At 60.5% G+C, this 57,671-nt stretch carries 39 protein-coding genes (2 of these 39 running past the window's edge); 14 read left to right on the forward strand and 25 right to left on the reverse strand.

Annotated features, from left to right (window positions below):
- A protein-coding gene (locus HSW_RS14430; protein WP_044002510.1) for a hypothetical protein crosses the window boundary here: on the forward strand, positions 1–315 show its 3' portion. The gene continues 60 nt to the left of window position 1, outside the view; the window shows 315 of its 375 coding nt (coding positions 61–375); its start codon lies beyond the left edge, outside the window; its stop codon occupies positions 313–315.
- 81 nt (positions 316–396) lie between these two features.
- Here HSW_RS14430 and HSW_RS14435 read toward each other — a convergent pair whose 3' ends face one another.
- The 6 genes from HSW_RS14435 to HSW_RS14460 all read right to left on the reverse strand — a co-directional run bounded on the left by HSW_RS14435 (position 397) and on the right by HSW_RS14460 (position 11,212).
- Entirely contained in the window at positions 397–2,100 is a 1,704-nt protein-coding gene (locus tag HSW_RS14435; protein WP_044002511.1) for a sodium:solute symporter family transporter, read from the reverse strand.
- A 165-nt stretch (positions 2,101–2,265) separates the two neighbouring features.
- On the reverse strand, positions 2,266–3,492 hold the full coding sequence (locus tag HSW_RS14440; protein WP_231501295.1) for an aldose epimerase family protein: 1,227 nt from the start codon (positions 3,490–3,492) through the stop codon (positions 2,266–2,268).
- Between the two features lie 116 nt (positions 3,493–3,608).
- Complete coding sequence (locus tag HSW_RS14445) at positions 3,609–5,237, reverse strand: family 43 glycosylhydrolase (RefSeq protein WP_231501296.1); 1,629 nt, start codon at positions 5,235–5,237, stop codon at positions 3,609–3,611.
- A 36-nt stretch (positions 5,238–5,273) separates the two neighbouring features.
- A complete protein-coding gene (locus HSW_RS14450) occupies positions 5,274–6,344 on the reverse strand; it encodes a glycoside hydrolase family 43 protein (protein ID WP_052346463.1) in 1,071 nt (356 codons plus the stop codon).
- A 173-nt stretch (positions 6,345–6,517) separates the two neighbouring features.
- Positions 6,518–8,068 carry a RagB/SusD family nutrient uptake outer membrane protein gene (locus tag HSW_RS14455; protein ID WP_044002512.1) on the reverse strand — a complete coding sequence of 517 codons (1,551 nt, stop codon included), beginning with the start codon at positions 8,066–8,068 and terminating at the stop codon, positions 6,518–6,520.
- Between the two features lie 45 nt (positions 8,069–8,113).
- Entirely contained in the window at positions 8,114–11,212 is a 3,099-nt protein-coding gene (locus tag HSW_RS14460; RefSeq protein WP_081768418.1) for a SusC/RagA family TonB-linked outer membrane protein, read from the reverse strand.
- Positions 11,213–11,636: 424 nt separating this feature from the next.
- Here HSW_RS14460 and galK point away from each other — a divergent pair, with 424 nt between their 5' ends.
- Positions 11,637–12,806: a galactokinase gene (gene galK / locus HSW_RS14465; RefSeq protein WP_044002513.1), complete on the forward strand. Its 1,170-nt coding sequence runs from the start codon at positions 11,637–11,639 to the stop codon at positions 12,804–12,806.
- Between the two features lie 280 nt (positions 12,807–13,086).
- Complete coding sequence (locus tag HSW_RS14470) at positions 13,087–14,151, forward strand: UDP-glucose--hexose-1-phosphate uridylyltransferase (protein ID WP_044002514.1); 1,065 nt, start codon at positions 13,087–13,089, stop codon at positions 14,149–14,151.
- A 151-nt stretch (positions 14,152–14,302) separates the two neighbouring features.
- Here the strand turns inward: HSW_RS14470 and HSW_RS14475 are convergent, their stop codons facing one another.
- The 4 genes from HSW_RS14475 to HSW_RS22940 all read right to left on the reverse strand — a co-directional run bounded on the left by HSW_RS14475 (position 14,303) and on the right by HSW_RS22940 (position 19,967).
- Positions 14,303–15,367, reverse strand: a complete 1,065-nt coding sequence (locus tag HSW_RS14475; RefSeq protein WP_044002515.1) for a glycoside hydrolase family 43 protein — start codon at positions 15,365–15,367, stop codon at positions 14,303–14,305.
- Between the two features lie 74 nt (positions 15,368–15,441).
- A complete protein-coding gene (locus HSW_RS14480) occupies positions 15,442–16,545 on the reverse strand; it encodes a cellulase family glycosylhydrolase (RefSeq protein WP_197031882.1) in 1,104 nt (367 codons plus the stop codon).
- Between the two features lie 139 nt (positions 16,546–16,684).
- On the reverse strand, positions 16,685–17,719 hold the full coding sequence (locus tag HSW_RS14485) for a glycoside hydrolase family 43 protein (protein ID WP_052346465.1): 1,035 nt from the start codon (positions 17,717–17,719) through the stop codon (positions 16,685–16,687).
- 115 nt (positions 17,720–17,834) lie between these two features.
- On the reverse strand, positions 17,835–19,967 hold the full coding sequence (locus tag HSW_RS22940; RefSeq protein WP_052346466.1) for an RICIN domain-containing protein: 2,133 nt from the start codon (positions 19,965–19,967) through the stop codon (positions 17,835–17,837).
- 597 nt (positions 19,968–20,564) lie between these two features.
- On the opposite strand from HSW_RS22940, the gene HSW_RS14495 reads away from it, so the two are divergent.
- The 3 genes from HSW_RS14495 (at position 20,565) to HSW_RS14505 (ending at position 23,548) form a co-directional block, all read left to right on the forward strand.
- Complete coding sequence (locus HSW_RS14495; protein ID WP_081768419.1) at positions 20,565–21,638, forward strand: glycoside hydrolase family 43 protein; 1,074 nt, start codon at positions 20,565–20,567, stop codon at positions 21,636–21,638.
- A gap of 137 nt (positions 21,639–21,775) precedes the next feature.
- Entirely contained in the window at positions 21,776–22,810 is a 1,035-nt protein-coding gene (locus HSW_RS14500; RefSeq protein ID WP_044002516.1) for a LacI family DNA-binding transcriptional regulator, read from the forward strand.
- 138 nt (positions 22,811–22,948) lie between these two features.
- Positions 22,949–23,548 carry a glutathione peroxidase gene (locus HSW_RS14505; protein ID WP_044002518.1) on the forward strand — a complete coding sequence of 200 codons (600 nt, stop codon included), beginning with the start codon at positions 22,949–22,951 and terminating at the stop codon, positions 23,546–23,548.
- A gap of 86 nt (positions 23,549–23,634) precedes the next feature.
- Here the strand turns inward: HSW_RS14505 and galB are convergent, their stop codons facing one another.
- Together galB and HSW_RS14515 are read right to left on the reverse strand one after the other, a co-directional pair.
- Positions 23,635–26,109 carry a beta-galactosidase GalB gene (gene galB, locus HSW_RS14510; RefSeq protein WP_044002519.1) on the reverse strand — a complete coding sequence of 825 codons (2,475 nt, stop codon included), beginning with the start codon at positions 26,107–26,109 and terminating at the stop codon, positions 23,635–23,637.
- A 147-nt stretch (positions 26,110–26,256) separates the two neighbouring features.
- Positions 26,257–27,861, reverse strand: a complete 1,605-nt coding sequence (locus HSW_RS14515) for an alpha-N-arabinofuranosidase (RefSeq protein ID WP_052346467.1) — start codon at positions 27,859–27,861, stop codon at positions 26,257–26,259.
- Positions 27,862–28,607: 746 nt separating this feature from the next.
- Here HSW_RS14515 and HSW_RS14520 point away from each other — a divergent pair.
- Positions 28,608–29,084 carry a nucleoside deaminase gene (locus HSW_RS14520; protein WP_044002520.1) on the forward strand — a complete coding sequence of 159 codons (477 nt, stop codon included), beginning with the start codon at positions 28,608–28,610 and terminating at the stop codon, positions 29,082–29,084.
- A 203-nt stretch (positions 29,085–29,287) separates the two neighbouring features.
- Positions 29,288–32,248, forward strand: a complete 2,961-nt coding sequence (locus tag HSW_RS22945; RefSeq protein WP_155832990.1) for a heparinase II/III domain-containing protein — start codon at positions 29,288–29,290, stop codon at positions 32,246–32,248.
- A gap of 119 nt (positions 32,249–32,367) precedes the next feature.
- Here the strand turns inward: HSW_RS22945 and HSW_RS14530 are convergent, their stop codons facing one another.
- Positions 32,368–32,679 carry a DUF6686 family protein gene (locus tag HSW_RS14530; RefSeq protein ID WP_155832991.1) on the reverse strand — a complete coding sequence of 104 codons (312 nt, stop codon included), beginning with the start codon at positions 32,677–32,679 and terminating at the stop codon, positions 32,368–32,370.
- A gap of 221 nt (positions 32,680–32,900) precedes the next feature.
- Here HSW_RS14530 and HSW_RS14535 point away from each other — a divergent pair, with 221 nt between their 5' ends.
- Positions 32,901–36,131 carry an AsmA family protein gene (locus HSW_RS14535; protein WP_155832992.1) on the forward strand — a complete coding sequence of 1,077 codons (3,231 nt, stop codon included), beginning with the start codon at positions 32,901–32,903 and terminating at the stop codon, positions 36,129–36,131.
- An 83-nt stretch (positions 36,132–36,214) separates the two neighbouring features.
- Here the strand turns inward: HSW_RS14535 and dgt are convergent, their stop codons facing one another.
- From dgt to HSW_RS14560, 5 genes are all read right to left on the reverse strand, one after another.
- Positions 36,215–37,636, reverse strand: coding sequence for a dGTP triphosphohydrolase (gene dgt, locus HSW_RS14540; RefSeq protein ID WP_052346469.1), 1,422 nt, complete (start codon positions 37,634–37,636; stop codon positions 36,215–36,217).
- 54 nt (positions 37,637–37,690) lie between these two features.
- Positions 37,691–38,380 (reverse strand): DUF1361 domain-containing protein, encoded by a 690-nt coding sequence (locus HSW_RS14545; RefSeq protein WP_071883116.1) that lies wholly within the window; start codon positions 38,378–38,380, stop codon positions 37,691–37,693.
- A gap of 184 nt (positions 38,381–38,564) precedes the next feature.
- Positions 38,565–40,067 carry a TolC family protein gene (locus HSW_RS14550; RefSeq protein WP_071883117.1) on the reverse strand — a complete coding sequence of 501 codons (1,503 nt, stop codon included), beginning with the start codon at positions 40,065–40,067 and terminating at the stop codon, positions 38,565–38,567.
- Between the two features lie 17 nt (positions 40,068–40,084).
- Entirely contained in the window at positions 40,085–41,479 is a 1,395-nt protein-coding gene (locus HSW_RS14555; RefSeq protein WP_052346472.1) for an HlyD family secretion protein, read from the reverse strand.
- A 72-nt stretch (positions 41,480–41,551) separates the two neighbouring features.
- Complete coding sequence (locus HSW_RS14560; RefSeq protein WP_044002523.1) at positions 41,552–43,267, reverse strand: peptidase domain-containing ABC transporter; 1,716 nt, start codon at positions 43,265–43,267, stop codon at positions 41,552–41,554.
- Between the two features lie 348 nt (positions 43,268–43,615).
- Between HSW_RS14560 and HSW_RS14565 the strand changes: the two genes are divergently transcribed.
- The 5 genes from HSW_RS14565 (at position 43,616) to HSW_RS22950 (ending at position 49,368) form a co-directional block, all read left to right on the forward strand.
- Positions 43,616–45,571 carry an ABC transporter substrate-binding protein gene (locus tag HSW_RS14565; protein ID WP_081768422.1) on the forward strand — a complete coding sequence of 652 codons (1,956 nt, stop codon included), beginning with the start codon at positions 43,616–43,618 and terminating at the stop codon, positions 45,569–45,571.
- A 102-nt stretch (positions 45,572–45,673) separates the two neighbouring features.
- The gene (hemL, locus tag HSW_RS14570; RefSeq protein WP_044002524.1) at positions 45,674–46,999 is read left to right on the forward strand and encodes a glutamate-1-semialdehyde 2,1-aminomutase; all 1,326 of its coding nucleotides are present in this window, start codon (positions 45,674–45,676) and stop codon (positions 46,997–46,999) included.
- Positions 47,000–47,116: 117 nt separating this feature from the next.
- Positions 47,117–47,968: a hypothetical protein gene (locus HSW_RS14575; RefSeq protein WP_044002525.1), complete on the forward strand. Its 852-nt coding sequence runs from the start codon at positions 47,117–47,119 to the stop codon at positions 47,966–47,968.
- Between the two features lie 130 nt (positions 47,969–48,098).
- On the forward strand, positions 48,099–48,635 hold the full coding sequence (gene dcd, locus HSW_RS14580) for a dCTP deaminase (RefSeq protein WP_044002526.1): 537 nt from the start codon (positions 48,099–48,101) through the stop codon (positions 48,633–48,635).
- Positions 48,636–48,846: 211 nt separating this feature from the next.
- Positions 48,847–49,368, forward strand: a complete 522-nt coding sequence (locus HSW_RS22950) for a hypothetical protein (protein WP_052346474.1) — start codon at positions 48,847–48,849, stop codon at positions 49,366–49,368.
- 87 nt (positions 49,369–49,455) lie between these two features.
- Here the strand turns inward: HSW_RS22950 and gldC are convergent, their stop codons facing one another.
- From gldC to gldG, 7 genes are all read right to left on the reverse strand, one after another.
- On the reverse strand, positions 49,456–49,794 hold the full coding sequence (gene gldC, locus HSW_RS14590; protein ID WP_044002527.1) for a gliding motility protein GldC: 339 nt from the start codon (positions 49,792–49,794) through the stop codon (positions 49,456–49,458).
- 95 nt (positions 49,795–49,889) lie between these two features.
- Entirely contained in the window at positions 49,890–51,014 is a 1,125-nt protein-coding gene (gene dnaN, locus HSW_RS14595; protein ID WP_044002528.1) for a DNA polymerase III subunit beta, read from the reverse strand.
- A gap of 136 nt (positions 51,015–51,150) precedes the next feature.
- Positions 51,151–52,866: a sensor histidine kinase gene (locus tag HSW_RS22955; protein ID WP_052346475.1), complete on the reverse strand. Its 1,716-nt coding sequence runs from the start codon at positions 52,864–52,866 to the stop codon at positions 51,151–51,153.
- The gene (locus HSW_RS14605; protein ID WP_231501297.1) at positions 52,863–53,147 is read right to left on the reverse strand and encodes a circadian clock KaiB family protein; all 285 of its coding nucleotides are present in this window, start codon (positions 53,145–53,147) and stop codon (positions 52,863–52,865) included. The genes HSW_RS22955 and HSW_RS14605 overlap by 4 nt, the downstream gene beginning before the upstream one ends.
- 52 nt (positions 53,148–53,199) lie before the next feature.
- Complete coding sequence (locus HSW_RS14610) at positions 53,200–53,523, reverse strand: circadian clock KaiB family protein (RefSeq protein ID WP_052346476.1); 324 nt, start codon at positions 53,521–53,523, stop codon at positions 53,200–53,202.
- Positions 53,524–53,530: 7 nt separating this feature from the next.
- Entirely contained in the window at positions 53,531–55,264 is a 1,734-nt protein-coding gene (kaiC, locus tag HSW_RS14615; protein WP_052346477.1) for a circadian clock protein KaiC, read from the reverse strand.
- Between the two features lie 761 nt (positions 55,265–56,025).
- Positions 56,026–57,671, reverse strand: the 3' portion of a protein-coding gene (gene gldG / locus HSW_RS14620; RefSeq protein WP_052346478.1) for a gliding motility-associated ABC transporter substrate-binding protein GldG. 91 nt of this gene lie beyond the right edge of the window; only the last 1,646 of its 1,737 coding nucleotides appear in the window; the start codon falls outside the window, past its right edge; its stop codon occupies positions 56,026–56,028.

Below are 57,671 nucleotides of genomic sequence, written 5' to 3' on the forward strand. Positions count from 1 at the left end.
GCCTATCTGAAGGCCGAAAAAGAGCTGACTCAGGCCGAAATTACCGCCACCACCCTCACGCACCCGGCTGCCAACGAGCCGGAAGCCTTTGAGCAGCGGCCTGCCACCGGCAGCTACCCCCAGCAGACCGAGGAAACTGCCAATGAGCTGCAGAACATCCGGGATGACCTGCAGCGGCTGCGCCAGGAAATCATTAACCTGCTGCCCGTACGCGACGAATGGATTAAGGTGAACCTGGGTTACGGACCCAGCCGGGTAGGAGCCTTCCGCACGGCTGCTCAGGCAGAAGAATATGAGCTACGGGTAGTTATCTAGTCTCCTTTCCCCGATGTAAAAAGAAAGCGGCGGCCTCCGGTGGGGCCGCCGCTTTGGTTGGAGGTATAGCCAAGTGCGCCGCTACCAGAACTTCACGTAGAGGGCCGAAATCAGCAGTAAGATTACTACGATGAGTACCAGTTGGCGCGGGGCCACCCGAAACATGCGGGCATCCAAAGTGAGGCCTTTGGGGTTGATGGCGGAACCAGCCAGGCTCAGGGCCACCATCAGCAGCACGGTAAAGAAGAACGACCAGCCCATGCAGATCAGAAACGGAATTTCATAGCCGCCTTTGCCGTTGGGGAAGGCCGTGTACAGAAAGGTTTCATTGCCGAAAACGGCCGGCGCGTAGTTGTTGAAGAACACCGACAGGATAAAGCCCGACAGGATGCCGGCCACGGCAGCCGTACCCGTAGTGCGCTTCCAGAACATACCCAGCAGAAACACCGCCACGATACCGGGCGAAATAAAGCCCGTATACTTCTGAATGAACTGGAACCCACCTTCCCCACTGATGCCCAGCAAATCCTTCCAAGTCAGCAGCACGGCCATAAACATAGCCGCGAAAATGGTGACACGGCCCACCCACACCAGCTTTTGTTCAGTAGCCTCCTTGTTGAGGTAGCGGTGGTAGATGTCGAGGGTGAAGATGGTGGAAATGGAGTTGGCTTTACCGGCCAAGGAGGCTACAATGGCCGCCGTAAGCGCCGCCAACGACAAGCCTTTCAGACCGTTGGGTAGGAACGTCAGGATGGCGGAGTAGGCGTTATCGGGATTGAAGGCGCCCGTTGAGGCCATTTCAGCCTGTAACGAGCCGTTTTTGTGCAGCACGTAGGCCGCAATGCCGGGCAGCATCACAATCACCGGCATGATCAGCTTCAGGAAAGCGGCGAATAGGATGCCGGTGCGGGCCGTGGGTAAGTCGGCGCCGAGGGCGCGCTGGGTGATGTACTGGTTGCAGCCCCAGTAGTTCAGGTTGGCTACCCATTGGCCAGCCGCGTACATAGCCAGGCCGGGCAAAGCCAGGTATTTGTTGATGTAGGCTTGGTTGGAATCGGGCACGGGCTTCTCGAACATCATGTGAAAATGGTCGTTGGCGTCCGTCATCATGGCATTAAAGCCCGCCACTACGTCGTTACCAAGGCCAAACTTCTGGCTGACCAGCGTGAGAGCCAGGTAGCTGGTGGCCAGCCCCCCAATGAGCAGCACCGTTACCTGAATCACGTCGGTGTAGCCTACGACTTTCATACCGCCCAGCGTGATGATGAGGGCAAACACGGCCAGGGCTACCAGAATCAGGTGGAAACTCTCGCCGCCGCCAATCAGGTTGCTGATGGCCAGCGCGCCGAGGTAGAGAATGGCCGTGAGGTTGACCAGCACGTAGAGAAACAGCCAGAAAATACTCATTACCAGGCTCAGGGTGGAGTTGTAACGCTGCTCCAGAAACTGGGGCATCGTGTAAATCTTCTGGCGCAGGTAAATGGGCATGAAGAACACCGCCACCAGAATCAGTACAATAGCGGCCACCCACTCGTAGGCGGCCACGGCCACGCCCACCGTAAAGCCGCTCCCGCTCATGCCGATGAACTGCTCGGCCGAAATATTGGAGGCAATCATGCTGGCTCCAATGGCCCACCACGTCAGGGAGCCTTCAGCCAGAAAGTAATCTTTGGAATCAACCTGTGCTTTCTGTTTGCTGCGGTAGACATAAAAGCCATAGGTCGATACAACCACCAAGTAAAACAGGAAAACCGCTAGGTCCAGCGTATTGAATGCGTTGCGCATGCGAAAAGAATCGGAAAGGGAAAAAGGGTAAGAAGGCTGTCACGCAGGGCCCGAGCGGAGCATCCTGCAGGCTGATGTTAGATTACTACTGCAACGTCAGCACGCAAGATTCCTCGGCATGCTCGGAGTGACGTGCTGCCGATAATCTGACGCCGCTACCACAGCTTATTTGCGGGTGTTGAAGCGGTATTCGGTGGTGGAGTGGAAGGTTTCACCGGGCTTCAGCTCTGTGCTCGGGAAGCTGGGCCGGTTAGGCGAATCGGGGAAGTGCTGGGTTTCCAGGCAGAGGCCGGCGTACTGGTTGTAGGTCACGGCGCCTTTCCCTTTCAGGTTGCCTTTCAGAAAGTTGGAGGAATAGAACTGTACACCAGGCTGGTCGGTGTACACGTCCATCACGCGGCCGGTGGTGGGCTCGTACACGGTGGCCGCCTTTTCCGGACTGCGGCGCTGCGTGTCGGCCAGCACCCAGTTGTGGTCGTAGCCACCGGGGGCCGCGCCGGGCACTTGCTTAATTCGCTCCCCGATGCGGTGGGGCTGGCGAAAATCCATGGGCGTGCCTTGCACCGGCTGCAGCACCCCGGTCGGAATCAGCGTGTTATCCACGGGCGTAAACCGGTCGGCGTTCAGCGTCAGCTCGTGGTCCAGGATGCCTTTGCCGGAGGCCACGTTCAGGTTGAAGTAGCTGTGGTTGGTGAGGTTGAGCACCGTGGGCTTGTCGGTGGTGGCCGTGTAGTCGAGGCGCAGCGCGTCGCCCTCGGTCAGGGTGTACACTACTTTTACCGTCAGCGTGCCGGGGTAGCCTTCCTCCCCGTCCTTGCTCTGGTAGGTGAGCGTGAGCGTCTGCCCCTCGGCCGAGGTGCCGGGCGCGGCCGTCCACAGCTTTTTGTCGAAACCTTCTTTGCCCCCGTGCAGGGTGTTGGGCGCGTTGTTGGTGGGGATGGAATACTGTTTACCGTCGAGGGTGAACTTGCCCTTGGCAATGCGGTTGCCGTAGCGCCCAATCAAGGCCCCAAAGTAGGGGCCTTCCTGCTTGTACACCGGGGCCAAGTAGCCCGCCAGGTCATCGAAACCCAGCACTACATCCCCCATCTTGCCATCCTTATCGGGCACGAGCAGGCTGGTGAGCGTGCCCCCGTAGGTCGTGATGGTGGCCTTTAGGCCGTGGGCGTTGGTGAGGGTGTAGAGTTGCACCTCGGTACCATCGGCCAGTTTGCCAAAGACGCTGGAAGTAGGCATGGTTGCGGAAGAAGACTGGGTGGAATCGGAAGAAGCGGCGGCAGATGTAGCACCAGTTTCGGCGGTAGTGGCCTTATCAGACTGCTGGCAGGCGGCCGTGAGCAACAGGCTGGCCAGCCCACTGGCCACCAAGCCCGCGCGGGAAGATGAAGTCATATTGGTTGTTAGTTAGTAGTTGTTGGTTGTCGGCAGCAAGCGGCCGGGCAAAGCGAAGAAGTTGGGGTGGTTCTTGACGATTGATCCAGCTTCCTCGCTTCGCCCGGCATGAGAGCTTACTGCTGGGGCTCCAGCTTGAAATTCTCGAACACGGCTACTGCCGAGGCCGGACCGTGGGCCAGGGGCCCCACCCGAATGCCCCGGTCCCAGGGCGGCAGGTAGCTACCATTTACGGCCGCTCCGCCGGCGGGCAGGGGCTGCCAGGTAGCCCCGCCGTCCGTGCTCCACCCAAAGGTGAACTGGCTGCCTTGTTGGGCCTGGAGACGCAGTTGCAGGGTTTTGGCGGCGGGTAGGGTGGTTTCGGCCAGGGTTTTGGTTTGGCCTTTTTCGGTTTGAAGCAGTTGCACTTTGCCCCCGCCAGCTACCACGGCCAGGGTATTGTCCGGGTCGCCGTGAGCGGCTAGGCCGGCGCGGCTACCAGCAGGCAGGGCGGCGGGGTTGAGTAGGGTGGTCGTAGCCGTGTAGGCCGGAGCCGTAGTCGACTGGCCCAGGGCGGCACCGGTGTGGTCGGGACGGGCGGTGAGGTAAAGCTGGCCGCCGCGCAACGCGAAAGTGGGGCGCTCCTCTACGGGCCACTGCCAGGAAGGAGCCAGGGTTTTGCTGGTGTACTCATCCGTAAAGCTCACCGCCGACACGGGCGTGGGTGCTACGGCTGTAGTGCCCCCCCGAAACTCGGGCCAGCCGGTGGCCGCCCAGGTAAACTCGGTTAGCACGCCCTGGCGGCCCACAAACTGCTGGCTGTTGGCCGCGTAGGCATGGTGGAGCATAAACCAGCGGCCCTGATGCTGCACGGCCGTACCGTGGCCGGGGCACTTCCAGGCGTCGTTGTTGATGAGGATAGGGTTTTTGGCGTACTTCTCCCAGGGCCCCAGCAAGGTTTTGGCCCGGGCCACGCCGGTGGCGTAGGTGCAGCCGGAGCCGCAGCAGCCGTTGGCGGCGTAAAAAGCGTAGAAGTACCCCTCGCGGCGCACTATCGACACGCCTTCTACCAAGTTGCCCTCCCAGGTGGCGGGGTCGTTGCGGAACAGCTCCTGCTTCTCCCCTACCAGGGCCGTGCGGGCCTCATTGATGCGCTGGGCCCAGATGGGCGTGGGCTGCTGCACGCTGTTGCCGTCCTCCTTCCAGATGAGGTAGAGCTGGCCGTTTTCGTCGCGCATGGGAAACCCGTCGATGGAGCCGTGGGGCTGACCTACCAGGGGGCCGTGGTCGGTGTAGGGGCCGGCGGGGTTGGAGGCGCTGGCCACGCCCACGGCCAGGTTGCCCCCGCGCTTATGGGCCGTGTAGTACACGTAAATTTTGCCGCCTTCTTCACTAATTTCCGGGGCCCAGAAGTAGTAGTCGGCCCAGGCCGGCCGCTCCCCCGGAAACACGTGCCCCACCAGCTCCCACTTCACCAAGTCCGTGGACTTAAGCAGCGGAAATGTAGGGCCCCAGTTGGAACTGGTAGCCGTGGCCCAGTACGTGTCACCGACTTTCACCACGGAGGGGTCGGGGAAGTCGCCGGGCAGCACGGGGTTGGCAATAACGGCCGGCGCCATTGCAGCGGCTGGGCTGCTGGTGCTGCCCGCCTCAGCAGGACGGGTGGAGGTAGAAACCGGCCGCTGGCAGGCCGCCAGCAAGCCCAGGCTCAGCAGCACCGGGCCGCTGAGCCGCCGCACGGAAGTACGCAGAGAGTTTTGTTGCAAGGTAGTGAAGGCGTTAAACGAGAAATCAGGGCAGCCTTACTCGCCGGCCGGCTTGGTCAGCGCAGTACCCAGGGCCACAGGCGTGCCGAAATCGGGGGTACCATCAGCCTTCCAGGTAATTTTCTGGATGCGGGGGCTGCGGTTGTCGCCGCACCCCTGGCCCGTTAGCGGGTTGGCGTGGTAAATTATCCAGTCTTCGGTACCGTCCTTGGATTTGAAGAAGCCGTTATGGCCCGGCCCGAATGCTTGCCCGCTGGTGTTCTTGGTGAATACCGGCGTGCTTGACTTGGTCCAGGAAGAGAGCTGCATGGGGTCGGCGGTGGAGGAGGCCGTAAGCATGCCTAGGGCGTAGTCATCGGTGCTGCAATGGCTGCCCGAGTACACCAGAAATGTTTTGTTACCGTGTTTCAGAATTTCCGGACCCTCGTTCACGTCGGGTTCCCCAATGGTTTCCCAGTTGTACTCGGGGCGCGAGAGTTCTACCCGAGGGCCCACCAGCGTCCAGGGGTTGCTCATCTCCGAGATATACAGGCGCTGGGTGCCGGCGCCCTCCGTCTGGTGGCCCGACCAGATCAGGTACCGCTTGCCGTTCTGCTCCAGCACGGTGCCATCAATGGCCCACAAATCGGCGGTGGGGTTGGCAATACGGCCCTTATAGGTCCAGGTACCGGTGGTGGGGTCGGCCGAGGTATTTTCCAGCACGTGCACGCGGTGGCCGGCGCAGCAAAGCGGGTCGGCGGAGTAGTAGATGTACCACTTCCCATCCAGGAAAAACAGCTCTGGAGCCCACAGGTCGCGCTGGTTGATGCCGGCCTGCTGGGGCGTCCAGACCACCGTACTCACGGATGTACCCAGGTCAGTCATCTTCGCCGTTTTCCGGATGACGATGTTGCCGCCGGTAGTGCTCATGTAGTAGTACGTGCCATCCTTCTGGTACACCCAGGGGTCGGGGCCCACACTCAACAGTGGGTTGGTGAAGGTGGTAGAAGTAGGCGGCGCGGGCGGCGGGGGCGTAGGCGGCGCGGGGGTGGGCGAAGAGCCACTGTTGCAGGAAAGCGTCAGGGCCAGCAGCGCCAAAGGCAGTAATCGGGTGGGATACCAGGTCATGCGGAAGGTAAAAACTGGAAAGGAAAATGCTTAGCAGAGTAGATAAGGGCCGTAACGTAAGATACTCGCAAAAGGCCGGCAGCGGAAAGCAAGCCGCCGGCTCCCCGTCAGCAAAATAGAGCCGTTCCGGCACAAGGCCGGGACGGCTCTATTCTCAGGCATTTACTTGTCAATTACCAGCCGGGGTTTTGCTGGTAGCGGGCCAGGTCAATTTCCGTTTGCGGAATGGGCAGCAAGCGGGAACGGTCGAGGCGGAAGGTGTTAAAGTCAGTATCCCGGGCTTTCAGCTGGTCGATGCCGGCCTGGTTATCCAGCAGGCCCCAGCGTTTGAGGTCGAAGAAGCGCAGGCCCTCCCCCGTCAGCTCCGTTACCCGCTCGTGCATAAGCTGGGCCCGAAGCGTTTCACGCGTGAAGCTGCCGGCCGTAAGCGGGGCCAGGCCAGAGCGGCTACGCACCTGGTTAATCAACGGAATAGCATCACTAGTCACGCCCTGCTCGTTAAGCGCCTCGGCCTGCAGCAGCAGCACATCGGCGTAGCGCATCACGCGGTGGTTGATGGGCGAGTCGAAGTTCTCAAAGGTGCGGAAATAGTCGGTTTGGTACTTGCGCCAGTACACGCGGCTCAGGTCGCGGGCGTTGCCCCGGAAGCGGCGCAGAAAACCGTTGCCGTACACCAGCGTATCGCCATCCACGGGCAGCGAGGAGGTAAACTGGCGGCGGTTATAGAATACCGTAGAGGCCAGACGTGGGTCGCGGGCTCCGGTGGCGGTAGGCTCCCGCAGAAACTCATTTACCACCCAAGGCCGTACTTCCCCATCTACGAAGCCCGCGCCGGGTACCCCCCAAAATTGGGAGCGTTGCCCACCTTCCGAAGAAGTAGCATCGTCGCCGTCGTTGCCGCCCAGCTTAGCATCCGAGAACTGGACTTCAAAGATGGACTCGGAGTTGTTTTCCGTGGTATGGCGGAAATTATCGGTGAAGTTGGCCGTGAGCCGGTAGCGGTTGGAGCTAATAACTTCGGCAAACTGCGCCGAGGCCTGCGTCCAGAGCCGCTGCTGCATGTAGGCTTTGCCCAGCAGCGTAGTAGCGGCACCTCGGGTAGCGCGGCCAGTGTCGTTGCCGCCCCCGTAGGACACATCCAGGTCGGGCTTAGCTTCCAGCAGGTCTTTCACAATCTGCTCCCATACCTGCGCCTCCGTGGCCTGGGGTGGCAGGTTAGCGGGGTCAGAGGGCATGAGGGCCAGGGGCACGTTACCATACAGGGTTACCAGATTGTAGTAGTACAGGGCCCGCAAAAACTTGGCTTCGGCCAGCACCCGCTTCCTCAGCGTCTCATTCATTTGAATAGCGGGCACGTTGGCCAGCACCTGGTTGGTGCGCCAGATGGCCCGGTAATGGTCCCGCCACAGGTCCCGCGACACCTCAAAGTCGTAGTTGGCCTGGGTGAAGCGGGTGAAGTCGGCCAGCTCGCCCCAGGGGCTCTGGCTGAAGCTGTCGTCGGAGCGCAAATCATAGGCAAAGTGCAGCCAGCGCCGGTAGGTACCCAGCTGCTGCAAGCCACTGTAGCAGGCCGTAACCCCCTTGATGGCGTCGGCCTCGGTCTTCCAGAACGACTCGGTAGTAGGCTGGTTGGGGTTGACTTGATCGAGAAAATCCTTTTCACAGGCCGTAATCAGCAGCAGGCTGCCGGCCAGGGCGGCCAGGCGGAGTGTATGTAGTTTCATGGGAATAGCAGAGTTGGGAGGGTTGGGAGAAAGACGCGGCCGGCGTTACAGGCCCAGTTGGAGGCCTAGCGACACGGTGCGCAGATTGGGGTAGCTCCCCTCATCCACGCCGCGCGACAGGTTACCGCTCACCACTTCGGGGTCGTAACCGGTGTAGTCGGTCACCGTGAACAGGTTCTGGGCCGTGACATAAATGCGCAGGCTGCCTACGCCCTTCACCCGCTCCGTCAGAGATTTGGGAATGGTATAGCCCACCTGCAGGTTTTTCAGGCGCAGGTAGGAGCCATCCTCCAGCCAGCGCGAGGAGTTGAGGCGCGAGTTATTGATGGCCGCTTCGCCGGCTTGCCCGCCGCCGCCCGCAATAATGGCGCGGGGCGTGGTGGTAGAGGGATTAGTCGGCGTCCAAGGGCTGAAATCCTTGCGGTAGTTGCCGTTGTCGTCGGTGCGGTCCAGCCAGTAGCGGCCGGTGTTCAGCAGATCATTGCCCTGCACGCCCTGGAAGAAGGCCGACAGATCGACGCCCTTGTAGCTGGCGCTTAGGTTCAGGCCGTACTGAATTTTGGGAAACACCCGACCCATATGCGTGCGGTCGGCCGCCGTAATCTGGCCGTCGTTGTTAATGTCCTTGTAGCGCACGTCGCCGGGCTGGGCCGTGGGCTGGGCGCTGCTGGCAATGTTGTCGCCCGTCTGGAAAACACCATCAAACTGGTAGAGGTAGAAGGAACCCAGTTCGTAGCCCACCTCCGTGCGGGTTGATTCGCCGGGGCCGGCCACAAAGAAGTTCTGGCGCTCCGTTTCGCTCAGGCGCGTTACCTCGTTTTTGATGGTGGTCAGGTTGCCGGTAATGCTGTACTTGAAGTCCCGGCGGTTTTCGTTGTAACCGAGTACCAGTTCCAGCCCCCGGTTCTCAATGCGCCCAATGCGCTGATAGGGGTTACTGCCCGCGTTACCCAGCACCAGCGGAATAGCCGGGTCAACCAGGGCGTTGCGCGTTTCGGAGCGGTAATAGTCGGCCGACAGCGTGATGCGGTCCTCCAGCAGGCCCAGGTCAACCCCGAAGTTGGCGGTGCGGCGCTCTTCCCAAGCAATATCGTTGCTGGGCAGTTGGGTCTGGATGTTGCCGTTCTGGGTATTGTCGCCGCCGAAGGGGTAGTTCACGTTGGGGTTGATGACGCCCTGCCAGCGGTAGGCCCCGCCGTAAGGTCCGCCAATCTGCTCGTTGCCCAGCACCCCGTAGCTGGCCCGCAGCTTCAGGTTGCTCACTTTATCAGTTAGGTCAGCAAAGAACTGCTCTTGGGAGATGCGCCAGCCCGCCGAAGCAGCGTAGAAGGTGCCGTAGCGGTTTTCGGGGCTGAAGCGCGAGGATCCGTCGCGGCGGATGGCGCCGGTGAGCAGGTAGCGCTGGTCGTAGTCGTAGGTAAGCTGCCCCAGGTAGGAGCGTTTGTTGTAAGTGTAGGAGGAGCCCACCACCTGCGGGGCGCTGCTGCCCGCATCCAGGGCCCAGTAGTACACCGGGCCAACACCGTAGTCGTTGTTGCGGCCCCGGGTAAAGTCTTCGGTTTGGTGCTGCTCCGTGTAGCCGGCCACGGCCGTTACGTTGTTCTTGCCAAAGCTCTTATCAAAAGACAGCGTGTTCTCCACCATCGTGAAGAACCGGTTGCCTTGGTTTTCGGCATAGTACGAGGGGTTCAGCGGGTCATTCTGCCGCCACTGCCCGTACTGGCGCTTTTCCCGGTCGTGGAAGGCTAGGTACTCGGCCCCCAGGTTGAGGCGGTAGCGCAGGAAGCTAAAGATGTCCAGTTCCCCGTACACATTGCCCTGAATGCGGTTATTTTCGGTGGTATTGTTCAGCAGCTTCTGCAGGGCAATGGGGTTGGTGCCGAAGGTGCTGGCGTTGTTGTTGCCGAAGCCAAAGCCGCCGGGGTTGGCCGCATCCGTTACCGGAATAACCGGCAGCATGCGCAGCACATCCAGAAAAGGCAGCCCGTTGATGGCCGTGGAGTTGGTGCGGGCCAGTTGCAGGTTTTCGCCCACGCGCAGGCGTCCTCGGTTGAAGCCCGAGTTCAGCCGCACGCTGTACCGCTCAAACTTGGGGCCGACGGTAGTGCCTTTCTGCGTGAAATACTCGCCGGAGAGCAGGAAATTGGAGTTGGTACCGCCGCCCGAGAAGCTCACGTTATAATCCTGCACCGAGCCCGTCCGGATCAGTTCCTTCTGCCAATCGGTATCCACGCCGGTGGGGTTGGCCACGAAAGGCTGCACCGGCCGGCCGGCGTTTTCGTAGGCTTGGCGGTTGATGACGGCCCACTCCTGGGCATTCATCAGGTCGTAGGTCTTGTTGATCTTCTGCACCCCACCATAGGCGTTGAAGCTGATAGCCGGGGTACCCGATTTGCCCTTCCGGGTAGTAATAATAATAACGCCGTTGGCTCCACGCGAACCGTAGGGGGCCAGAGAAGCTCCATCTTTCAGCACCTGAATCGACTCGGCATCAGCAGGGTTGAAGTCGCGGATGTTATCTACCCACAACCCATCGATAATATACAGCGGGCTGCTGTTGCTACCTACCGTCCCCAGTCCCCGAATATTGACCAGCGGAGCCTGGCCCGGCACGCCGGAGTTAATAACCTGCACGCCGGGCAGGCGGCCCTGAATACCCTCGGCAATGGTGGCAACGGGGGCTTTCTGCGCATCCCGGCCGCTTACGCTGGCCACTGAGCCGGTTACGTCCTCGCGCTTTTGCGTCAGGTAGCCTACCACCACCACATCATTCAGCACTTTGCTGTCCACGCCCAGCCGTACATCTACCGTGGTGCGGCCGCTTATGGGCACTTCCTGGGTGGTATACCCCACGAAGGAGAAGATCAGGGTGGCATTATCGGCTACGGCCAGGGTGTAGCGGCCGTCAGTATCTGTGGTAACGCCATTGGCCGTGCCTTTTTCCAGAACGGTTACCCCGGGCATCCCCTGCCCCTTCTCATCCAGCACGCGGCCGGTTATGGTTGTCGCCAGCACTACCGCCTCGTCGGTAGGCGCAGTGCCGGGCAGTGCGCTGGCCTTGCTGGCCAAGGGTGCCAGCAAGGGGAGGCAAATTAACAGTGCGGGCACTGCTTGCCGACGCATGCTGTGTAAGGAGTTCTTCATGAGTAGCAGGATGGATGTTGGAAGAAGTGGGAATTGCAAACGTTTGCGTGAGCTGGCCAAATGCAAACGTTTGCGGCAGTAAGACAAGAGTATGCTATGGTATGCAGCAGATTAGCAAAAGAGGGACAAATAGAGGCCCGGGTACTATAGTCTGGCAGTCAGATTTGCCGAATGACCTCTAATTAACTATGTAAGGATAGTGAGTATTCACTCAAATGTCAAGAATCACGAAAATATTTCCATTAACCCTGACCTCAAAAATGCAAGCCAACCCTCACTTAGTATCATTTACAGCATGCAGAATGACGCTGTTCACTGTTGGGCTAGCATTAAACTACACCTGTATTTGCAAACGTTTGCATGATGCCGTGAAATTGATTTTCTTTGTTCTGTTCTTTGTCTGCGATACGTTTACTGCCCGACCATGCTCTACACCCACATTACCGCTGCTTATCAGCAACACTTTTCTTCTGCTCCGCTGCTGGTGCGGGCACCGGGCCGCGTCAACCTGATTGGGGAGCACACTGATTATACTGGGGGCTTTGTACTGCCGGCCGCCATTGATAAGGAAATCTGCTTTGCCGTGGGGCTGAATGGCTCTACCCAGGCCCGGCTGTTTTCCTACGACCAACAGGAAGCCTACACCACCGAGCTGGCTGACGTGCAGCCGGGCCAGCCGCAGTGGGCCAATTATCTTAAGGGCGTTGTGGCGCAGTTTCAACACCGCGGCATCACGGTACCGGGTTTCGACTGCGTCTTTGGGGGCAACGTGCCCATTGGCGCGGGCATGTCGTCATCGGCGGCCGTGGAGTGCGGGCTGGCCTTCGCCCTGAATGAGCTGCTCGGCACCCGGTTGTCGCGCATGGAGCTGGCCCGCATGGCCCAGCTGGCCGAACATGAGTTTGCCGGGGTGCAGTGCGGTATCATGGATCAGTTTGCCAGCCTGTTTGGCCGGTCCAACCAGGTAGTGCGCCTCGACTGCCGCTCCCTGGAATACGAGTACTTTCCCTTCGATACGCAGGCCTGCCACATCGTACTCTGCAACTCCGGCGTGAAGCACTCCCTGGCCAGCTCCGAGTACAACACGCGCCGGCAGGAGTGTGAAAAGGGTGTGGCGGTACTCAGCCAGTATTACCCGCAGGTGCAGAGCCTACGCGACGCGACGCTAGAGCAGCTGGCGGCCCACCAAAGAGAGCTGGGCGAAGTGGTGTATCGGCGCTGCCGTTACGTGGTAGAGGAAAACCACCGGGTCGTAACCGCCTGCCAGTACCTGGAAGCCGGCGACCTGGCCGCATTCGGACAGCATATGTACGCCTCCCATGCTGGCCTGCGCGACGACTACGAAGTGAGCTGCCCCGAGCTGGATATCCTGGTAGAGGCCGCCCGGCCGCTGCCCGGGGTGTACGGCGCGCGCATGATGGGCGGCGGCTTCGGCGGCTGCACTATCAACCTGGTAGCGCCGGAACAGGTGGAGCAATTCGTGGCAGCCATGAAAACGGCGTATCAGCAACAGTTGGGCCGTGTACTGGAAACCTATCAGACCACCATCATGGGCGGCGTCGATGTCTTGGAGCCAACTGTGCACGCGGCATAATAATCCGTTCATATATGCACTCTTGATGATTGCGCTGGCGGCAGGTAATCAAGCCGCCTGATTGGCATCATGGCATGTGCGTACTACAGTATCTGATTGTTTTGGGCCGGGTATGCGGCAGGCGGTGGAGTGGGAACTGCTGCCGGCCGCCCCGGTCCGAAGCAATTAGTAATGCGAAACCTGTTTCTGTTCCCGTTTACGCAAACCGGGTTCCGAATTCGACCCACGTTATTCTTTCTTTGACTTTCCGACGGTAGCATTCCGTCTTTTTCTTTTTCTGATGGCCTCCTTCGACCTCGCCCAGCAACCTCACCGTCGTTTTAATCCGCTCACGGGCGAATGGCTACTCGTGTCGCCACACCGGGCACTGCGGCCTTGGCAGGGCCAGCAGGAAGCCCCCGACCGCACCCAGCGCCCCACCCACGACCCGGCGTGCTACCTCTGCCCCGGCAACACCCGCGCCAACGGCGAGGTAAACCCCGCCTACGAAGGCACGTTTGTATTTGATAACGACTTCGCCGCCCTCACCCCCGACGCTCCCGCCGGCACCGTAGAACTGGGCGGTTTGCTGCGTGCGGAGGCCGAATCGGGTGTGGGCCGGGTTATTTGCTTTTCGCCCCGCCACGACCTGACACTGCCCGAAATGAGCACGCCGGACATCCGGCGAGTGGTAGATGTGTGGGCCGCGCAATTCGCTGAACTTGGTGCACGGCCGGACATCAACTACGTACAGATTTTCGAGAATAAGGGCGCGGTAATGGGCTGCTCGAACCCCCACCCCCACGGCCAGATCTGGGCGCAGCGCACCGTGCCCGGCGACCCGGCCAAGGAAACCGGGCAGCAGGCTGCCTACTTCCAAGAGCACGGCCGCACGTTACTGTCTGCTTATCTGGACATCGAGCTGCAAGAGCAGACCCGCGTAGTGCTGGAAAACGAGCATTGGGTGGTGCTGGTCCCCTTCTGGGCGGCCTGGCCTTTCGAGACGCTGGTGCTGCCGCGCCGCCCGGTGCAGGACGTGACACAGCTCACCGACGCGGAGCGTGACGCCTTTGCCGACGCTATCCGCCGCCTCACCATCCGCTACGACAACCTGTTCCAGACGTCCTTCCCCTACTCCGCCGGCCTGCACCAGCGCCCCACCGACGGCCAGCCGCACCCCGCATGGCACCTGCACATGCACTTCTTTCCGCCCCTGCTGCGCTCCGCCACGGTGCGCAAATTCATGGTCGGCTACGAGCTGCTTGCTAACCCCCAGCGCGACATCACGCCGGAGTACGCCGCCCAACGGTTACGGGAGCTGTCGGAAGTGCACTACAAGCAGGAAGTGGCCAAGGAAAAAGCCTAAAGAACATCATGCTGAGCTTGCCGAAGCATCTCGCGTGCTGACTTCTGGTTACTTAATCCAACGTCAGCCCAGGAGATGCCTTATAAGCTCGACATGAAGTATATATTCAAAAAAAGGCCCGCTGTGTAGCACACCGGGCCTTTTTTCTACCTTACTTCTCGCCTGAAGGCCGGGCCAGCGGCTGTCCGACGGGTACCGGGTTACCAAAATTGGGCGTGCCGTCGGGATTCCAGGTGAAGGGCTGGGCGCGGGGCGTGCGGAAACGGCCACACCCCTGGCCGGGCTCGTCGTTGGCGTGGTACAGGATCCAGTTCTGGGTGCCATCCGGGGAGGTAAAGAAGGAGTTGTGGCCGGGCGCGTACACCTTGTTAGCGGCGTTTTGCTGGAAAACCGGCGTCGGCGACTTGGCCCAGGAGCCGGGCTGGAGCAGGTCGGCGCTGGCGGAGGCCGTGAGCATACCGAGGGCGTAGTTATCGGTCCAGCAGCCGCTGGCGGAATAAATAAGGTAGAGGTTACTGTTGTGGCGCAGTAGCTGCGGCCCCTCGTTCACATCAACGTGGGGTGGATCACCGTTGGGGCCCAGGTCGCCGTTTCGCTCCCAGGCAAAGACCGGCGTTGAGACTTTCAGGCGTGGCCCATCGATGGTCCAGGGGTTTTGCATGCGGGCCAGGTAGATGTCTTGGCGGCCGTTCACGTCGCCTTCCCACCCCGACCAGACGAAGTACAACTGCCCGTTGTTTTCGAACACCGAGCCGTCGATGGCCCACTTGTTGGTGGCGTCGGTTATCTGGCCTTTGTCCACCCAGGTGCCTTCCAGTGGGTCGGCGGCGCTGTTTTCGAGTACCCAGAGGCGGTGGTCGGGGTTGCGGCCGGCGTCGGCGGCGTAGTAGAGGTACCACTTACCGTTGAGACGGTGCAGTTCCGGCGCCCAGATTTCGCGGGAGTTGGGGCCGGTGGCCGGCGGCGTCCAGACGACCTTGCTCGGCGCAGTGCGCAGCTGACTCAAAGACCTGGTTTTCCAGAGCGTGATGTTGCGGCCGGTAGTGTGCGTGTAGTAATAAAAGCCGTCGTGAAAGATGCTCCAGGGGTCGGCCCCGGCGGGTAACAGCGGGTTGGTAAACGTGGCCGCACCGGCCGGCTGCTGCTGGGCCCGGGCAGGACCGGCCAGCAGCAGCACGGCACCAAGCAGCAGACTGGCGTAGAAGGACTTTAGCATAGCTATTCAGGATTTAAGCTAAACGCTGGCTCCCCGCCTCATCCGAGGAGGAAAACCAGCCTTTAGCTTTCGTTCTATTTGCCGTTCGTTTTCCGGATCAGGTCGGCTTCGTCCTGGTGGTAGGGCGTGCCGTCTTTGCGGAATACTTCGTGAAACCACTCACTTGGCTCGCCACCATCGGCAATGGGCACATCCCACTGATACTTGGTGTTGGTTTTGCCATCCACAAGGCCCCAGTTAATGGCCCCGATGTTGTTTTTCTTCAATAAAGGGAAGATGTTCACGAAGCGCGAGTTGCGGGGGCGGGCCATGTACTCGGTGCAGATCATGGGGCGGCCGTGGGTTTTGAGCAGCTCAATCACCCGCTCATGGGCGGGTACATCGTCGTAGTTGTGGTAGGTCATCACGTCGGAGTTCAGGGCCTGGAACGTGTTCAGCTCCACCAGGCCCCAGTTCCAGAGGCCGGCGCTGAGCGGCTGACTCGGGTTTACTTCGCGGGCCCAGGCAAACACGTTGCGTAGCAACGGCAGCGAGGCATTGCCTTCGCCTTTGTTGCCGGGCTCGTTGTATAAGTCCCACAGGAGAATGCGCTTATCGTTGGCGAAGCTGCGCAGCACGTCCTGCACGTAGGGCTTCAGCTTCACGAACGTCGCCGAGTCGCGGGAGGCCGGGTCGCCGGGGTCCTGTACCCAGCCGGAGTTGTGGATACCGGGCTTGGGCGAGGGCTGCTTGCCGGGTTTGGGGTGCTCATCCCAGCAGTCATCAAAAAACACCAACATCGTCTGGATATGGTGCTTGTCGGCGATGGCGAGATAGTCGCCTACGCGCTTCTTGAAGCCCTGCGGATCCTGCTGCCAGGCCAGGCTGTGCAAAAACACGCGCATGGTGTTGAAGCCGATACTCTCGGCCCAGCCCAGCTCTTTATCGATGGTGGCCGGGTCGAAAGTATCCGCCTGCCACATTTCCAGCTGGTTGACGGCGGTGCTAGGCGTAAAGTTCGCCCCCGATAGCCAGGGATGCTGCCTGTACCAAGCGTGGGCCTTCGCGGCCGACCACCGCTGCCCCTGCATGGCGGCCGCAGTAGCCGCTGCGCCTTTGGTTTTGAGTTTGGTTTTCTGAGCAAATGTACCGGTGGTGGTGGCGGCCAGCAACAGCAGGGAGAGCAGCAGCTTTTTCATGAAAAAGGCAATGGAAAGGAGAATGGATTCTGTTTGCGGAACGAGTGTAGAAACGCGTCTCAGCGTTGCTGATGTTTTTTGTACTGACGTTGTCGTTCAGTGACGCGACGTGAATACGCGTCTCTGCCTCGGTTTGGGTTTACTCGCCCGAGGGCTTTGGCTGGGGCTCTGACAAGGATACAGGCACGCCGAAGTTGGGCGTGCCGTCAGCATTCCAGGTGAACTTCTGCATGCGGGAGCTGCGGCCCTCGCACTTGCCGTCGGCGGCGGTTTTGGCGTGGTATACAATCCAGTCCTCGCGCCCGTCCGGCGACTTGGTGAAGCAGTTGTGCCCAGTGCCCCACACGCTGTTTTCAGCCGAGGGCCTGAATACCGGCCGGGCCGTTTTGATCCATGATTCGGGCTTCAATGGGTCGCCCCCTTTTTTAGCCGTGAGCATACCGAGGCAGTAATTATCGTCCCAGCAGGCGCTGGCCGAGTACACCACCAGCAACTGGCCCTTCTTGCCGGGCAGAAACTCGGGGCCTTCCAGAATCTGGCGGCCGCCGCCTTGTTCCCAGTCAAACGTGGGTTTGGCAATGACAACCTCCTGGTCGGCGGCTATAGTCCAGGGGTTGGTCATGGGGGCAACGGCCAGCACGCTCTGCGGCCCCACGTAGGCTGAGTACAGGAAGTACCGCTTGCCGCCCTGCTCAAACACCGAGCCGTCGAGGCCGGTGTACTTAGTGTTCACCTTGCCCCGGTCGGTCCAGGTGCCGGTGGTAGGGTCAGTGGCGCTGTTTTCCAGTACAAATACGTAGCGGTGGTTGTCGTCGGGAGCCGTTTTATCGGAAGCCGTGTAGTAGAGGTACCACTTGCCATCGAGGCGGTGCAGTTCGGGGGCCCAGATCTGGCTGGAATTGGGGCCGGTGGCGGGCGGCGTCCACACTACGGCGACGGGGGCGTTGCGAATTTCGCTCAGGGCTTTGGATTTCCAGAGCGTGATGTTGCGGCCCATCGTGTTGGTGTAGTAATAGTAGCCGCCGTGCTGCGCCACCCACGGGTCGGGGCCATCATCACGCAGCGGGTTGCTGAACGCGGTGGCGGGCTTTTGCTGGGCCAGCGCGGCCGGGGCCAGCCCAACCAGGAGGCCGGTACCAAGCAATGTGGCCCAGAGGAAAGCAGATAGGTTCATAGTGGATGAAAGTGATGTTTCTGGTTAGTTGGCCACCGCATTCGGCATCATTGGAATCGACAGAAAAGAAACCCGGAAGGCAGCTACTGCCCTTCGGGTTGAGGGGTTTAGCCGGTTAATGCACCACTACCATGCTGCACCGCTGGCTGCTACCAGCAGCTGTCAGTCGCACGGTGTACAGGCCGGCTGGCAGCGTTTCGGTGGGCAGCAGGGTTGTATTAGCCACGCCAGCGGCAGCCTGCAGAACCAGGTGCCGCACCAGCCGTCCGGTGCTGCTGTACACATCCAGGCTGGCCGCGCCCGTCCGTTGGGGCACAAACGAGAGGCTGACACTGGTGCTGGCGGGGTTGGGATACGCGGTGAGGCTGCCGGCCGGGGCTTCGTCGCGGGCGGCCAGGGCGGTGCGGCCGCTGTTCAGCGGCACGGGCATCAGGTCCAGTTTCCAGCGTTGGGCATCGTTGCCGTTGTCGGTGTATTGATGCACGGCGGTACCGGGGTTAGAGAGGTTGTTATCTACATCGAGGCACTGGTTGGTGCCTTTATGTACCAGCTTCACATACCCGTCGCCCAGACTCACAATCTGCCAGCGCTGGGCGTCGTTGCCGTTATCCGTCCACTGCTGCACCACGGCCCCGGCACTGGGGCTGTTGCCAGCCACTTCCAGGCAGAGGTTGGTGTTGCGGTGCCGGATTTTGTAGTAGCCGTCGGCTTCCAGCGTAATCACCCAGCGTTGGGCATCAAAGCCGTTATCCGTCCACTGGTGCAGGGCCTGGCCGGGCGTAGTGGAGCTATTGGGCACATCGAGGCACTGGTTGGTACCCTTGTGGGTAAGCCGGTAGGTGCCGCCCGATACGATATCCAGATTCGTTAGCGTAAGCTGCCAGCGTTGCGCATCACTGCCGTTATCGGTGTATTGGGCCACATTCGTGTTGGGGGCACTGCTGTTATTAGCCACGTCGAGGCACTGATTGGTACCCTTGTGGGTGAGCTTGTAAAATCCACCGTCCACGGCTTCCATGCGCCAGCGCTGGGCGTCACTGCCGTTGTCGGTGTACTGCTGCACATTGGCGTTGGGGGCCGCGCTATTGCCCGCTACTTCGAGGCACTGGTTGGTCCCCCGGTGCGTGAGCTTGTAGTGGCCATCGGTTTGCAGCGTCGCAATCCAGCGCTGGGCATCGTTGCCGTTGTCGGTGTACTGGGCTACGTTAGTGCCTGGGTTCGGACTGTTACCGGCCACGTCGAGGCACTGGTTCGTGCCCTTGTGCGTGAGCTTGTACGTGCCGCCCGATACCAGATTGTTCACCGGACACACACCACCGGGCACCCGCGGAGCCACGCCGTAGTTGGTCATATTCACCTTCTGCATGGAGCCGTCGGCGGCGAAGTACAGCCGGTCGATGGCCACGTAGCGGGTAGAGAAGTTGTTGTTCTGGTAGCGGTGGTAAGTGATGTAGTACTCGTCACAGCCCGCAATCTTGGTGATGGAATGGTGGCCCGGCCCCTGGTTCTGGGCATCCGACGACAGCAACGAGCCCCGGTACGTCCAGGGGCCGGCGGGCGAGGTGCTGGTGGCGTACTGCACGTTGTAGCTGGCGTTAAACCACGAGCCGTTGGAGTAGGTCATGTAGTACAGCCCGTTGCGCTTCACTATATATGGCCCTTCCGTGTAGTTCTGAGGCGTGATATTCACGGGCGCATCGGCCGTGAGGCTCACCATATCGGCGTTGAGCCGGCGCATCACCAGCTTGCTGCCGTTAGAGCCGCCGTAGTAGATGTAGGCCTGCCCATTATCGTCCACAAACACGTGCGGGTCGATGATATCCACCGTGTAGGGGTCGGAGCCAATAAGCGGGCGGCCCAGGTCGGTGAACGGGCCGGTGGGCGAGTTGCCCACGGCCACCCCAATTTTTACCTCGGCCGAGTAATAGAAGTAGTACTTGCCGTTGCGAGCTACCACGGAGGGCGCCCAGCCGTTGTAGTCGGCCCACACGCATTGCGGGCCCACATCGAAAATCACGCCGTCGTCGCGCCAGTTGGTGAGGTCGGCGGAGGAAAACGCGTGAAAGTCCTGGCCGCCGGTGCCCTCATTGGAGGTGGGATAAATGTAGTAGCGCCCGTTAAAGTAGTTCATTTCTGGGTCGGCGTGGTAGCCGGGTATTACCGGGTTGCCGCTGGTCTGGGCCGCGGCCGGCCGCGCAAGGCCTAACGCAAACAGGGCCAGTTGCAGAAAAAGGAAGCAGTGTTTCATAGTGGTTGTGGTGGGGTTTAGGTAGGTAGTGGAGCAAGTGCGGAGTAAAGGGATTCGGCTGCCAGGCCGCCGAAGCTGTTCAAACCGGCTATCCGGCCTGAAGCAGCCGAAAACCGGGCAAACCGGTCTTTCCGGCTGGTATAAGACGGAGGCGTTGGCGCAAACTCCCGCTCACCCGGAGTATGGCAGAAATTATGAATCTGCCGCCGCACAGCAGGCCTGTGGCATCCAGGAATAGAGCTGGCTTTCGAAGAGTACGTGGTGGTTCATTCATCTCACAGGCATATGAAAGGATGCAGCCGTGCTATGTATTCCACCCGAAGCGGTGCAAGCTAATCTTCGGATATAAATAATGCAAACGTTTGCACATTTATCTGCATCTTGTCCGCGCTCTTATTTGACTGTCTTTTCAGTTATTCCTCCTGAGTACTCACTCACCCATGCATTTCCTACTCCAGCCGGCCTTCTCCCCGTTCATCATTTGCAGTTTCTATGCCCCGGCGGCTGCTCAGGTCCAGCAACTGGAACACAACGCCGATATGCGAAGTATCACGGCGCTACCTCGTTACTTTCAAACCCGTCTTCAATCCTTTTCCAATGCCCCATTCTCGCCGCACCTTTCTTCAGCAAGCCGCCGCCGGCCTGGCTTCCCTGGCCCTGATAAACCAGGCTGCCGCCCGCGCCGCCGCCCGTACCTACACCAACCCCGTGTACGCCGGCCAGTTTCCCGACCCATTTGTGCTGAAGCATAACGGGCGCTATTACGCCTTTGGCACCACCGGCCAGGGCCGCACCCCCGATGGCCGCATCTTCACGCTGCTGACTTCCGATAATCTGGTGGACTGGAAGCCGGCGGGTGGGGCTCTCACTCCGCCCACCGGCGCCGAGGGGGCCGACTTCTGGGCACCCGAGGTGGTGTACCACAACGGCACGTTCTATATGTACTACTCGATGGGCGGCGGGGCCATTGGGGCCAGTATAGGGCACCGCCTGCACGTGGCTACCAGCAAAACACCGGAAGGCCCTTACACCCAGGCGGCCCTGCTGGATGTGCCGGCCAGCAAGTTCACCATTGATGCCCACGCCTTCCAGGACACCGATGGGCAGTGGTACCTGTTCTACGCCCGCGACTTTATTGACTCCGATAACGGCTACCGCCCCGGCACTGGTCTGGTAGTGGATAAGCTCATCGACATGACCCGCCTGGCCGGACAGAGCCGTACCGTGATGCGCGCCCGCCACGATTGGACGGTATTCGAGAAAAACCGCACGATGCCTCTATACGGCGGCCAGACTTTCCCCGAATGGCACACCCTGGAAGGGCCTTTTGTGCGCAGGCACAATGGCAAATACTACTGCTTTTACAGCGGCGCCAACTTCCTCACGCCCCGCTACGGCGTGGATTTCTGCGTGGCCGACAGCATTATGGGGCCGTATTCGGAAGCGGGCGGCGGCAAGGGGCCACGGGTACTGGCTGCCGTGGCGGACCACGTACGCGGACCGGGACACCACTCCCACGTCATGAGCCCCGATGGCAAAACCGAGTACCTAGTGTACCATGCCTGGAACAAGGAAATGACGGAGCGCCAGCTGTGTATTGATAAGCTGGCCTGGACGGCGCAGGGGCCGCGCTGCCAGGGCCCCACCTACACGCCGCAGCCCCTGCCCTAGCCATAGGCCGCAGCTCATGCTCAAAGGTACGCAAGGCTACCGCAACGGTGCCGGTTTCGTTGCGTACCTTTGCACAGGTAATTGCACGCCTTTTGCGCAGTATATTGCATAAACCTTCCTGAGTAAGCGATAAGGCTTTGGCACGAATTAAAGCATCCATCACGGACCTTGCCCAGCAACTGGGCGTATCGGTTTCCACGGTTTCCCGGGCCTTGAGCGACCATCCCGGCATCAGCGACGCTACCAAGAAGAAGGTTTGGAAGCTGGCCAAGGAGCTGCATTACCAGCCTAACCATATGGCCGCCGGCTTACGCAAAGGTCGGAGCAATCTGCTGGGGGTACTGGTACCGCACATTGATGGCCACTTTTTCACGATGGTGGTGAAAGGCATTGAAACTGTTGCCTCCAAGGCTGGCTACAACATCATGATCTGCCAGTCGAATGAGGACGTAACGCACGAACGGAAAAACATCGAAACCCTGCTCAGCGCGCAGGTGGAGGGTATTCTGGTGTCTATGTCGCGCACTACCCGCGACTTCCGCCACTTCGAGAAGGTGCGCAAGCAGGAAATTCCGCTGGTCTTTTTTGACCGGGTGCTCGATGGCCTTGACGTAAGTGCCGTGGTGCTCGATGACCGGGAGGGCGGCTACCAGTCTACCAAGCACCTCATTAAGCAGGGCTGCCGCCGCATTGCCCACTTTGGTGGCCCCCAGCACCTGAACATCTACAAACACCGTCGCCAGGGCTACATTGATGCGCTACTGGAAGCGGGCCTGCCGCTGCAGGAAGAGCTGATATTTTACTGCGACATGACCCTGGAAGACGGCATCCGGGGAATGCAGCAAATGCTGGAGCTGCCTACTCCCCCCGATGCCGTATTTTCTGCCAGCGACTTTTCGGTGGTGGGGGCTTTGCAGGAGCTAAAGCGCCAGAAGCTGCGCGTGCCGCAGGATATTGCCTTGGTCGGCTTCAGCAACGAAATGTTCACCTCCTTAACTGAGCCCATGCTGACCTCCGTGGACCAGCGCTGCGAACAGATGGGCCAGTCGGCCGTGCGGTTGTTTCTGGAGATGCGGGAGGAAAGCAGCATGACTTTTTCGCCCCGCCGCGTTGTACTCCAGCCCGACCTGCTGATCCGGGAGTCCTCGTTGCTGATAAGCGGGAAGTCGTAGCGGCTTGCCTCAAACAATAGCTTTTCTGGTTGCAGCCTCGCCCAACACTTCGGCCTGCAACTGGTTATTACCGCTACTTCACGGGTTTGGCGTTGCTACTCCATCACCGCCGGCTACTCTTCACTAATCATCACGTCCATGCCCTCATTCCGTCAGAAAGCGCTTAAGCTGCTGTATCCCCTCATCATGCGTCTGTCGAAGTCCAGTAACCGGGGCAAGGTGTTGGAGAATAAGGGCCAGATAGCTAGTCCGGCTTCTTTCTACCAGCTCGACAGCAAACTAAACAGCGGCCAGAGCTTGGCGTTTCAGGACCTGAAAGGCAAGAAAGTCCTGTTGGTAAATACGGCCTCCAACTGCGGCTTTACGAATCAGTACGAGGAACTACAGCAGCTTTCGGAGCAGTTTAAGGATGAGTTGGTGGTGCTGGGTTTCCCGGCCAACGACTTTGCCGAGCAGGAAAAAGACGATGATAAAACCATCAGCCAGTTTTGCCAGGTAAACTTTGGCGTGTCGTTTCCGCTGATGAAGAAAAGCGTGGTAGTAAAGCAGACCGCGCAGCATCCGGTTTACCAGTGGCTTTCAGATGCCGGCCGCAACGGCTGGAACGAGCAGGCCCCCGACTGGAACTTCTCCAAGTACCTCGTCAGTGAGGACGGCCGCCTGCTGAACTACTTCGGCCCCGCCGTTTCCCCGCTTAGCGATACGGTGATAGGCAGCATCAAGGGCGCTGGCAAATAAGCTGTCTGAACAAGACTCCGACGTTTTTTAACAAAAAGAGCGGACCATGTTGGTCCGCTCTTTTTGTATTCAGGAAGGGCTGCTTTTTATTTAGGAGCCGATGCGCTGCCTGTTTCCAGCTTCAGCACCGCGCCTGGCAGGCCTTTGGCAGTTGCCTTCACCTCCACCGAACCGGCTTGGGTAGTCGCCTGCACCGTAGCCACCAACTGGCCGTGGAAAGCGTGCATCCGGGGTTGATGAAACAGCTCCAGGCTGGTCGCGTCACCGTTGGCAACGGCCCGGAACCGGCCCTGGCCGCGCACAGTGAACTGCACCTGATTGGTGGCATTAGGGCAAAGGTTGCCCTGCGCATCCTCCACGCGGGCCGTTATGTACGCCAAGTCCTGACCATCGGCCGTGAGGCGGTTGTGGTCAGCTACCAGCCGGAGGTGGTGAGGCTGGCCGGCAGTGCGCACTTCCTCTTCCGCCACCGCCTTGCCAGCGGCATCGTACGCCACCACCTTAATGCTACCGGGCGCGTATTTCACGTCGTTCCACATCAGGCGGAACTGCGTCTGGAGCTTATCAGAAGGAGCTTTACTCTGGCGGCCCTGGCTTACACCATTCACGAACAGCTCGGCCGAGGGGTAGTTGGTGTAGCAGTACACGGGCGTCGTCTGGCCCTCGCGGCCGGGCCAGGTCCAATGGGGCAGCAGGTGCAGCGTGGGGCTGGCGGTATTCCAGCGGGAGCGGTAGAGGTAGTACCGGTCTTTAGGCAGGCCCGCCAGGTCCATGATACCGAAGTAGGAACTGTGCGAGGGCCAGGCCTCGTCGTAGGGCGTGGGCTCGCCCAGGTAGTCGAAACCGGTCCACACGAATTCGCCCATCAGGTACGGCAGCGCATCCTGCTGCACAAATTCCTCGTCGGGCGTCTGGGACCACACACAGGCCTCTAGGTCATAGGACGAGGATTGATTATCGGGGTATTTTTTCTGCTTGGCCAATTCTACCGGAAACTTGTACACGCCCCGGCTGCTCACCGTAGAGGCCGTTTCGGAGCCCAGCATAAAGCCCTGGGGCAGCTTGGCGCGGGCTTCGGGGTAACGGCTGGGCTTGTAGTTGAAGCCCGGCACATCGAGCAGGGCCGCGAAGCCGTTGCCCACAGCCGCGTCAAACTGATCCATGCCGGCCGTGACGGGGCGGGTGGGGTCTTCGCGGTGCACAATATCCTGCAGCCGCTGCGCAATGGCCACACCGCCAGGCGCCCACTGGTCGGGCACCTCATTGCCGATGCTCCACATGATAACCGACGGATTATTGCGGTAGTGGTGCACCATATTCACCAGGTCCTTCTCCGACCACGCGTCGAAATACTGGCTGTAGCCGTTCTTTACTTTGGGCTTTTTCCACTCATCAAACGACTCTACAATCAGCATGAAGCCCATTTCGTCGCAAAGCGTTACCAGCTCCGGGGCGGGCATATTGTGGGTGGTCCGGATGGCGTCGCAGCCCAAGTCTTTCAGCAGGGTCAGCTGACGGCGCAACGCGGCCGTATTCACGGCCGCGCCCAGCGGGCCTAGGTCGTGGTGGTTGCATACGCCTTTGAACTTGCGCGGCTGCCCGTTCAGGGAGAAGCCCTTGTTGGCCTCAAACCGGAACGAACGAATCCCGAACGACGTCCGGTACTCATCCTTCAGCACGTCGCCACTGTAGAGCTTCGAGGACGCGGAGTAAAGAACCGGCGTTTCCGGCGACCAAAGCTGCGGTTTGGGTACCACTAGGTTCTGCTCGAATTCCTGCCCGCTGGGGGGGGCCAGCGTGGTCGTGGTGGTAGCCACTACCTGCCCGGCCGCGTCCCGGATTTCCGTTTCCAGGCGCAACGACTGCGCGGCGATGCCGGGGGTTTCCACCTTCGTGCGCAGCTTTACCTTGGCAGAGTTGGCGTTGATTTCGGGCGTAGTGAGGTAAGTTCCCCACACCGGGACGTGCACATCCTGGGTTACTACCAGGTGCACGTTCCGATACAGGCCCGCACCGGGGTACCAGCGCGAGGCTTCCGGCTGGTTACGCAGCCGCACGGCCAGCACGTTCCGGCCATCGGGCCGGAGCGCGTCGGTAATGTCGCAGGAGAAGGAGTTGTAGCCGTAGGGCCAGGCCCCCACTTCCTTGCCGTTCACGAATACATGCGCGTCGCTCATGGCCCCATCAAACAGCAGCACGGCCCGCTTACCGGGCCCAAAACTGGGCACCGTCAGCTGCCGACGGTACCAGCCGGTACCAATGAAGGGCAGCCCGCCGGTGCGGCCGGCCTTCTGGGTAGCCTTCTGCTCTTGGTTCTGCTCAATCTTGACGGTTTGCAAGTCGTTGTTGCCATCAAATGGGCCGTAGATGGCCCAGTCGTGGGGCACGCTCACGGTCTGCCACTTGGCATCTTTAAAATCAGGTTGGGAGGCCTCGGGCACATCCCCTTTGGTGAATTTCCAGTCGGTGGTCAGCAGGGTTTCCTGACGGGTTTGCGCAGCGGCAGGAACGGATACTACGCACAGAAGGGCCAGTGCGGGCCAAGAGAAAGGACGGAACATAGGGTAAAAAACGGGCGGCTGACGGTTTCTATTGGCCAGGTCACCAGATAAAAAAAGAACTCTCAGGTGTTCATTGCTGAATTGCGCGGGCACCCGGCACGGGCTTGCAAAACCAGGTGGCAAGATAGCCACAGGGCACCCGGCCGGCTACTTCAGTTCCAGCACCACTACCGACCGGGCCGGCAGCGTCACGGCCAGATTGCTGCCTTTCTTCTTTGCGCCTTTGAAGTCAGCCAGCTTCACGGTGGCTGGTTTATCGAACGTGTTGTAGTCAGCTACATTGGCCGAGGTGAGGATACGGCCCGATACTGTTTTCCAGCTAACGCCGGGCAGCACGGTTTCCAGCGTCAGCGCCTTATTGGGGTCCAGGTTAACGAGGGAAATATGCACCGCCCCATTCTTATCTTTGGAGGCCGAAGCATTCAGGGCCGGAATTTTCTCCCCGCCCAGCACGTAATCAGGGCTCTGGAACTGCAGCGGCAGGTACTGCGCATCCTGGTGCACCTGGTAGAGGTCGAAAACGTGGTAAGTAGGTGTGAGCAGCATCTTTTCCTTCTCCGTGAGAATAACAGCCTGCAGCACATTGATAGCCTGAGCCAGGTTGGCCCCCCGCACCCGGTCGCAGTGGTTATTGAAGATGTTGAGCGTAGTTCCGGCCAGCAGCGCGTCGCGCAGGGTATTCTGCTGATACAAAAAGCCCGGGTTGGTTCCCGGCTCCACATCGGTCCAGATTCCCCACTCGTCTACCAGCAGGGCCACTTTCTTCTCCGGGTCGTACCGGTCCATAATGGCCGCGTGCTTGGTAACAATAGCTTCCATTTTGAGGCCGTTGCGCAGCGTATTAAAATACTCCTGTTCACCAAAGCCCGTGGCTTTGCCTTTGCTACCGCTCCAGCTGCCGGTGGGCAGAGTATACTGGTGCAGCGTGAGTCCCCACATCTGGTTGAGCGGAATCCGTTTCATGCACGTTTCCGTCCAGTTGGCGTCGTCGCCGTTTGCGCCGCTCACAATTTTCTTCAGTGGTGGTGAAGCCGGGTAGTTGTGAGCGAAGGTGGCGTAACGCTTGTACACGTCCGTGTAATAATCGGCTGTCATGTTGCCACCGCAGCCCCAGCTTTCGTTGCCGATGCCCCACCAGCTCACTTTATAAGGCTCAGGGTGACCGTTTTTGCGGCGTTCCAGCACCAACGGCGTATCATCGTTGGAATTGAGGTACTCCATCCAGCCGGCCATTTCCTGCACCGTCCCGCTGCCTACATTGGCGGCCAGGTAGGGCTCAGTGCCCAGCAACTGGCACAGCTCCAGAAACTCGTGCGTTCCAAAGCTATTGTCTTCCAGATTATTACCCCACCACATATTCAGCATTTTGGGGCGCTGGGCTGTGGGGCCTACTCCATCGCGCCAGTGGTATGTATCGGCAAAGCAGCCGCCGGGCCAGCGCAGGTTAGGTACCTTGATTTTACGCAGCGCCTCCACTACATCCAGCCGGATCCGGCCCTGTTTCGGCACGTTCAGCCCCTCCTCCACCCAGATGCCGCCGTAAATGCAACGGCCCAGATGCTCCGCGAACTGCCCCTGAATATGCCGGCTGATTTCCAACTTTGGGGTACCCGGCTGCACGGTCATCTGCACCGTTTGGGCCGGGGCCAGCAGCGGCAGCAGGCTTAGCAGGGGAGCCAGAGCAACACGTACCAGCTGCTTCCGCCGGGAACAGCAGGGCTGGTTCAATACAAAAAACGAATGGTTGGGCATGGCCAAAATAGTAAGTCGAAAATGTGCTTTCGAGGCGTATGTACTCCAAAGCATAATTCAGGAAGAGTCAAATGCGGCGTCGATTCACGTATCACCTCCTTTTTCAAGCAGATTACTGAAGGCCACTAGCCGTCTGATGACTTTCATGACCCTAAACTCCGACTTTTTTCGCACAATCGTTTGTGCCCATAGCAAACGTTTGCATCGCTACCTATTTATTCGGATGCAAATGAACAACCTGTTACCCCCGCAATGGACTGCAGTCGTGGAGAATAGTCACGTAGCACTCCATCAGCCATACGCTCAATCAGCTAACCCGTGTAGTCAATTAGCATATCTCTCCACCCGAGCTACGATAACAGCAACACGCTCATTATCAGGCATAAAAAAAGGCGACTCAGTGAGCCGCCCCTTTTCCACAACCAAAACACCTAAAAAAACTATTCTTTCAGTATTGCTCAAAACAACTATCGGGCCAGAAAACTTTCCCGTTACTGAATTAAGCCACTGCAGAACAGCTTCTATAGTGTCTACACGATAGAGAGTCGCTGAGGGCCGGGAAAGGTTGCATAGAGTCCCGAAAAAAATCAAAACTCTGCGGCAATGCCAACTAGCCGGTACCCAAGTGGCTATGCGTATCAATTACCTCCGCAGTAGTGAAAACGGGCTTTTAGATGTATTTTGCGCAGTTTTTCACTATTTGTCATTTTTCAAACTTTTTCTGCCTCTTCCGGCACTGCTCCTCTATGGATACTCCTAATCCTGAATTTATGCGCGAAGCCATTCGCTTATCCATCGAGAAAATGCAGGCTGGCTTTGGTGGCCCTTTCGGAGCGGTGGTAGTGAAGGACGGACAAATTATTGCCAGGGGCTTCAACCAGGTAACCAGCACCAATGATCCAACCTGCCACGCCGAGGTAGATGCAATCCGCAAGGCCTGCGCTACCCTGGGCACCTTTCAGCTGGACGACTGCGACCTGTACACGAGCTGTGAGCCCTGTCCGATGTGCCTGGGAGCCATCTATTGGGCCCGTCCCCGCCGCGTTTTTTACGGTAACAATAAGCAGGACGCGGCTGCCATTGGCTTCGACGACCAGTTTATTTATGAGGAACTGGAAAAGCCCCTCGACGGCCGGCGCATCCCAATGGTGGAATTATTGCGTGAAGAAGCCCTGGCCGGCTTCCGGGCCTGGCAGCAGAAAGAAGGACGTACTGATTATTAAACATTCCTTTGATTGGCCAAGCGTCAATTGTCCTGATTCTGGAATACCCGTCCTGATTTTAGACAAGGGCGGGTATTTTATTTTCGGCCTTTACAGCGTGTAGACCTATTTTATACATACCGGAAACTCTTTATCCGGCCCTGGCATTAAACTGGCACCGTGCGCTACTACGCATTGTGCATTTTGTATAAAACCAGGAATCCGTGTTAAAGAACCGAGTACTTATTATTGCCTTACTTTTTCTTTCGATTTCATTCAGCAGCCGGGCGCAGGTGGGCCAGTGGCAACCGGCCAATGCCACCACTACCTACCCGCGCACGTTGCTAACGCCGGAGGCTCTGCCGGTGCTACGGGCTTCCCTGCTGACGCCGGGGCCGGCGGCCCTGTATCGCGGACTTTACGAGAACAGCCTGGGCGACCCACCAGCGGATAACACGTCGGCGAGTGGGCGGCGGGCCCGGGCTACGTTTGCCAAGAATGCTGCGTTTCTGCTGCTGGTGAACCGGCAGCCGTTGGCGGGCACGCTGGCGGAGTGGCCCGAGGCCGAGCGGCAGGCGTACCAGGCGCGGGCGGTGGCGGTGCTGGAAAGCCTGAACCCAGCCGTGGAGGTGTTTGCCAGCTTTGCTGGCACCACGTACACCGAGTGGCAGTGGCGCTCTAAGGAGCTGATTGACTACCTGGTGGCGTATGACCTATTGCGCGGGGCCGGCGTACCGGCCGCAAAGCTGGAGCCCGCCCGCACCCGGCTGCAGCAATTTGCCGGGAATTTATACCGGGAATCGAACCGGCCTTTTCTGGGCGTGTACTTTTTCCGGCAGATCAAGAACAACCACGCTCTGATGACGGCCGCAGCCCTGGGCATGGCCGCCGTGGTGCTCAACGACGCTACCAGCCCCGACGTCAATCAGCAGCCCGTTAACTGGATCAACGCTGGACTTTTCCACCTCGACAATGTGCTCTGGGAAGATGCCCAGCGGCAGTCGGACCCGACGACGGTGGCGGGCTATGCCGAGGGGCCGTATTACTTCAAATACGCCTTTTTGAACTGCCTGCCGTTTATTCGGGCGCTGGGCCAGTTTGCGCCGAAGGCCAGCTTCACCTGCTCCTACAACGGCCTCACGCGCATCATCCCGAACCCGTATTCCGACCCGCGCTACGAGCGGCTCTATGAGTGGATGAGCGCCATTACTATGCCCGACGGCCGCTTTCCGGCTCTGGAAGACTCCTATGTGGACATGGGCATGCCGGAGCTGGCCCTCACCGGCCACGGCCGCTACGTGCAGCCGTTGCACCTCGCGCGCCTGGGCAGTAGTCAGCTTAACACCCTCACGGCCCAGCTCCGCGACGCCACCGTGGACATGCGCGCCGCCTACCTGGCCGCTTTGCCCACACCGACGCCCGTAACTCGCCCTACCCTCACCCACCTGCCGTCCAGTGGCAACCTCATCTTTCGCTCCGGCTCCGATTCGCTGGCCACGTATTTCCATGTGTACGGCAAAAGCGGCGCGGCCCAGGCCAACTCCGGGGGCCACAACCAGGCCGATGCCACCAGCTTTATGCTGCACGCCCGGGGGCAGTTGCTGGCCCTGGATGCCGGCTACCTGAGCTACGGCCGTCGCGCCGAAGTGGGCCAGGCCAACAACCACAACCTGATTTTGGTAGACGGCAATGGCCCGGCCATCGGCACGGCCGGCAGCCCCAACGACGCGCCCGTGAGTCTGCCCACGGCCTTTGCCACGCCGGAGCTGGCATTCGGTGAGGCCCACACTACGTATCAGGGCGCTTCCATCATTCGCAAAACACTGTTTATTCGCAACCAGTACATACTATTGGCCGATTTTGTGGTGGCCCCGGTGCCGCACACCTATACCTGGCAGCTGCATGGCTACGGGCTGGAAGGCGGCACCAGCACTACCGGCACGTTTCAGGCGGCCTTTACCGATGAAGAAGCCAGCTGGGAGAAAAGCGGGGTGCAGTTGCGGGCCCACGTGACTACGCCGGGGCCGGCTCCCACCTTCGGGAAAGCTACCAACGCCCACGAACTGGCCTACAACACGCCGGAAAACCACACGACGCTGCTTGTACAATCGGCCGCCAGCACCCAGACGCAATTCCTGGCGGCGTTGGTGCCGGGCGAGGCCACGGCGGCTACGGCGAAGTTTACCACCCGCAGTACCGCCGCCACCGCCGCCCTCACAGCCACCAGTCATGGCTTCCAGGACGCCGCCTTCACCCAATCCGACACGCTGCTGACCACGGCTGCCGGCCTACCCGAAATCCTGGCGTCGGATGCCCGGCTCACCTTTTTATCGGTTGATTACACGGGGCAGCCGGCTCAGCTGTTTCTCGATCAGGGCACTCAGCTACACTATGGCCCAACGGTGCTGCTGCAAGCCAGCCGGCGGGCTACCATCAGCTGGCAGCGGGACACGCGCGGCGGCTACGTGGGCTACGCCGACCGGGCCACCACGCTGGTAGTACACCTGACTACCGCCCCCGGACCGGTGGCCGGGGCGGGCGTGCAGACATCTTCGTATAACTCAGCCACGCAGCAGCTGACCATCAAGCTGGAAGCCGCTTCAGCCCTAACGGTACAGACGGCCGCCCAGCCGTTGCCCGTTACGCTGGTGAGCTTTGCGGGCCAGCGCAAACAAGCGGGCGTGGTGCTTAGCTGGCAGACGGCGGCGGAAATCAACAACCGAGGATTCGCACTCCAGCGCCGCAGCCCCACCGATACTGCCTTCCGCACCATTGACTTCATGCCCGCCAAAGGCACCACGGCCGGCACCACTTCTTACACCTATACTGACCCCACGGCACCGACCGAAATGGTGTATTACCGGCTGCAACAACAGAATCTGGACGGCACCGTTGCCTACTCGGGCGTGGTGCCGGTGGCGGCAGCTCCGGCTGTAACCTCAGTTCTGCAGGCCGCCCCAGTACCTGCTCACGACTTGCTGCGCGTTACTGCTCCCGGTACTTTTCCGGCGGCCTCCGGGCTAGAGCTGCTGGATAGCCGGAGCCGCGTAGTGCTACGCCAGTCACTGCTGACGCAAACGGTGCTATCCACGGTGGCCCTGCCGACCGGGGTGTATTTCCTGCGGGCCGTTGATGCGGCCGGCTACCCACTGACCTCGCCCCTCCGGATCCTGGTGGCACATTAGCGGCGTTGAGGGCTTCGGTCCGCCGGTCCGGTTCTCGTATGCCGCTGGTATTACCTCGTGATATCAGCTGACGGCAATCGGTCCGACTGCTTGCAGCCGCTGGACCGGTACGAAACCGTTTATTGCAGCAGCAGTTCCACTTCCAGCAATAGCGCCGTATTTTCCAGAATGTCGCGGAGTTGGGTCAGCTCTACCAATGAGAATACCAGGGCCAGCCGGAGGGCAGAAGTACGCAGGGCGATGCACCGCGCTTCCGGATCGTGGGTGCGTAGGCAGTGGTGCTGCCAGGTCTCGCCCACGGAACGGCGGAATTCCTGAAACTCCTCGGGCGTAGTAGCTAAGGCCACATTACCGAAACAGACATGCAGATGCCGGGTGCGCGGGCAGCGGGCGCAATACCCGAAATCGTTGTGATGAAAGAATTGAGCCATAAAACATACTGTTCAAAAGTGAGCAGGCAGCTGCAAGTATAATTATTTAGAATTTGTATAAATAAAATTCAGCCATATTTCTTCTCCTACGTCAGTTGGCTAGGGCAGAAAGCCCATACTAGAGGATCTGTAATTTCTGGAGAGCGACGCGACACGGAGCGCGGTTTCTGCGTAGAAGCCAACGACTAACCTGCTACCTGTCCGTTCGCGCTTCTATGAAAATGCCTTTGTTCCGCCGTGTACTGGCCTTTTCTGTTGTGGGGCTGCTGCTGGCGGTGGTAACAGGAGGCTGGCTGCTGGGCACGCACTGGGGACGGCAGCAGTTGGAACACCTTATCCGGCAACGCCTGGCCCGTCAGTCGGACTTGGTGCTGGGGCCGATGAAAATAGATTTCTCGCTGTTGCGCGACTTCCCGCACCTCACGGCTTCGGTGCAGCATCTTTCCCTGACGGACACCTCTTACCAGCGCGCCGTGCCGGTCCTGCAGATCGGCCGGGCCGATGTGCGGCTGGAGTTGCGCCACATCTGGCGGGGTGAGTTCCGGGTCAGCCACCTCACCATCCGGGATGCCGTGTTCCGACAGGTGACCGACTCACTGGGCCGCGACTGGGGCCTGCGCGGCAAAGGTCCGCGCCGGAGCCAGCCCAAAGCGCCCCCCGATTTCGACCTGGATTCTCTGCTGCTGCTGAACGTGCGGGTTATTGACCGCAACGAGCTTCATAACGGCGGTTTTTCAGCCTCCGTGCGCCAGGGCCGGCTGCGGGTGCAGGTGCAGGCTGGACAGGCAAACGTGTGGGGGCGGCTGAATGGGCAGCTGGTGTATCTGCGCAGCAGCCGGGGCAACCTGTTTGAGCAGGAACCCGTGGTGGCCCGTATCCGCTACCGCTATGATTTTCGGCGGCGGGAAGGCACGTTTGAGCGTACCCGCGCCACGCTCAACGGCGACACGGTGCTGGTAAATGGCACGCACCGTGGCGCCAGCCCTACGGAACTCCGTGGCACCCATCTTAACCTCACGTTTCAGGGCAATCAGCCGTTGCTGGAGATTCTGCATACGGCCTTACCGCCTGGGCTGGAGCGGTTTCTGCGTGGTGCCCGGAGCCCCAGTCACGCCCATATTCAGTATACCATCCGGGGCTTCAGCGGCCCTACCACCCGACCACGCACGGTGCTACATTTTTCCATGCGCAACGCCCAGGTGCAGTGGGCCGATTCGGCGCGGCGGATTAAGCGCTGGGACGCCCGGGGTACCTTCGACAACGGGCCGGGCCACACGCCTCGCACCACGTCGCTGCGGTTTGACCAGTGCCGGCTATACTCGGAAGCCGGCCAGCTGGATGCGGTGCTGTTGGTGCGCGATTTTACCCGCCCCCATTTGCGGGGTCACGTACGCGGGCGTACGGAGCTGCAGACGCTGGCGTCAGTGGTGGTACCCGATTTGTGGCGGGCGCGCCAGGGCCAGGCGGCACTGGATCTGGAGCTGAACGGAATTCTGCCAGCCATTCCGAACCGCACTACCCGCCGGGCGCTGCTGGCCGATACGCTGCTGCCGCCCATTTCCGCCCGGGGCACCGTACGCCTCGAGAATGCCACCTTTGATATTCCGAGCCGCCGGGCCCGCATGAGCAATCTGAACGTACAGGTGCGGCTGCAGGACAGCATCTGGCGGCTGGAAAACCTAGCGGGCCGGCTCAACGGCATGCGCGTACAGGCCAATGCTACCACCACCCATCTGCTGGCCTATTTCAGTGGGCAGCACTCCACTACGCGCGTAGAGGGCACTTTCGCGGTAGATGAAATTCAGTTGAATGAGTTGCGCCGCCTGCTGGCGGCTCCCAGCGGTGGGCGCAAAAAGCCGGCCCAGCCACGCCGGGCGGGCGAAACCCGCAACCAGGCCCTGGCCGCCCGCGCCCTTAATGTTCTGCCACCCGGCCTGCGGCTGAATGTGGCCCTGCGCTGCCAGCGGCTGGTGGTAGGTCACGATACACTCCGGCGCATGGCCGCCACGGTGCGCCACGACGGCCACAATGTGCAGCTCCGCGACCTGCACGTAGAAGTGTGGGGAGGGCAGCTCAGCGGGTTGGTCAGTTGGCCTACCGATACCCTAAACCTGCAGCCCATAGCGGCCCGCTTGGCAGTGCACTTCCCCGCCCTTAGCTACCAGCAGCTACTGGCCCGAATCACCCGCCCAAGTCGCCGGCCCACCAAGGCAGCGCCCGACCCAACGCTGCGTGACGTGCTGCTGGCGGCTAACAGCGACGTTACGGCCACCATTGACCGGCTGCAGCTGCCCGGCTCCGACGAGTTGACTCAGGTGCAGGTCCGGCTGAAAAAAAACGGGCCCGACTTTCAGATTCCGGCGTTTACGTTCCGGACGGGCATGGGTGGGGAAGGCCGCATCAGTGCCAGTGCGCGGCTGGCTGGCCGCCACCTCAGCCGCGCCCGTGCCGACCTGGACCTTCGCTACGCCACGCTGGATGTGCAAGCGCTGCTGCAGCTGCTGGCGGCCCTGAGTACGGTACCGGAACAACCCACCGACAGCACCCGCAGCCGACCGCGCCGGGCAGCCGGCACGCCCTCCCCTTTTCTTGATGGCACCGTGACGGGGCAGGTTCGCGTAACGGCGGATGCGATGCACTACGGAGCCCTGCGCGGCCGGAATTTTCGGTTGACGAGCCGTCTGGAGACAGGCAGGGCACGGGTGGAAGAATGCTCGATGCAGGCTTTTGGCGGGCAGCTGCAGCTGAAGGGTATTCTGCAAACCGATTCGGGGGCGAACCATCACCCGTTGCACGCCCAGGTGCGGGTGCAGCAGGTGCAGCTGCCGGAGCTGTTCGCGCTGGCGCAGGAGTTGGGCTTCGATGTATTGGGACCGGAGAATATCCGGGGCACTATGCAGGCCGAAGCCGACGTGCGCACCGACCTCGATAACACCTTTTTGCCGCGCCTGGCCCAGACGCACGCATTCCTGCGCACCGATTTGCGTAACCTGGAGCTGCTGCAGGTGGAGGCGCTTATGCAGGCCCTGCGCATGTTCAGCGCCAAACGCACCAGCCACCTGTTTTTCGAGCCGGTACAGCCGCGCTTTGTGCTGGAAGCGGGCAAAGTGCTCATTCCGGGCCTCAACCTGAGCAGCAACCTCACCGATATGCAGGTAACCGGCGAGTATGGTCTTGATGGCAGTGCGAACTTATACGTAGGCCTCAGCCCCCTGCAGGCCCTTCTGGGCAACAACAACAAGCGCATTGCCCGCATCAAGAGCGGTGAAGCTACCCGCCGCCCCAGCCGGGGACTGGTGTTCGTGAACCTGCGACGGATGCCGGGCACGCGCTACAAGGTACGCCTGTTCAAGAAACAGGAGCAGCGCCAGCTACAGCAGGAACTGCAGACCCGGTACCGGCAGCTCCTTCGCGTACAGCCCCTCGACACCACCTTTAGCCTGCTGCAATAAGCACCGGCCATTCGGCGGTGCAGCCCAATGGGCAGGAAGATGTGGCTCACAGTACTCCAGGTAGAACCGACAACGGAATTTACTTACACGCGGCCCGGCAGCCCAACCCCGTGAATGGTACGAAACAGGCTGAGCGCATTCTCATCCGTAAGGCCCCCGATGTAATCGGTGAGAAGAATAATCTGCTCGTAGGGCGTAGCACCCTGTTGCGGCCCGACGGCCCGAAACTCGGCCGGCAGCAACTGCAGCAGTTTGCGGGAGCGGGGGCTTTGCTGCGGGTCGAAGGTAGCGTGCAGAAAGGCATCGAGCAGGCCGGCCAGCACTTCAAAGCCCGCCGCCTCAATTTCGAGCACCGGGCGGCTTTCGTAGAGATGCTGCCGGGTTAGCCGGCCGATTTCCTGCAGCTGCGACCAGCAATCCAGCTGCTGCACCAATGGCTCGTCGGCGTGGCCGCGCAGCAGCGCAGGGGCGCGATCGGCGAACAGGCGGGCGGTTTGCTGCACCAGCCGATTGATGAGGCGGGCGCGTAGGTAACCCAATTCCTCGCGCCAGTCGCGCCACTCCACGGAGCCCCGGCGGTCGGGCGCATCGCCCAGCAGCTCCCGCAGTAAATCCAGTCCCTGCTGACACGGAATCAGTCCCAGCTTCAGGCCATCTTCCAGATCAATAATGCGGTAACAGATATCATCGGCGGCCTCTACCAGAAAAGCCAGCGGATGCCGATGAAACGTGCCAACTTCCGCAGTATCACCCGTTTTAGGCAGTAGCCCCAACTCCTGCGCTACCGCGTGAAAACGTGGAGCTTCGGTTTGAAAGTAGCCGTATTTTTTCTCGCTCACGCCTCCTGTAAGCGTTGGTTCTGCCACCACGGAAGGCCGGGGATATTTTGAAAAAGCCCCCAGCGTGGCATAGGTCAGTCCCAGGCCGGCCGAGCTACTGCTGTGCGCCGCGTACGTGTGTGTAAGCGTGCGAAACCCGGCCGCGTTACCTTCAAACTGCTGCAAATCGGCGCGCTGGGCGGGCGTAAGCATGCGCACAAACGGCTCGGCGGCGGCACTGCGGAAATACGTGGAAATGGCATCCTCGCCCGAGTGCCCGAAAGGCGGGTTACCGATGTCGTGGACCAGGCAGGCGGCGGCCACAATGTCGCCGAAGTCACTATCCAGGTGCGGAAGCTGTACGGCGAGGCCTTCGGTTTCTTCGAGCAGCAGCCGGCCCCCGAGGCGGCCCAGGGAGCGGCCCACGCTGGCCGTTTCGAGGGCATGGGTGAGGCGCGTGTGCACGAAGTCAGTTTCGGGCAACGGCATCACCTGGGTTTTACGCTGCAGCCGCCGGAAGGCCGAACTGAACACCACCCGGTCGTAATCCTGCACAAAGGCCCCGCGTACCGGCGGCGCATCCGTGACAACGTGGAGTTGGGGTTGCTCGGGGTAGCGGCGGCGGCTGAGCAGGCGCTGCCAACTCATGGGGGCGGGGGAATTCTCGTCGGGAGTGAGGTGGAGCATAGGGCGGGCAAGGTAACAGGACCAGCGCATATACGCCACGTCTGGCGCAGCCGGTTACGCCTCTCCTCGCTCCTCTCCCAGCCGGCCCAGGAGGCGCACGGTGGCGTAGCCCAGCAGCAGAAACACGCCGTAGAGCAGCGTAACACCCCAGGTGCCCCGGTGCGCGGCCGGGTGCAGCAGCCGGCTCACGATATCATAGAACAGCGTGACTGGGTTGGTGAGAATGTCCCAGCTGTTAAACCGCAGGAAGCGGCCCAGGTAAATACCGAAGCTGCTCAGCAGCAAGGCCACCGTGGCAAACGCCCAGCCCGCGCCCGCGCCCAGCCGGCGCGCTACCAGCTGTTGCATATCGGTAAGAGAAGCGTAGGCCAGCATCAGCCCGTTCCAGGCGCAGCTCAGAATCAGGGCCAGATCGTACCAGTAGGGCACGCCGACGCGGGGCTCGAGGTGAAACAGGTCGGTGAGGATGTAGGGCGCATTGGGGAAAAACAGCAGCCAGGCCGCCCCTACCGGCAGCAGTACCCGCGCCCGCAGCCGCCCCGCCGACAGCCCTAGCATGGTGCTCAGACCGAACGGAATCAGGGCCAAAAACAGGTTCCAGAGCAGAAAGACGAAGGAAATTTTGTGCGTCAGGAAAACCCGGAAGGTAATCAGCACCACGCTCAGCGTGAGCGACGCGCCCAGCACCAGCAGCAAGTTCAGGCGCTGGCGCAGTTGGGGCAGAGACAAGACAGCAACGGACATCGGCATACACACAAGTACGGAATTTTTAACCGCCGATGGTAACGTAAGGTTGCCGCGTTTGGTGTGTTCCGGTTAGCCACCAGTTGTCAGTTGTCGGGGGCTGCTGTTGTTATGTTGTCATTCAGACGGTCCCGAACGACGACCGGCCCGACGGCTTGCAGCCGCCGGACCGGGACGTTCTCGTTTACTCGATGCCGCCGGCGGCCCAGCGCAGGGTGGCCTGGGTCTGGGCGTACTTGGCCTGCAGTTCCGCCAGCTTCACGCGGGCCGATACTAAGGTGGCTTCGCGGGAGTTGATGAGGAACACCGAGCTTTCCCCGTTCTCGAAGCGAATCTGCTCGCCGGTCCGCAGCCGCTCGGCGTTGCGCACCACCTGCTCCTGTAAAGTCAGCTGCTCGCGCAGGGCTTCCCACTCGTTGGCCACGGTACGCACGCCGGTTTCAATTTCGCGGGTATCCTGCTGCAGATCAAACTGGAGCTCTTGCTGCTTGAGACGGTTGAGCTGGAGCTTGGCGCGCTCCTGGCGCAGCAGCAGTGGGTAGGCAAAGCTCACGCCCAGCTTATAGTTGTTCTGCAGGTACGCGCCGCTCAGACTGGCCGGCTTTTCGGGGTTGAAGGGCTGGCCGGCCTGCAGCAGGTTATAATCGACGGAAAGCTTGGGCAGCAGCTTGTTGGTGAGCAACCGTCGCTCCACACCCAGCTGGCTGAGCTTAGCCCGGCTTTTCTGCAGCTCCGGATGAATCTGCTGGGCCAACTGGCTGAGCTGCGCCACCGAGTCGGGCGGGAGGGCGCGCCAGTCGGCGGGGCCGGGTAGCAGCTGGGGCCGGGTGGCGGCGGGTAGCTCCCGGGGTTGCTGCTGCTCGTCCCAGAGGTAGTTGCTGAGCAGCAGCGTGGAGTTACGGAACTGCACCCGCGCCTGGCTCAGCGTGGCCAACCGGTTCTGCAGCTCCGTCAGCGCCTCCACCGAATCAATGGCGGCCAAGTCACCAAATATTACGCGTTGGCGCACGGCCTCGAAGCGTACGTTGGCCAGGCCTGCGTTGCGGTCCAGCAGCCGCAGCCGCTGGTAGTTCAGGCTCCAGTCCCAGTAGTCCTTAGCGGCCTGCAGCAGCAGCTTGTTGAGGGCGCCGCGCCGCTCAGCTTCGGCCAGTCCCTGCAGTGCTTGGGCCTGGCGCACGGCGGCCCGACGCTCATCAATGAGCAGCCCCTGGGCCAGCGGCACCGAGAGGCCCAGGTAGCTCAGGCCGGCCGGCGAGGTCTGGCTTTCGGGGTTGATATAGGTACCCACGCCCCGGTCGAAGCCGGCCTTCACGTCGGCCCCGAACCAGAGCGGTACCCGCAGCTGCGAGTCCCAGTCGTGGAAATACTCCTTGCCGCCGAAGGTTTTGCCATAGTACTTGCTGGCGGCAGTGGGGTCGAACATGCCCCGGGCATAGCGCACTTCCTGCAAGGCGCGCTCGGGCAGCAGCCCGGCCTGCCGGGCCACCGGGTGGCGCAACGCCACGTAGGTCAGCAAATCGTTGAGCGAGAATACCTGACCGGAATCGGCCGGGGCGGCGCTGAGGGTTGGCCGGACAGCAGGCCTCGCCACGGGCTGTGCGGCAACGGGGCCCGCTAGCAGCGCAAACACTACGAGTAAAATCCAGAGAAGCGGCCGGCAGCCTCGCACGTTCGGCACGGAGGTCATACCTACTGACGAGTGGCTCATTTGACTTCCTCCTCCTCCGCCGAGCCCGTGGGTTTGGCGGCTTTCTTAGCGTCTTTTTTGGCCGATTCGGCCGGGCGGCCCACGAAATCGGGCGGGAAGCCGTTGAGCTGCCGCCACAATTCGTACCAGATGGGCACGTCATCCAGCAGTGCCCAGCCGTACACGCCGGAACCCACGCGCAGGGGCTTGGGCCAGGCTTCCAGCTCGGGGTCGGGGATTACCAGGATGCGGTACTGCCCCTGAGAGTCGATGTTGTCGATAACTGCCACCCGGCCCCCGAAGGTACCGAAGCTGGTGCCGGGCCAACCGCTGAACACCAGGGCCGGCCAGCCATCAAACTGCAGGCGCACCTTGCGGCCCACACGCAGCAGCGGAATATCCATGGGCTTCACGTACAGCTCGGCGGCCAGGGCCGGAGCAATGGGCATGATGGTGACAATATCCTCGCCTTCCTTTATAATCTCGCCCAAGCCTTCCTTGAGCGCCCGCACCACGTAGCCGTCCTGCGGGGCCGTGATGTGGTAGTAGCCTGAACGGATGCTGAGGTTGGCCAGCTCGTTGCGCAGCTTGGCAATCTGGCCCTCCGAGTCGAACTGGTAAGCCACGGCCGAGCGGCGGTCCGATTCGGACTTGGCCAGCTTGTCCTGGTACTCGGCCTGCAACGACGACAGCTCGAGCTGGGCGTTGGTAAGCTCCTGCCGCGAGGCACCCAGCTTGTTTTCCACGGCCTGGCGCTTGGCGGTACTTTCCTGAAACTTCAGACGGCGCTGCTCCAACTCGGTCAGGCTCTTGAGGCCCTGCTTATAGAGGGCTTCCTGACGGGCCAGTTGCTGCTCGGCAATGCTGAAGTCGTTGTTGGCGGCGCGCAGCTCGGCTTCGTCGGAATTGACTTTGAGACGGGTCTGGCTGACTTTGTTACGGGCCTTGTCGAGGCTCACGGCCAAGCCGCTGCGCAGGGCCACCTGCTGGTCGCCGAGGGCTACAGTTTTGCCCTTGTTTTCTTCCAGCGACGATATTTTGGCGGCCAGCTGTTCACGGGTGCGGACCAGCAGCTCGGGGTCGAAATACTTTTCCTTGATTTCGGTGATGAGCACCAGCGTATCGCCTCTTTTTACGCGCTGGCCCTCGCGCACCAGCCACTTATCAATGCGGCCGCCAATGGTGCTGGGCACGGTTTGGGGGCGGTCCTGGGGGCGCAGGGTGGTGAGCTGGCCGGTAGAGCGGATGTTCTGCGTCCAGGGCAGGAAGCCAGCCAAAATAATGAGTATCCCCAAGCCGCCCAGCCAGCGGGCCACGGTACGGCCAGCGCGCGGCGTCTGCACATGCTCAAATGAGCGAAAGCGCGCCGTTAGCGGGTTGGTTTCTTCCAGAGGATGTTCAGCAAAAGGCACAGGATAGCGGAATTAGTCGGTGAGGGAAGAGCGGGCCGGCCAACCAGCAAGGGTAGCTGGCCCAGGGCGGACTTAGCGGGCGAGTTGCGGCGCAATGTCTCCGAAGGGACCATCGGCCACCAGGCGGCCTTCGCGCAGCAGAGCCAGGCGGGGACAGAGCTCCAGCACGGCACGGTCGTTAGAAGCCAGAATGATGGTCCAGGGCTGGGCGGTATCGAGCAAACGGTGCAGAATGCGCAGGCGTTCCGCAGGCTCCACGCCGGGCAGGAAGTTATCGAGCAGCAGCAGGCGCGGCCGGCTTACCAGGGCGCGGGCCAGCAGCAGCTTCTGCCGGACGCTGTCAGAAAACGGTGTCCCGATGCCTAAAGGCGTGTTCAGGCCCAGCGGCCGGCTGTAAAAGTCGTCGCGCAGACCTACCAGTTCCAGAGCCCAGGCCACATCGTCGGCAGTTACGCGGGGCTGGTCGAGGGTCAGGTTCTGGAGCAGCGTCCCGTCGAACAGGTTCTGATGCGCAATATTGTCGCCCAGGTAGCGGCCCAAAGCCTCGCTCGAAATATCCTGCAATGCCAGCCCATCGTAGGCCACCACGCCGGTATAGCCGTCGAGCAGGCCAGCCAGCACCCGCAGCAGGGTGGTTTTACCGGCTCCATCGGTACCGGCCAAGCCCAGGTGCTCCCCGGCCGCCAGCGTCAGCGACACATCCTGCACCGGCTGTTTGGTGCCGTTGGGGTACTGGTAGGCGAGGTGGCGCAACTCTACACGCACCCCGGTGTTAGTGGCGGGCAGCGGCAGCTCTACCCCCGCGTGGGGTGCCAGCACCGGCAGATCCAGCACATGCCCGATTTTATCGAGCGAAGTCAGAGCATCATACACCACATCCAGCTTGAGCAGCAGTTTTTCCACGGCCGAGATGATAAGAATGATGACGATTTCGGCGGCTACAAACTGGCCGATGTTGATCTGCTTGCTGATAAGCAGCCAGCAGCCGATAATGAGCAGGGAAGCGGTAATGAGCGTTTTGAAGGCCACGAAGCCCCAAAATTGCGTCAACAGGACCCGGAAATGGCTTTGCCGGGCCGTGAGGTAGCCTTCCACCAGCCCATCGGTGCGGCTGAGGGCCAACTGCTGCCGGGGCGCGTGCCGAAAGGTGTGCACCGTGCGGGCCACGTCTTCGAGCCAGGCCACCACGCGATACTTGTATTTCGACTCCACGAGGCTGGTTTTGAGGCCATCGGGACCGGTCAGGCGCACCATCAGCACCAGCAACCCAATCAGCAGCAACCCGAAGGCAATGAAGATGGGATGATAGAAGCTAAGCAGGATCAGCCCGAACAGAATCTGTAGGGCGGCCGCCGAAAACTCAACGAGCAGTGTAGAAAGTCCTTTTTGCAGCGTGGGCGTATCGAGCAGGCGGTTCACCAGCTCGGGCAGGTACTGCCCGTCCAGCTGCTCGGTCCGGATGCGGGGCAAACGCACGGCAAAATCCAGGCTGATGCGGGCAAACAGCCGCTGCTGAATAAACTCCACCAGGTAGAGCTGCATCACCTGCAACGCTCCTACCAGAAACGTACCCACCACAATAAAGCCGATGAGCACGATAAGCGACGTGCTGACGTCGCCGCTGCTAACGAAGCCAATAACGGACTGCACGCCTAGCGGCAGCGTCAGGCTGATGAGCCCGGTGAGGGCGGCGTATACATATAAGTAGGTGATGTCGCGGCGTTCGGACGCCAGTAGGCGCAGCAGGCGCTGCCCGGGAGTGAGGGACGGTTCGGGGTGGTCGGCCATAGGGGGAGTAGTGGTGGCAAGCAGAACAGACGGCTCCAAAGAGCCGGTTGGAAGCAGGCCAGCGACTCTATAACTCCTACGCACCGGAAAGTTCTACAACCTGCGTAGGACCACTGAATCGACGGCAGCTCAACCGTGACAAAGGTACGGCCACCCAACAGGCCCAAACTTAAGACTAGGTTAAATGGAGCTTAATTCCAGATTAAAATAAATCCAATTAACCGTTGAGCGCATCCCGGAAGCAGCGCGGCTACATCTTCCCGGCCGCAACTGCGTACCTTTGCCCGGTGAGTTGCGCTGGTTGCGGCTCCGTGGTTCCTCCCGCCTTTTCCCCTGGCTCCTCGGTTTATGAGGCTTTCCTCTTTTCTCCCCGCTGTTGTTCTTTCGGCCGGTCTGGGCTTGGTTGTGCCCGCTGCGGCCCAGCAGACGCCCCCCAAGAAAACCACCACTCCGGCTGCCGGCAAGCCCGCCAGCACCGCGCCCGCCAGACCGGCCACAGTTCCGGCTAAGCCCACCGCAACCCCAACCAAACCAGCGGCAACGGCTTCCAGACCTACCTCGACAGGTAAAACCACGACGCCGGCGGCCACGGCACCAGCCAAACCCGCCCCTACCCGCCCGGCCGCTACTGCGCCGCCTAAGCCCACCGGGCCGCCTTTGCCGGCCAACCTGGGCTCCACCGACCCCAACGTGCGCTACAAAAACGGCAAAACCCTGCTGGACCAAACGCGCTACGACCTGGCCCTGCAGGAACTGGAGCCCCTCACGGCTCCGGGCGGCAAGTTTGCCAAGTCCCCGGAAGCGGCCTACCTCTACGCCGTGGCCGCCAGCCGGGCCAAGAAGTGGGCCGAAGCCGAGCAGATGCTGAACCTGCTGCGTAGCGAGTACGCCCAGTGGCCGGCGCTGCCGGAGGCGTTTTTCCTCCAGGGCCAGGTGTCGTTTGAGCAGGGTGACTTCGAGAATGCCCTACGGGTGCTGGCCCAGGTACCGGAGGGCCGGCTGACCACCGAGCGGGAGAACATGAAGGCCACGTACCTGCCCCGCATCAAGGACAAAGCCACTTTCCAGAACCTGCTCAAAAGCTACCCCCAGGAAACTTCCCTGGCCCGCGCCTACGCCGATAAGCTGGCCAACGGCGGCTGGTACACCGAAGCCGACAAAGGCCAGCTCGACCAGCTTATCAGCCAGTTTCAGCTCGACCGGATCCGCTACACGCCCCGCCCCCAGGCTGTTAAAAAAGCCAGCTACAACATCGGGGTGCTCCTGCCCTTCGAGTTTAACGACCCGAGCTGGGAAAAGCGGCGCAAAAACCAGTTCGTAACGGACCTGTACGCCGGCCTGCGTCTGGCCCAGGACTCTTTGCAGCGCGAAGGCCGGCCAGTGCAGCTGTTCACTTACGATACCGGCGCCGATACCACCCAACTCAAGCAGGTGCTGGCCCTGCCCGAGTTGGCCGGCATGGACCTGATCATCGGTCCGGTGTATAAGTCGGGCTCCAAGATTCTGGCCCGCTACGCCCAGCAGCGGCAGATTACGGTGGTCAACCCCTTGTCGCAGGACGGCAGTCTGGTGCTAGATAACCCCTGGCACTACCTGTTCGAACCCAGCACCGCCAGCCAGGCCCGACAGGCCGCACAATTCGCCTTTAGCCGCCTCGGCGGCTCCCGCACAGCCGTGGTGCTTTATGAAGATACCAAGGACGAGGAAGATTTCGGGGCCGCCTACAAGCAGGCCTATGAGGCCCTGGGGGGCCGCGTGCTGCAGCTGCGCCGCATCAACTCCGACGTGGAAGAATCCCTGGCTTCCGGCTTTGCGGGTGTTGATCTGAAGAACATCGGGCACTTGGTGGTGGCTTCCGATGGAAAGAAGGCTGGGCCCTACACGCTGGGCGTACTCAAGGCCCAGGACGCTCGCCTGCCGATCATCACCTACGCTTCTTGGCTCGATAACAACCGCATCGGCCTGGGCCAACTGGACGCCCGCGACGTGTACTTCGTGCACCCAAAATTCCTCGACAAAACCAACGCCGGGGTACGCCGCTTCCGGCAGCTGTACGTGCAGCGCCAGAACCTGCCGCCGTCGGTTTTTGCCTTCACCGGCTTCGAGCTGCTGTATTACTTTGGCAGCCAGCTGCACCAGAACGGGCCGGCCTTCCAGCAGCAATTAGCCAACGGTGGGCCGGTTTCGGGGGCCGTGTTCCAGGGCATCGGTTACCCGGCCGGGGCCCACGACAACCAGTACGTGCCCATTACCAAGCTGGAGCGGCTGGAAGTGGAAGTCCTGAACCCGGTTGGCATCCGGTAGGTTGTTTGTAGTATAGAGTACCGGGTAGTGAGTAGTGAGATACCCAGGACTCTCTCAATTTTTTCATGGACTCTCTCGCTACGTCTTTCTCTGCCTGCCCTCATGTCTCACGACTCCCTACCCACTACGCCCCTCTCCTTAGCCACTTCCGACGCCCTGTTCACGCGGGCCAAAAACCACATTCCGGGCGGAGTTAACTCGCCGGTACGCGCCTTTCGCGCCGTGGGCGGCCATCCGGTATTCATGCAGTCGGCCAAAGGGGCCTGGCTGACTGACGTGGATGGCAACCGCTACTTGGATTTCATCAACTCCTGGGGCCCAATGATTCTGGGCCACGCTCCTGAAATTGTACTGGAAGCCGTGCGCGGTGCCATTGGCAACTCGCTTTCCTTCGGAGCACCCACCCAGCGCGAGGTAGAAATGGCCGAGCTCATCAAGCAGATGGTGCCCAGCATCGAAAAAGTCCGGCTGGTAAACTCCGGCACCGAGGCCACCATGTCGGCTATTCGGGTGGCGCGGGGCTACACCGGCCGCAACAAAATCATCAAGTTTGAAGGCTGCTACCACGGCCACGGCGACTCCTTCCTGATTGCCGCCGGCTCGGGTGCCCTCACCCTCGGCGCGCCCGACTCGCCAGGCGTCACCCAAGGCGTGGCCCAGGACACTCTCACGGTACCCTACAACGACCTGCCCGCCGTAGAGCGCACCATTGCTGCCAACGACGGCCAGGTGGCCGCCCTCATTCTGGAGCCGGTAGTAGGCAACATGGGCCTGGTAGCTCCCGCCGAAGGCTACCTGCAGGGCCTGCGCGACCTGTGCACCCAACACGGCATAGTGCTGATTTTTGATGAGGTGATGACCGGCTTCCGGCTGGCCCGGGGCGGCGCGCAGGAGCTCTACGGCATCACGCCCGACATGACGACGCTGGGCAAAATCATCGGGGGCGGCATGCCGGTGGGCGCTTATGGCGGCCGTCAGGACATCATGGACAACGTGGCCCCGGCCGGCAAGGTCTACCAGGCGGGCACGCTCTCGGGCAACCCCATTGCCACCGCCGCCGGCATTGCCCAGCTGACGTACCTGCAGCAGCACCCCGAACTCTACGACCAACTGAACCGCACCACCACCCGCATTGCCGACGGCACTCGCCAGATCTGCCGGGAGCTGGGCCTGAACTACACTGTGAATCAGGTAGGCTCCATGTTCAGCGTATTCTTCACCGACCAGCCCGTAACCGACCTGGAATCGGCTAAAACTTCCAACACCGAGGCATTTGGCCGCTACTTCCAGGCCATGCTGCACCGGGGCATTTACCTGGCTCCGGCCCAGTACGAGGCCCTGTTCGTGAGCACCGCCATGACCGACGACCTAGTGGCCCTCTATCTCACCGCCTGCCGCGAATCGATGCGGGAAGCCCACGGATTGTAAGTTGCTAGTTGTCAGTTGCTGGCTGCTAGTTGTTGGGCATCCTACCAACTGAAAACCGACAGCTAGCAACTGACAACTGACAACCGCCTACCTTTGCGCGAAATTTCTGCCGCCTGTATGTTCCGATTTCGTCAGCTGCTGCCGCTTTTTCTGCTGTTGTGGCTTGTTGTGCCCGGCCCGCTCCGCGCCCAGATGGAAACGCCCGCTGTGGCCAATAAGCGCCTGTTCGACCGCACCGTGGACGAGCTGAACTTCCGCACGATGGAGACGGTGTACGATAAGTCGTTTGCCCGGGGCAAGTTCCCGGCCTCGCTGCGCACCGTGAAAGCCCGCCAGGAGTTCAACAACTTCCCCGGCCGCGACGACCTCAAGAAATTGTTCCACAACTACAACGATATTTCGGCCCGCTACAAAAGCCGCTTTGGCAAAGGCCGCACCGATCTGGTGGAATTTGAGAAGGAGCTGAACACCATTCTGGTGGACCGCAACTTCGAGTTCTTTATCCGGGTGCTGCCGCGCGATGAGCGGGTGGCCCTCATCCGAAGTCTGCAACGCTACATCAAGCAGGGCGCGGCCCAGTTTAACGCCTCCGAAGACCCGGCCCCCGAGGACTTGGCCACTGATGCTGCTGCTGTGCCTCCTGCCGACGGCGAAACGGCTACCCTGGCCCCAGCGGCAGCCGCCGAGGACCCGCAGCCCGCTCCGGAAGCATCTCTGACCTCAGTTCCAGATGCTGGTTACGCTGCCCCCCGCTCCCTCGACGTAGCCCCCCGTCACGACTGGATGGACTACCTGACCTTAATGCTGGCCAGCGGCTCGTTTCTACTGCTGCTCTACCTGGTCACCAGCGTGCTCCCCGACCTACGCACCCGTCTGGATGCACTGGCTGAAAATGAGGAGCAGCCCGCGCCGCGTCCGCGCCGTCGGGCCAATGCACTGCCAGAAGACACTTACGAGAACGAGGAGTAATTTTTCAATTAAAAATTACGAATTAAAAATTGAAGCTGACTTCGGCTTCCGACTCTGACCAGAGGTTGGGACGAACGTCATTTTCGCTCTGCAATTCATAATTTTTAATTCTTAATTCTTAATTCACCCCATGATTCTCACCGATCAGCAGATTCTCGCCGAAATAGAGCGGGGCACCATCCTCATTGAACCCTACGACCGGAGCTGCCTTGGCACCAACTCCTACGACGTACACCTGGGCCGCTACCTAGCCACCTACCGCGACGCGGTGCTGGATGCGCGCAAGCATAATGAAATTGATGTATTTGAGATTCCCGAAGAAGGCTTCGTGCTGCAGCCCGGCACCCTGTACCTAGGCGTAACCGACGAGTATACTGAAACTCACGCGCATGTGCCGTTCTTGGAAGGCAAGAGCAGCGTGGGCCGTCTGGGTATTGATATTCACGCCACAGCCGGCAAGGGTGACATTGGGTTCTGCAATACCTGGACGTTGGAAATCAGCGTTTCCATGCCGGTGCGGGTGTACTACAATATGCCCGTGGGCCAGCTTATCTACTTCACGGTGCAAGGCGACGTGGAGAACTTCTACAACCGCAAGCCCAACGCCAAGTACAACGAGCGCACCACTAAGCCGGTGGAATCCATGATGTGGAAAAACAAGTTCTAGCACTGTAATAGAGCCGGTTTCTGAATGCTGTAACGCCGTTGTACCTACCGGGTGCGACGGCGTTATAGCATCCTGAAATCACCACATAGTCAAGGTTTTTGTGGCGGAAGTAAACTAGCTGGCATAGTTTTTCGTTAGAAAGCAACAGCCAGCGGTTTTCTGATGTGTTGAAAAGCTGCCGGTCCTTTCCTGAACCGAACTGCCTGATATCATGACTAAGAAATTTGCCGCTGCGGCTGCTTTGCTCGTTGCTTCGCTCGGGGCCCACGCCCAGCAGAAGCCCACGCTGGCCCCGCAGGATAAAACCCAAGCCTCTCCCCGCCTCAATCCTTTCCAGGAGCATGCTCGCCAGCTTTCCGATCAGATGGCCCGTGACCTGCGTCTGAATGGCTACCAGAAAACTCGCTTGCAGGCCATCAATGAAGAGAAGCAGGCCAAAATCGTAGCTATCAACCAGAAAAACGCCGGTAATAGCAAGCTAATTAAGGAGCAGTGCGACGCGGTGTGCAAGGAGCGTGACAAAGAACTGCAAACTGTGCTCAGCACTGACCAGTACAGCAATTACTACGATTCGCGCCGCACGTACAACACGTTCAGCATGAGCTACGGCAGCAAAGCGGCCAACGCCATTTTCGTCAACTCGGTGCAGAACCCGCTGCCTGCCAGCAGCAACGGTTCTACCGTGGGTCCGGCTCGTTCCACGGCCGCTCCCGCCACCCGCACCCGCCAGTAAACCCGATAGATTTTCACAGAAAAGCCCCACCGGAAGTACTTCCGGCGGGGCTTTTCTGTGTTTTCCAGGCAGTGTATAGCCGCCAGATTAGCGCTGCTTGCTTTCTTCCTCCTCAATGTGGTCCATCAGTTCGCGGCAGAGGTTGCGCATTTTGGTGGCCATTACCGAGTCGTTGGTGGCGGTGATAATGCTTTCGGCCATGGCGCCCATTGTATCCACGTAGAAACGCTTCATTTCGTCCACGGGCATTTCCTTGGTCCAGAGGTCGATTTTCATCGTACCCCGCTCGTCCCGGTCCCAGAGGGCAATGTTGATAGCCTTGGCAAAATGAATATCGGGGCCGGCATCGGTAGCCGTCCAGCTAATAGCCTCGGGTACTTTCTGGTCGTCGAGGGCAATGCTGAAGCGGATTTCAGACTTTTTCATACAAGTGAAAATGTGAGGAATGTACCGAATGTAAAAATGTGCTGAGCGTGGCCTTAAACCACATTCAGCACATTTTCACACTCAGTGTATTCAGTTTAAACGTAGTTGTTGAGCATCACCGGCATCACCAGCATCAGGATGCTTTCGTTGTCGTCGGCGAGGGTAGGCATGAGCAGGCCGGCGCGGTTGGGCGTGCTCAGTTCCAGAGTAATTTCCTCGGAGTCGATGTTGCTGAGCATTTCCTGCAGGAACTTGGCGTTGAAGCCGATTTCCATGTCCTCGCCGTCGTACTGGCAGGCCAGCTTTTCGTTGGCTTCGTTCGAGAAGTCGAGGTCTTCGGCCGAAACCGTCAGTTCCGAACCGGCCAGGCGCAGGCGTACCTGATGGGTGGTTTTGTTGGAGTAGATGCTGATGCGCTTCACCGAGTTCAGGATTTCCTGACGGCTGATAATGAGCTTATTGGGGTTGCTAACCGGAATTACGTTCTCGTAATCGGGGTAGCGCTCATCAATCAGGCGGCACACGAGGCGCATCTGGTTGAAGGAGAAGAAGGCGTTAGAGCTGTTGAACTCCATGCGTACGGTAGTGGCCTCGGAGGGCAACGCGCCCTTCAGCAGGTTGAAGGCCTTACGCGGAATGATGATGTTCGAGGTCTGGCCCGCGCCCACGTCGGAGCGGCGGTAGCGTAGCAGGCGGTGCCCGTCGGTGGCCACAAAGGTTACCTGGTTATCGGCCAGCTGCACCAGAATGCCGGTCATGGCGGGGCGCAACTCGTCGGTGCTCACCGCGAAGATGGTTTTGTTGATGGCCCGGGCCAGGGAAGTAGAAGGAATTTCTACCGGAGCCGAACCTTTTACCACCGGCACGCGGGGAAAATCGGTGGCATTTTCGCCGGCCAGTTTGTAGCGCCCGTTGCTGCTGGCAATTTCGATGGTGTAGGTTTCCTCGTCCAGGGTGAAGGTCACGGGCTGGTCGGGCAGGTTCTTAAGCGTGTCGAGCAGGATGCGGGCGGGCGCGGCAATGCGGCCACTTTCGCGGGCCTCTACCGGCAGCTCGGTCATCATGCTGGTCTCCAGGTCGGAGGCGGTAATCGTCAGCTTGCCGTCCTCAATTTCGAAGAGGAAGTTCTCCAGAATGGGCACCACGGGGTTGTTCGTAACCACGCCGTTGATGCTCTGAAGCTGCTTGAGCAGGGCGGAAGACGAGACGATAAATTTCATATGGAAGAGTCGTTTCGGGCTTGGTTGGGTAGAGGGCAAAGATACGGAACGGGCAGCGGGTTTTCTAACGGCCACCGGGCCCGATTTGGCCATTAAGCCCCATGCACCATCGGGGATTTCGCCGGGGCCGGGCTCTTCAGCGCTTCAGGTAAACGGTGAACTTGGAGCCCACGCCTTCCGTGCTCTTCACTTCAATGCGGCCCCCGGCATTTTCTACCATCTTCTTCACCATGTACAGGCCGATGCCACTACCCTCCACATGGTCATGGAAGCGCTGGAACATGGTGAAGAGCTTGGGCTGGAAGGCCTCCCGGATGCCCAAGCCATTGTCCTGCACCGTCAGTACCACATCTTCATCGTGACTTTGGCACTGGATAACGATATGCGTCAACCGATCCGGAGAGCGGTATTTGAGGGCATTGCTCAGCAGGTTGTAGAGGATGCTGCGCATATTCTTTTCCGAAAACGACACCGTTGGGCAGGCGTCTACGGTAACCTGCACCTGACCGGCAGCCTCCGCCAGCAGCGACGCCAGATCCAGGCTGATTTCCTGAATAACCGTTGCCAGATCCACCACGGCCACGGGCTGGTCGTTTTCCTTCTGCAGCTTGGTTACCTCCGTCAGGTGCTCAATGGTGCGCTTGAAGCGGTCCACTGACTCCTGCATCATCCCAAGCAACAGGGGCACCTGTCCGCTAGCCAAAGGTACATCTGTCAGCTCCGGCAGCAGCGCGTGTAGCAGCCCTTCAATGTTGTTGATGGGGGCTTTGAGGTCGTGGGAGGCGGTGTAAATGAAGTTATCCAGATCAACGTTAGCGCGGGTGAGGCGCTCATTGTTTTCCTGAAGCTGCCGCTGAGCCTGATCAATGCGCTCCTGGGCCAGCTTGTGCTCGTGCATATCCGTATAGGTGCCAATCCACTGGATGATGTCGCCTTGCTCATTGCGCGAAGGCAATGCCCGGCCCAGCATCCAGCGGTACTCACCGCCCCGGTTCAGCAGCCGGCATTCCATTTCCAGCGCGTGCCCCGTGCGCAGGCTGTTCTGCCAGCGGGCCGAAGCAGCGGCCAAATCATCGGGGTGCATGCGCGCATTCAGCTGGCGGCTTATTTCCTCCGGGTTGTTGCAGCCGGCATAATAAAACCACTGCTGATTAAGGTAGGTGATATGGCCCGCAGGATCCGCCGTCCAGGCAATCTGCGGAATACCTTCCAGCATTCGGGTGGCTTCTGCGGCCGCCTTCGTAATGGCGGAATGCTCGGCTTCCTGCTGTTTCAGTTCGTTGCTTTTGCGCATCAGCAGCACGTTCTGCTTTTCCACCTGTGCCTGAATGTGCCGTATTTCTTCCTGCGCCGAAACATCCGTAAGAATAACCGCAAGTACCGGCACCTCATTGAACGACAGCACGTTCATGGAGAACAAAAGCGGCTTGAGCACACCTTCCCTGTTCAGCAGCGGCATTTCCCCTTTGCTCTTGCTGCTCCATCCCGTTTCAAACAGCAACTGCCAGTAGCGGCCGAATTCCTTCGGAACAAACCGCTCGAATGAGCTGCCGATGACCTCGTGCAGTTGCATGCCCAGCAGGCTCGCCAGGCAGGCATTGCCGTAGAGAATGGTCGCGTCCTGGCTCAAGAGCAGGGCTCCTTCGTTCATCTGCTCAATGAGGGTCCGGTACCCCTGATCGGCACTCTGAAGGGTAAAAATGCGTGGGCCTTCAGCACTTTGCACAGCCAGCGCATCCACGGCTCCAGTCCGGATAGCGGTAATCAACTCTTCGGCTTCCAGCAGCTGATGGCGCAGCTCCTCGTTTTCACGCGCCAGCTCAGCGGCTCGTCGTTGCTGGGCCTCACTCATGGCTGGCTGTTCGAGTCAAAATTTACCGGCAACCCCAGGGCGGCCAGTACCTTGTCCTGTTCTGACAGGTCGCCGACCAGCCGGCGTACCGGCAGAGGCAGCACCTTAACCAGCGTGGGCGAAGCAATGATCTGCTCCCGACTGGCCAGCTCCGGTTGCTGGTAGATATCTACAATCAGCAGCTCGTAGCGGCCTTCCAGGTAGCGGGCGCAAATAGTTTTGATGTTCTGCACCGCGCGGGTTGAGTTAGGCGTAGCACCGGTAATATACAGGCGAAGCACATACGCAGGCTCTGCCCCCTCTCCTGGATTTTCGGCTTCCATCGGGCCGGGCTTATGACTGCTCAAACGTCCGGATATCGAGGCCCACGAGTACCCGCTCCTGGTTCGACAAGTCGCCGATGATCTTGCGGATGGGCACCGGCACTTTGCGCACCAGCGTGGGAATAGCCAGAATCTGGTCACCCTCGGCCAGTTGCGGATGCAGCAGCAAGTCAATAACTTCCAGCTTATAGCGGCCTTTCAGGTGCTCTTCGCAGTATTTCTTCAGGTTGGCCAGCGCCGTTACGGACTTCACCGTCTGACCAGCCACGTACAAGCGCAGTTCCCAGGTTTCAGCGGCTGCAGGAGCCGACAGGTTGGCAAGGGTAGTTTCCATAAGGATGTTACGCGTGAGGAGGAGAAGTGGCCGAGGTGGCACCATTGGAGGCCGCAATTTGCTGCCGGTTGGTAGTGCGGGTTTGCTGACGGAGGAGTTCTTCCTGGTTGATCTGGCGCAACTCCTCCTCCACCGATTCAAACTCGGTGCGCAGGTTGGTAATGGTTGCCTCCAGCACCCGGCGCTTACGCTCGATTTCCCGGTCTTTACGCTCTAACTCCTGACGGGCAGCCAGGGCCAGGGTTTCTTCCTGCAGCTGCTGGGTGAGCCGGCTGGCCCCCGTAACAATGCCCGTTGGCCCCACCACCACGTCCAGGAGGCAGATTCCGTTATCCGTGACAATAAACTCCCGCACTTGGTTGGAGTGGCTCATGCCCCGGGATTTGAGGATGCTGATACCCCGGTTCCGCTCCCCGATGCCTTCCAGGTCGCGCACACTGAGCCAAGTGTCCACCAATGAGGAAACACCCTCCTCAGTCATTTCCTGCTGCACGTTCCGACCGCTGATGAGGGACGTGAACAGCGCCGTGACGTTGTGGACTTTCAAAAAGTCGATGAGGCGGGTGAGCATGCTCCGCACTTCGGCAATGTTGCCCACCGTAATCAGGTTGCTGATGGGGTCGATGACAACGGCCGCCGGCTTTTGCTCGGTAATGAGCTTGTGCAGCGTGACCAGGTGCTTTTCCAGTCCGTTCAGCGTCGGCCGCGACGATTCGATGTACAACAACCCTTGCTGCTGATACGGCTCCAGATCAAGCCCCACGGAACGCATGTTGCGCACCAGCTGTCGGGGCGACTCCTCAAAGGCGAAGAACAGGCACCTCTTCCCCTGACGGCAGATGGCGGCGGCAAAAGCAGCCGCCAGCGTGGTTTTGGCCGTGCCCGCCGTGCCGGTAATCAGTACGCTGCTGCCCTGGAAGAAGCCGCGCCGCCCGAACATATCATCCAGGGCCGGCACGCCGGAGGACACGATTTCATCGGATACCTCGTGGGCCAGCTTCAGGGAAGTGACGGGTACCACCGAAATGCCGTCCTCGGTGATGAGGTAGGGGTATTCATTGGTGCCGTGGGTGCTACCGCGGTACTTCACGATGCGCAGCCGACGGGTGGTAATCTGGTCAATCACGCGGTTATCCAGCAGAATCACGCAGTCCGACACGTATTCTTCCAGGCCCTGGCGGGTGAGGGAACCTTCGCCCCGTTCGGCCGTGATGATGGTGGTTACACCTTTGTCCTTGAGCCAGCGGAACAGCCGGCGGATTTCGGAGCGTAGCACGGCCTGATTCGGAAAGCCCGAGAACAGGGCCTCAATAGTATCGAACACCACGCGCTTGGCCCCAATGGAGTCAATGGCGTAGCCTAACCGGATAAACAGGCCTTCCAGATCGTACTCGCCGGTTTCCTCAATTTCGGAGCGGTCAACGTGGACATGGTCGAGCTTGAGCTTGCCAGCGGCCTGCAACGCTTTGAGGTCGAAGCCCAGAGACGTGACGTTGGCTGCCAGTTCGTCAGCGGTTTCCTCGAAGGCCATCAGTACGCCGGGCTCGTCGTGGTTAAGGATGCCGCGCACCAGAAACTCCACGCCCATGAGGGTTTTGCCGCAGCCCGCGCTGCCGCAGACCAGCGTGGGACGACCCAAGGGCAGTCCTCCTTCGGTAATTTCATCCAGCCCATCAATGCCCGTGGGAGCCTTGGGTAACTGGGGGCGCGCAGCGGCCGAAGAAGCTATTATATCCTGCATATATTACTAGAGTTTCCTTCAAAGATACGCATTCAGGCAGCAGCAGTTCGGCCCGCGGGTTCCTGCACAGAATGGCCGGAGTAGATACTGTGTGTAGGGTTTCGGGGCCGTTTCTGCCTCATGATGGCCGGCACCAAGCCCAACGGCTGCGGCAGTAATTGCGCCGGTAGGTAGCAGCAGGCTGCCCGCTACGAGGTGCGCCTGACAGCAGTACCAGCCCTGCGGGTCTATGCCCATTCGCTTCCAGAAGGAAGCCGAAGACACGCTGCAAACCAACGGCTGCATAGGTTCCTAACGGAGGCTGCAAGCCCGACTCACCGGCCCGGAGCGCAAAGCCGATCTGTTGCAGGATTTACTGCCGACGCTGCCGCTGGGTGATTGGTTCCGTCCGACAGGCGGCAGCCTGTCAGGCCGGTTGCCGGACGGGCCAGCCGCACCGTTATAGTCGTTCGGGGGGTAGCTAACGGCAACCGGTCCGACGGCTGCCAGCCGCCGGACCGGTGCCATGCGGGCATTCATAGCAGCCGAAGGACGCTGCTGTAAAGCACCCATACCACCATCAACAGAATAGGCACTATCAGCACTACGATGACCGCATTCAACAGAAGCACCTGCCCCAGCTCCACCTCGCTGCTGCTGCGGTAACGGATATACAAAGCTAAGGGGCGTGAACAACAACCAATGCAACAGCCCTTTAAACAACACTTCGAAGATAAAATCGAACCAGACCTGAGTCAATGCGTGACTACGCAGTGGCACCCTTAAAACCGGGCGTACCGCCGTTTCCGCCGCCAGGCGCGCACGGCTCCGAATAGGGCCAGCAGCACGAGCGGCACGCCCAGGTTCAGCAGCTGCCAGCGGCGGCGTTCCTCCACTACCTGCAGCTTATCGAGGGGGCGCAGGGTGATTTGCTTGCCGCGCACGGCAATCAGGCCCGATTCGTCGAGCATGTAGTCCACGGCATTGAGCAGCAGCTCGCGGTTGGCAAACTCGGTGCTGGCGAGGCGGTCAAAGCCCAGGCGGAAGGGCCGGTTGGTTTTGGGGTCCACCTCATTGCGCACAAAGTCACCATCCGATACCACTAGCACTTTGGCGGGCTTGGCCCCGGCGGGCGTGGCGGGCTGAAAGTTGGTGGTGCCGGGCTCGGCGCGGTTGGCGTAGAGGGAGCCGAACTGGCCCTCGAGCAGGTAGCCTACGGGCTTGAATTGCGAAGTGTAGAGCTTGGGGTTGGGCTCCAGACGGGCGTCGTTCAGGTTCACGGGCACGGGAGAAGGCAGCACCCGGGTGTAGCGCGAGGTAAACAGCAGCGGCGTTTTGCGGATGCCGGCGGCCTTCACCGTGTCCATGCTGCTCACGAATTTGGTGTACACCGCATCGAGGTTACGGGTGATGGGGTGCGGGCTAAACTTGTTGATGAGCGGGTAGAACTGCCAGGGCATGGGCTCCACCTTGGGCTTGTTACCGGTCATACCCGTTACCAGCGGAATTACGCCGGAGTTGAGGTCGAGCAGCAGATCAGGGTTCACGCGCACGCCGTACTTGAACAGCAGGTCATCCAGGTTATGCGACTGGGGGAAGGCCAGCATGCCGCCCCGGCTGGCGCTGTCGAGGTTCACGCGCATAGCATCCACGAAGAACAGCGCGTTACCGCCTCGGGTGATAAACTGGTCGAGCTTGAACTTCTCGGGCTCGGTGTATGCCCCGGCCGGCTTGGCCACGATGATGGCGCTGAGCGTCTGCAGCGCCTCGGGCCGCGACTGGGCCAGGTTCACCCGGAACACGTCATAGTATTGGCTCAGGGAGCCAATCAGGTCGCCGGCTTCCACGTTGGTCAGCTCGCCGTGGCCTTCCACTACCCCAATGCGCTTGCGCTGGCCGGGGCTGAGCTTGCGGATGGCCGAGGCCAGCTCGTACTCCAGCCCTTCGATGCTCTGGTTGAGGCGCACATCGGAGGGGGCGGCCTGGTTACCGCGCAGCAGCAGCACGTTCTGCTCTTTGCCGCCGGCCGATACCACGGCCCAGGGGAAGATGATTTTCTCCACGCGCTTGCCGTTCTCGTTGGCCCCCAGATTGGTGGGGCTCAGGCCCTTCTTGAACAGCGTCTGGTAATAGTCGTTGCGGGCCTTCTCGGTGCCGGCCGCCGAGGGGTCTACGAACACATAGTGCAGGTTGGAGCCGCTGTGCAGCTGCATTTCGTTCAGCGTTTCGCGCACCGACTGCTGCAGCCGCCGGAAGGCCGGCGGGAAGTCGCCATCCAGGTACACCGTTACGGTAACCGGCTGCTTAAGTCCAGAAAGCAGCGTCTGAGTGGCCGCCGACATAGTGTAGCGCTTTTCCTCCGTGAGGTCGAGGCGGAAGAAGTACAGCCCCCCGAGGAAGTTGAGCAGCAGCAGCCCCAGCAGCACCG

The organism is Hymenobacter swuensis DY53, from assembly GCF_000576555.1.
Taxonomy (GTDB): Bacteria; Bacteroidota; Bacteroidia; order Cytophagales; family Hymenobacteraceae; genus Hymenobacter; species Hymenobacter swuensis.

What these genes read in the sequence shown, in the direction of transcription:
- HSW_RS14560 (WP_044002523.1), bottom strand. Translation starts at nt 43,267, where the DNA reads ATGGCCGACCACCCCGAACCGTCCCTCACTCCCGGGCAGCGCCTGCTG.
- hemL (WP_044002524.1), top strand. Translation starts at nt 45,674, where the DNA reads ATGTCTCACGACTCCCTACCCACTACGCCCCTCTCCTTAGCCACTTCC.
- dnaN (WP_044002528.1), bottom strand. Translation starts at nt 51,014, where the DNA reads ATGAAATTTATCGTCTCGTCTTCCGCCCTGCTCAAGCAGCTTCAGAGC.
- HSW_RS14505 (WP_044002518.1), top strand. Translation starts at nt 22,949, where the DNA reads ATGCCCTCATTCCGTCAGAAAGCGCTTAAGCTGCTGTATCCCCTCATC.
- HSW_RS14485 (WP_052346465.1), bottom strand. Translation starts at nt 17,719, where the DNA reads ATGAACCTATCTGCTTTCCTCTGGGCCACATTGCTTGGTACCGGCCTC.
- dgt (WP_052346469.1), bottom strand. Translation starts at nt 37,636, where the DNA reads ATGCTCCACCTCACTCCCGACGAGAATTCCCCCGCCCCCATGAGTTGG.
- HSW_RS14565 (WP_081768422.1), top strand. Translation starts at nt 43,616, where the DNA reads ATGAGGCTTTCCTCTTTTCTCCCCGCTGTTGTTCTTTCGGCCGGTCTG.
- HSW_RS14455 (WP_044002512.1), bottom strand. Translation starts at nt 8,068, where the DNA reads ATGAAACTACATACACTCCGCCTGGCCGCCCTGGCCGGCAGCCTGCTG.
- HSW_RS14610 (WP_052346476.1), bottom strand. Translation starts at nt 53,523, where the DNA reads ATGGAAACTACCCTTGCCAACCTGTCGGCTCCTGCAGCCGCTGAAACC.
- gldC (WP_044002527.1), bottom strand. Translation starts at nt 49,794, where the DNA reads ATGAAAAAGTCTGAAATCCGCTTCAGCATTGCCCTCGACGACCAGAAA.
- HSW_RS14475 (WP_044002515.1), bottom strand. Translation starts at nt 15,367, where the DNA reads ATGCTAAAGTCCTTCTACGCCAGTCTGCTGCTTGGTGCCGTGCTGCTG.
- kaiC (WP_052346477.1), bottom strand. Translation starts at nt 55,264, where the DNA reads ATGCAGGATATAATAGCTTCTTCGGCCGCTGCGCGCCCCCAGTTACCC.
- HSW_RS22950 (WP_052346474.1), top strand. Translation starts at nt 48,847, where the DNA reads ATGACTAAGAAATTTGCCGCTGCGGCTGCTTTGCTCGTTGCTTCGCTC.
- HSW_RS14520 (WP_044002520.1), top strand. Translation starts at nt 28,608, where the DNA reads ATGGATACTCCTAATCCTGAATTTATGCGCGAAGCCATTCGCTTATCC.
- HSW_RS22955 (WP_052346475.1), bottom strand. Translation starts at nt 52,866, where the DNA reads ATGAGTGAGGCCCAGCAACGACGAGCCGCTGAGCTGGCGCGTGAAAAC.
- HSW_RS14460 (WP_081768418.1), bottom strand. Translation starts at nt 11,212, where the DNA reads ATGAAGAACTCCTTACACAGCATGCGTCGGCAAGCAGTGCCCGCACTG.
- HSW_RS14575 (WP_044002525.1), top strand. Translation starts at nt 47,117, where the DNA reads ATGTTCCGATTTCGTCAGCTGCTGCCGCTTTTTCTGCTGTTGTGGCTT.
- HSW_RS14470 (WP_044002514.1), top strand. Translation starts at nt 13,087, where the DNA reads ATGGCCTCCTTCGACCTCGCCCAGCAACCTCACCGTCGTTTTAATCCG.
- galK (WP_044002513.1), top strand. Translation starts at nt 11,637, where the DNA reads ATGCTCTACACCCACATTACCGCTGCTTATCAGCAACACTTTTCTTCT.
- HSW_RS14550 (WP_071883117.1), bottom strand. Translation starts at nt 40,067, where the DNA reads ATGACCTCCGTGCCGAACGTGCGAGGCTGCCGGCCGCTTCTCTGGATT.
- HSW_RS14515 (WP_052346467.1), bottom strand. Translation starts at nt 27,861, where the DNA reads ATGCCCAACCATTCGTTTTTTGTATTGAACCAGCCCTGCTGTTCCCGG.
- HSW_RS22940 (WP_052346466.1), bottom strand. Translation starts at nt 19,967, where the DNA reads ATGAAACACTGCTTCCTTTTTCTGCAACTGGCCCTGTTTGCGTTAGGC.
- galB (WP_044002519.1), bottom strand. Translation starts at nt 26,109, where the DNA reads ATGTTCCGTCCTTTCTCTTGGCCCGCACTGGCCCTTCTGTGCGTAGTA.
- dcd (WP_044002526.1), top strand. Translation starts at nt 48,099, where the DNA reads ATGATTCTCACCGATCAGCAGATTCTCGCCGAAATAGAGCGGGGCACC.
- HSW_RS14435 (WP_044002511.1), bottom strand. Translation starts at nt 2,100, where the DNA reads ATGCGCAACGCATTCAATACGCTGGACCTAGCGGTTTTCCTGTTTTAC.
- HSW_RS14480 (WP_197031882.1), bottom strand. Translation starts at nt 16,545, where the DNA reads ATGAAAAAGCTGCTGCTCTCCCTGCTGTTGCTGGCCGCCACCACCACC.
- HSW_RS14495 (WP_081768419.1), top strand. Translation starts at nt 20,565, where the DNA reads ATGCCCCATTCTCGCCGCACCTTTCTTCAGCAAGCCGCCGCCGGCCTG.
- HSW_RS14450 (WP_052346463.1), bottom strand. Translation starts at nt 6,344, where the DNA reads ATGACCTGGTATCCCACCCGATTACTGCCTTTGGCGCTGCTGGCCCTG.
- HSW_RS14535 (WP_155832992.1), top strand. Translation starts at nt 32,901, where the DNA reads ATGCCTTTGTTCCGCCGTGTACTGGCCTTTTCTGTTGTGGGGCTGCTG.
- HSW_RS14440 (WP_231501295.1), bottom strand. Translation starts at nt 3,492, where the DNA reads ATGACTTCATCTTCCCGCGCGGGCTTGGTGGCCAGTGGGCTGGCCAGC.
- HSW_RS14530 (WP_155832991.1), bottom strand. Translation starts at nt 32,679, where the DNA reads ATGGCTCAATTCTTTCATCACAACGATTTCGGGTATTGCGCCCGCTGC.
- HSW_RS14545 (WP_071883116.1), bottom strand. Translation starts at nt 38,380, where the DNA reads ATGTCCGTTGCTGTCTTGTCTCTGCCCCAACTGCGCCAGCGCCTGAAC.